The sequence below is a fragment of the Corynebacterium sp. HMSC06C06 genome (assembly GCF_001807295.1).
In the GTDB taxonomy this organism is placed as follows: domain Bacteria; phylum Actinomycetota; class Actinomycetes; order Mycobacteriales; family Mycobacteriaceae; genus Corynebacterium; species Corynebacterium striatum.
Genome location: NZ_KV788498.1, coordinates 56,078 through 113,748, shown reverse-complemented (window position 1 = coordinate 113,748; position 57,671 = coordinate 56,078). Strand labels below are relative to the sequence as shown.

The 57,671-nt window shown below is 59.9% G+C and carries 48 protein-coding genes (2 of these 48 running past the window's edge); 29 read left to right on the top strand and 19 right to left on the bottom strand.

Annotated elements, in window-relative coordinates; translation table 11 throughout:
• The 10 genes from HMPREF3153_RS08220 to HMPREF3153_RS08175 form a co-directional block, all read left to right on the top strand.
• On the top strand, positions 1–537 hold the 3' portion of the coding sequence (locus tag HMPREF3153_RS08220) for an ABC transporter permease (protein WP_070420546.1). Its footprint begins 141 nt before the window's first position; only the last 537 of its 678 coding nucleotides appear in the window; the start codon falls outside the window, past its left edge; its stop codon occupies positions 535–537.
• Positions 538–705: 168 nt separating this feature from the next.
• Positions 706–1,683, top strand: coding sequence for a glycine betaine ABC transporter substrate-binding protein (locus HMPREF3153_RS08215; protein WP_052953186.1), 978 nt, complete (start codon positions 706–708; stop codon positions 1,681–1,683).
• Between the two features lie 538 nt (positions 1,684–2,221).
• Positions 2,222–4,780: an ATP-dependent chaperone ClpB gene (gene clpB, locus HMPREF3153_RS08210; protein WP_046646108.1), complete on the top strand. Its 2,559-nt coding sequence runs from the start codon at positions 2,222–2,224 to the stop codon at positions 4,778–4,780.
• Positions 4,781–4,945: 165 nt separating this feature from the next.
• Positions 4,946–5,794: a sulfurtransferase gene (locus HMPREF3153_RS08205; protein ID WP_070420545.1), complete on the top strand. Its 849-nt coding sequence runs from the start codon at positions 4,946–4,948 to the stop codon at positions 5,792–5,794.
• 54 nt (positions 5,795–5,848) lie between these two features.
• Complete coding sequence (locus HMPREF3153_RS08200; protein ID WP_070420544.1) at positions 5,849–7,036, top strand: type III secretion system chaperone family protein; 1,188 nt, start codon at positions 5,849–5,851, stop codon at positions 7,034–7,036.
• A gap of 71 nt (positions 7,037–7,107) precedes the next feature.
• Positions 7,108–7,653, top strand: coding sequence for an orotate phosphoribosyltransferase (gene pyrE, locus HMPREF3153_RS08195; protein WP_046646105.1), 546 nt, complete (start codon positions 7,108–7,110; stop codon positions 7,651–7,653).
• Positions 7,640–8,329: a TrmH family RNA methyltransferase gene (locus tag HMPREF3153_RS08190; protein ID WP_172454466.1), complete on the top strand. Its 690-nt coding sequence runs from the start codon at positions 7,640–7,642 to the stop codon at positions 8,327–8,329. The genes pyrE and HMPREF3153_RS08190 overlap by 14 nt, the downstream gene beginning before the upstream one ends.
• A gap of 73 nt (positions 8,330–8,402) precedes the next feature.
• A complete protein-coding gene (locus HMPREF3153_RS08185) occupies positions 8,403–9,599 on the top strand; it encodes a glycoside hydrolase family 76 protein (RefSeq protein WP_070420543.1) in 1,197 nt (398 codons plus the stop codon).
• 174 nt (positions 9,600–9,773) lie between these two features.
• Entirely contained in the window at positions 9,774–10,808 is a 1,035-nt protein-coding gene (fbaA, locus tag HMPREF3153_RS08180) for a class II fructose-bisphosphate aldolase (RefSeq protein ID WP_046646103.1), read from the top strand.
• A gap of 335 nt (positions 10,809–11,143) precedes the next feature.
• Positions 11,144–12,352 carry an FUSC family protein gene (locus HMPREF3153_RS08175; protein WP_049151393.1) on the top strand — a complete coding sequence of 403 codons (1,209 nt, stop codon included), beginning with the start codon at positions 11,144–11,146 and terminating at the stop codon, positions 12,350–12,352.
• A gap of 20 nt (positions 12,353–12,372) precedes the next feature.
• On the opposite strand, the gene HMPREF3153_RS08170 is transcribed toward HMPREF3153_RS08175, so the two are convergent.
• On the bottom strand, positions 12,373–13,272 hold the full coding sequence (locus tag HMPREF3153_RS08170) for a hypothetical protein (protein ID WP_070420542.1): 900 nt from the start codon (positions 13,270–13,272) through the stop codon (positions 12,373–12,375).
• 217 nt (positions 13,273–13,489) lie between these two features.
• On the opposite strand from HMPREF3153_RS08170, the gene gltS reads away from it, so the two are divergent.
• From gltS to purT, 4 genes are all read left to right on the top strand, one after another.
• The gene (gene gltS / locus HMPREF3153_RS08165) at positions 13,490–14,710 is read left to right on the top strand and encodes a sodium/glutamate symporter (RefSeq protein ID WP_246817177.1); all 1,221 of its coding nucleotides are present in this window, start codon (positions 13,490–13,492) and stop codon (positions 14,708–14,710) included.
• Between the two features lie 180 nt (positions 14,711–14,890).
• The gene (locus HMPREF3153_RS08160; RefSeq protein WP_070420541.1) at positions 14,891–16,183 is read left to right on the top strand and encodes an adenylosuccinate synthase; all 1,293 of its coding nucleotides are present in this window, start codon (positions 14,891–14,893) and stop codon (positions 16,181–16,183) included.
• Positions 16,184–16,687: 504 nt separating this feature from the next.
• Entirely contained in the window at positions 16,688–18,136 is a 1,449-nt protein-coding gene (locus tag HMPREF3153_RS08155; protein WP_070420540.1) for a hypothetical protein, read from the top strand.
• A 397-nt stretch (positions 18,137–18,533) separates the two neighbouring features.
• The gene (gene purT, locus HMPREF3153_RS08150) at positions 18,534–19,883 is read left to right on the top strand and encodes a formate-dependent phosphoribosylglycinamide formyltransferase (RefSeq protein WP_070420539.1); all 1,350 of its coding nucleotides are present in this window, start codon (positions 18,534–18,536) and stop codon (positions 19,881–19,883) included.
• Here purT and HMPREF3153_RS08145 read toward each other — a convergent pair.
• The 3 genes from HMPREF3153_RS08145 to HMPREF3153_RS08135 all read right to left on the bottom strand — a co-directional run bounded on the left by HMPREF3153_RS08145 (position 19,880) and on the right by HMPREF3153_RS08135 (position 23,387).
• Entirely contained in the window at positions 19,880–20,350 is a 471-nt protein-coding gene (locus tag HMPREF3153_RS08145) for a GNAT family N-acetyltransferase (protein ID WP_070420538.1), read from the bottom strand. The genes purT and HMPREF3153_RS08145 overlap by 4 nt on opposite strands.
• 47 nt (positions 20,351–20,397) lie before the next feature.
• Complete coding sequence (locus tag HMPREF3153_RS08140) at positions 20,398–21,258, bottom strand: PRD domain-containing protein (RefSeq protein WP_070420537.1); 861 nt, start codon at positions 21,256–21,258, stop codon at positions 20,398–20,400.
• A 116-nt stretch (positions 21,259–21,374) separates the two neighbouring features.
• A complete protein-coding gene (locus HMPREF3153_RS08135) occupies positions 21,375–23,387 on the bottom strand; it encodes a glucose PTS transporter subunit IIA (RefSeq protein WP_070420536.1) in 2,013 nt (670 codons plus the stop codon).
• 389 nt (positions 23,388–23,776) lie between these two features.
• Between HMPREF3153_RS08135 and pta the strand changes: the two genes are divergently transcribed.
• From pta to HMPREF3153_RS08120, 3 genes are all read left to right on the top strand, one after another.
• Entirely contained in the window at positions 23,777–25,135 is a 1,359-nt protein-coding gene (gene pta / locus HMPREF3153_RS08130; RefSeq protein ID WP_070420535.1) for a phosphate acetyltransferase, read from the top strand.
• Positions 25,136–26,356 (top strand): acetate kinase, encoded by a 1,221-nt coding sequence (locus HMPREF3153_RS08125; protein WP_005529787.1) that lies wholly within the window; start codon positions 25,136–25,138, stop codon positions 26,354–26,356.
• A 364-nt stretch (positions 26,357–26,720) separates the two neighbouring features.
• Positions 26,721–27,335 carry a hypothetical protein gene (locus HMPREF3153_RS08120; RefSeq protein WP_141740928.1) on the top strand — a complete coding sequence of 205 codons (615 nt, stop codon included), beginning with the start codon at positions 26,721–26,723 and terminating at the stop codon, positions 27,333–27,335.
• 320 nt (positions 27,336–27,655) lie between these two features.
• On the opposite strand, the gene HMPREF3153_RS08115 is transcribed toward HMPREF3153_RS08120, so the two are convergent.
• From HMPREF3153_RS08115 to HMPREF3153_RS08105, 3 genes are read right to left on the bottom strand one after another with little or no spacing between them, the layout of a single operon-like run.
• Positions 27,656–30,160: a serine/threonine protein kinase gene (locus HMPREF3153_RS08115; protein ID WP_070420533.1), complete on the bottom strand. Its 2,505-nt coding sequence runs from the start codon at positions 30,158–30,160 to the stop codon at positions 27,656–27,658.
• On the bottom strand, positions 30,157–31,224 hold the full coding sequence (locus HMPREF3153_RS08110; protein WP_070420532.1) for a glutamate ABC transporter substrate-binding protein: 1,068 nt from the start codon (positions 31,222–31,224) through the stop codon (positions 30,157–30,159). The genes HMPREF3153_RS08115 and HMPREF3153_RS08110 overlap by 4 nt, the downstream gene beginning before the upstream one ends.
• Positions 31,224–32,705, bottom strand: a complete 1,482-nt coding sequence (locus tag HMPREF3153_RS08105) for a hypothetical protein (protein ID WP_223197894.1) — start codon at positions 32,703–32,705, stop codon at positions 31,224–31,226. Before HMPREF3153_RS08105 ends, HMPREF3153_RS08110 begins: the two co-directional genes overlap by 1 nt.
• Positions 32,706–32,788: 83 nt before the next feature.
• Between HMPREF3153_RS08105 and HMPREF3153_RS08100 the strand changes: the two genes are divergently transcribed.
• From HMPREF3153_RS08100 to HMPREF3153_RS08085, 4 genes are read left to right on the top strand one after another with little or no spacing between them, the layout of a single operon-like run.
• Positions 32,789–33,304, top strand: coding sequence for an NUDIX domain-containing protein (locus HMPREF3153_RS08100; protein ID WP_083280977.1), 516 nt, complete (start codon positions 32,789–32,791; stop codon positions 33,302–33,304).
• A 30-nt stretch (positions 33,305–33,334) separates the two neighbouring features.
• Positions 33,335–34,300, top strand: coding sequence for an ABC transporter ATP-binding protein (locus HMPREF3153_RS08095; RefSeq protein ID WP_046646093.1), 966 nt, complete (start codon positions 33,335–33,337; stop codon positions 34,298–34,300).
• The gene (locus HMPREF3153_RS08090; RefSeq protein WP_070420530.1) at positions 34,300–35,070 is read left to right on the top strand and encodes an ABC transporter permease; all 771 of its coding nucleotides are present in this window, start codon (positions 34,300–34,302) and stop codon (positions 35,068–35,070) included. The genes HMPREF3153_RS08095 and HMPREF3153_RS08090 overlap by 1 nt, the downstream gene beginning before the upstream one ends.
• The gene (locus HMPREF3153_RS08085; protein WP_070420529.1) at positions 35,067–36,233 is read left to right on the top strand and encodes a multidrug effflux MFS transporter; all 1,167 of its coding nucleotides are present in this window, start codon (positions 35,067–35,069) and stop codon (positions 36,231–36,233) included. Before HMPREF3153_RS08090 ends, HMPREF3153_RS08085 begins: the two co-directional genes overlap by 4 nt.
• Before the next feature lie 193 nt (positions 36,234–36,426).
• Here the strand turns inward: HMPREF3153_RS08085 and cls are convergent, their stop codons facing one another.
• From cls to HMPREF3153_RS08065, 4 genes are read right to left on the bottom strand one after another with little or no spacing between them, the layout of a single operon-like run.
• Positions 36,427–37,896 carry a cardiolipin synthase gene (gene cls / locus HMPREF3153_RS08080; protein WP_371440904.1) on the bottom strand — a complete coding sequence of 490 codons (1,470 nt, stop codon included), beginning with the start codon at positions 37,894–37,896 and terminating at the stop codon, positions 36,427–36,429.
• 15 nt (positions 37,897–37,911) lie between these two features.
• Complete coding sequence (locus HMPREF3153_RS08075) at positions 37,912–38,721, bottom strand: exodeoxyribonuclease III (RefSeq protein WP_070420528.1); 810 nt, start codon at positions 38,719–38,721, stop codon at positions 37,912–37,914.
• Positions 38,722–38,724: 3 nt separating this feature from the next.
• The gene (locus tag HMPREF3153_RS08070) at positions 38,725–39,735 is read right to left on the bottom strand and encodes an N-acetylglutamate synthase, CG3035 family (RefSeq protein WP_070420527.1); all 1,011 of its coding nucleotides are present in this window, start codon (positions 39,733–39,735) and stop codon (positions 38,725–38,727) included.
• Between the two features lie 32 nt (positions 39,736–39,767).
• Complete coding sequence (locus HMPREF3153_RS08065) at positions 39,768–40,388, bottom strand: peptide deformylase (protein ID WP_070420526.1); 621 nt, start codon at positions 40,386–40,388, stop codon at positions 39,768–39,770.
• Between HMPREF3153_RS08065 and HMPREF3153_RS08060 the strand changes: the two genes are divergently transcribed.
• The 3 genes from HMPREF3153_RS08060 (at position 40,387) to HMPREF3153_RS08050 (ending at position 42,665) form a co-directional block, all read left to right on the top strand.
• Entirely contained in the window at positions 40,387–40,668 is a 282-nt protein-coding gene (locus HMPREF3153_RS08060; RefSeq protein ID WP_174775814.1) for a DUF3263 domain-containing protein, read from the top strand. The genes HMPREF3153_RS08065 and HMPREF3153_RS08060 overlap by 2 nt on opposite strands.
• Positions 40,669–40,685: 17 nt before the next feature.
• Entirely contained in the window at positions 40,686–41,447 is a 762-nt protein-coding gene (locus HMPREF3153_RS08055; RefSeq protein ID WP_083280976.1) for a LytR C-terminal domain-containing protein, read from the top strand.
• A gap of 72 nt (positions 41,448–41,519) precedes the next feature.
• Positions 41,520–42,665, top strand: coding sequence for a glutamate--cysteine ligase (locus HMPREF3153_RS08050; RefSeq protein WP_070420524.1), 1,146 nt, complete (start codon positions 41,520–41,522; stop codon positions 42,663–42,665).
• Positions 42,666–42,702: 37 nt separating this feature from the next.
• Here HMPREF3153_RS08050 and HMPREF3153_RS08045 read toward each other — a convergent pair whose 3' ends face one another.
• From HMPREF3153_RS08045 to HMPREF3153_RS08010, 8 genes are all read right to left on the bottom strand, one after another.
• A complete protein-coding gene (locus HMPREF3153_RS08045) occupies positions 42,703–43,992 on the bottom strand; it encodes a glycosyltransferase 87 family protein (RefSeq protein WP_070420523.1) in 1,290 nt (429 codons plus the stop codon).
• A 6-nt stretch (positions 43,993–43,998) separates the two neighbouring features.
• Positions 43,999–44,388: a monovalent cation/H(+) antiporter subunit G gene (locus HMPREF3153_RS08040; protein ID WP_005529821.1), complete on the bottom strand. Its 390-nt coding sequence runs from the start codon at positions 44,386–44,388 to the stop codon at positions 43,999–44,001.
• Complete coding sequence (locus HMPREF3153_RS08035; protein WP_005529823.1) at positions 44,385–44,660, bottom strand: monovalent cation/H+ antiporter complex subunit F; 276 nt, start codon at positions 44,658–44,660, stop codon at positions 44,385–44,387. The genes HMPREF3153_RS08040 and HMPREF3153_RS08035 overlap by 4 nt, the downstream gene beginning before the upstream one ends.
• Complete coding sequence (locus HMPREF3153_RS08030) at positions 44,660–45,178, bottom strand: Na+/H+ antiporter subunit E (protein WP_070420522.1); 519 nt, start codon at positions 45,176–45,178, stop codon at positions 44,660–44,662. The genes HMPREF3153_RS08035 and HMPREF3153_RS08030 overlap by 1 nt, the downstream gene beginning before the upstream one ends.
• Positions 45,175–46,950: a Na+/H+ antiporter subunit D gene (locus tag HMPREF3153_RS08025; RefSeq protein WP_070420521.1), complete on the bottom strand. Its 1,776-nt coding sequence runs from the start codon at positions 46,948–46,950 to the stop codon at positions 45,175–45,177. Before HMPREF3153_RS08025 ends, HMPREF3153_RS08030 begins: the two co-directional genes overlap by 4 nt.
• Positions 46,943–47,443 (bottom strand): Na(+)/H(+) antiporter subunit C, encoded by a 501-nt coding sequence (locus HMPREF3153_RS08020; RefSeq protein WP_005529829.1) that lies wholly within the window; start codon positions 47,441–47,443, stop codon positions 46,943–46,945. Before HMPREF3153_RS08020 ends, HMPREF3153_RS08025 begins: the two co-directional genes overlap by 8 nt.
• Before the next feature lie 2 nt (positions 47,444–47,445).
• Positions 47,446–50,451 carry a Na+/H+ antiporter subunit A gene (locus tag HMPREF3153_RS08015; protein WP_070420520.1) on the bottom strand — a complete coding sequence of 1,002 codons (3,006 nt, stop codon included), beginning with the start codon at positions 50,449–50,451 and terminating at the stop codon, positions 47,446–47,448.
• A gap of 482 nt (positions 50,452–50,933) precedes the next feature.
• Positions 50,934–52,316: a dipeptidase gene (locus tag HMPREF3153_RS08010; RefSeq protein WP_070420519.1), complete on the bottom strand. Its 1,383-nt coding sequence runs from the start codon at positions 52,314–52,316 to the stop codon at positions 50,934–50,936.
• A gap of 122 nt (positions 52,317–52,438) precedes the next feature.
• Between HMPREF3153_RS08010 and HMPREF3153_RS08005 the strand changes: the two genes are divergently transcribed.
• From HMPREF3153_RS08005 to ppk2, 5 genes are all read left to right on the top strand, one after another.
• The gene (locus HMPREF3153_RS08005) at positions 52,439–54,433 is read left to right on the top strand and encodes an OPT family oligopeptide transporter (RefSeq protein ID WP_070420518.1); all 1,995 of its coding nucleotides are present in this window, start codon (positions 52,439–52,441) and stop codon (positions 54,431–54,433) included.
• A 291-nt stretch (positions 54,434–54,724) separates the two neighbouring features.
• Positions 54,725–56,371 (top strand): chaperonin GroEL, encoded by a 1,647-nt coding sequence (groL, locus tag HMPREF3153_RS08000; protein WP_070420517.1) that lies wholly within the window; start codon positions 54,725–54,727, stop codon positions 56,369–56,371.
• A gap of 772 nt (positions 56,372–57,143) precedes the next feature.
• Complete coding sequence (locus HMPREF3153_RS13145; protein WP_256364738.1) at positions 57,144–57,278, top strand: hypothetical protein; 135 nt, start codon at positions 57,144–57,146, stop codon at positions 57,276–57,278.
• 50 nt (positions 57,279–57,328) lie between these two features.
• Positions 57,329–57,481: a hypothetical protein gene (locus HMPREF3153_RS12745; RefSeq protein WP_160296081.1), complete on the top strand. Its 153-nt coding sequence runs from the start codon at positions 57,329–57,331 to the stop codon at positions 57,479–57,481.
• 154 nt (positions 57,482–57,635) lie between these two features.
• Positions 57,636–57,671: the start of a polyphosphate kinase 2 gene (gene ppk2 / locus HMPREF3153_RS07995; RefSeq protein ID WP_046646080.1), read on the top strand. It continues 864 nt past the right edge of the window; only the first 36 of its 900 coding nucleotides appear in the window; the start codon lies at positions 57,636–57,638; its stop codon lies beyond the right edge, outside the window.

The window sequence follows — 57,671 nt, the reverse complement described above, 5'->3', positions numbered from 1 at the left end:
TTGGGTGTCCTGATGGGGCACACGCGTCGCGGCGTGAACGGTGTCGTTGCTGTGTCGGGCGCATTGCGCGCGTTGCCTTCTTTGGGTCTGCTGACCTGGCTGACCCTGGAGTTTAGTTTCGGGGTGCGCATTCCCGTAATTCCGGCGATTGTAACGCTCGTCATTTTGGCTATCCCGCCGATGCTGGCGGGGACAGTTACCGGCGTGACGGCCATTCCGCGCGGGGTGGTGGACTCGGCCCGAGCTGCGGGATTTAGCGAATCTGACATTGTGCGGCAGGTGGAGCTGCCGCTTGCCGCGCCTTCCATCGTGGGCGGCATACGCTCTGCGGCGGTCCAGGTGCTGGCCACCGCGACCATCGTGGCTTATATCGGGTTGTCTGGGCTGGGCCGCTACCTCATTGATGGCTTGGCGCTGCGTGACTACCCGCAGATGCTTGTCGGCGCACTCATGGTGGCTCTTTTGGCATTTGCTGTCGACGGTGTCTTGGCGCTGTGCCAGCGATTGCTACGCCCGAATACGGGCATGCGGAACTAAGTCTGTGGCTGGAGGTAGCTACAAGAGTTGGACTCTGAGGAGGCATATAAAGCAGTCATGACGGAATGAATCTGGGTACCGTGGAGTTAGTGCAGTTAAAACCTCAACAGTTTTGTCACTACGTCTAGATACAACGCTCCTTACTCCCTAGCCCGGAAGGTATGTCTCATGCGCTCATTTTCACTTCTTCACTCTGGCCTGCAGCGCGGTACCTTGCCTCGCGGCGTGGCCGCGGTTTGTGCAGCTGTCACCAGCGCGGCCCTTCTGGCGTCGTGCAGCTCCGCGGATCCTACGGCGGAGCCGGGGGCGTCGGAAAGCGCCGGCGATAGCAAGACCATCGTCATCGGTACCGCAAACTTCCCAGAGTCCGAGATCTTGGGCCAACTGTGGGCCGCGACCTTGGAGGACGCAGGCTTCGATGTCGAAGTGAAGTCCGGGATTGGTTCCCGCGAGATTTATATGAAGGCCCTGGAAGAGGGAACTGTGGACATTGTGCCGGAATACACCGGCAACTTGGCGCAGTTCTACAAGGCGAAACTTCCTAGCGGGGCTGATGAACAGAAGGTTTATGAGGCACTCGAAGGCGTGCTGCCCGAAGCGCTTGCCGCTGGCGCATTCGCCCCCGCGGAATCGAAGGACGCCTATCATGTGACGCCTGAGGTAGCGAAGAAATACAAGCTGGCTTCCCTCGCTGACCTGAAGAACTTGGACGAGATTAAACTGGCGGGAAACCCGGAGCTTGCGGAGCGTCCGTATGGCCCACGCGGACTCAGTCAAACCTATGGCGTGGACGAGGACAAGTTCACCATGCACGCAATTTCCGATGGTGGCGGCCCGCTGACTATTGCGGCGCTTTTGGAGGGTGAGGCCAACGTGGCAGATATTTACACCACCTCGCCCATCCTGGATCGTGATGGCAAAGAGGTAAAACTTGTGCGCCTGGAAGATCCCCAGAACCTGGTGGCCCCGCAGAATGTTGTACCTGTCTACCGCAGTGCGGATGTTCCGCAAAAGGCAGTGGAGGCACTCGATAAGTTTGATGGAAACTTAAAGACTGAAGACCTTGTAGCGATGAACTTAAGAAATTCCGGTAATGAGAAGGCGGAGCCGGCTGCTATCGCCCGCGATTTTATTGACGCGTCTTAAAATTTTCCCTTATTTGGAGACGATTTTTCAATTCCTTCCTGACTTCCTGATTACCTGCACCGGCGCAAACTGGAATACCTACGCGGACTTGACCTCCGGGAGCGCGCTGAACATATTTATGATTCGCTTCCTGAGGATGCTTCCCTAATCTCGCGTACATTGGCAATGCCTGTGGCGTATATCGACATGGCTGTTTCGCGGCCAGTGCTTCTGCCGATGTTTCTGTTTAACCTGGGAAAGGGCGGGCAGCGTGCTCGTAGTACGGCGACCTAGCTCTACTTTTGCGGTTTCCTCCTAATTTTCGGGGAAGGCCGCATTTCTTATGCATTGTGGTTGTGCAGGGTGGCTCTGCGCCCGGCATTCAAAACTTGAGTCTGCTACGCTCAGGCGGGAAAGATGGAAAAATTTGAAGTTGAGTGGAACAAACTCAACTTTATGTGCGTTGAGATAAGTAGCAGCGAAGGAAAAGTCCTTCGAGCTGTGGAAACATAACAAATCTAACTTCACAAACTCCGACTTAACTTCCAAGGAGGAAGCCATGAGTGCTTTCAACCCCACCACCAAAACCCAAGAGGCCCTGCAGCAAGCGCTGCAGACTGCCTCGTCCAATGGCAACCCGGACATCCGCCCGGCCCACCTGCTCGCTGCAATCCTTAGCCAAGAAGAGGGCATTGCGGCCCCGGTCCTGAAGGCCACTGGCGTGGATCCGGAGACCGTGCTCAAGGAAGCGCGCGGCCTTGTTGATTCCTACCCCAAGGCTGAGGGTTCCGGGATGGCGAATCCCAACTTTAACCGCGACGGGCTCAACGTCCTGACCCGCGCGCAGGAGCTCGCCGGCGAGCTCGGTGATGAGTACGTCTCCACCGAGGTGCTGCTGGCAGCTATCGCAGGGTCCAAGACGGATGCTGCTGAGCTGCTTACCTCACGCGGCGCCACTTTCGACGCCCTCAAGGGCGCTTTCCCCTCCGTGCGCGGTGCGGCCAAGGTGACCTCTGAAAATCCCGAAGAACAGTTCCAGGCACTTGAGAAGTACGCCACCGACCTGACCGCTCGTGCGCGTGAAGGCAAGATCGACCCGGTCATCGGCCGTGACCAGGAAATCCGCCGCGTGGTTCAGGTCTTGAGCCGCCGCACCAAGAACAACCCGGTCCTCATCGGTGAGCCCGGTGTTGGTAAGACCGCCATCGTTGAAGGCCTGGCCCGTCGCATTGTGGCTGGTGACGTACCTGAGTCCCTCAAGGGCAAGACCTTGCTGAGCCTGGATTTGGGCTCGATGGTCGCCGGTGCGAAGTACCGCGGTGAATTCGAGGAGCGCCTCAAGGCTGTCCTCGATGAAATTAAGGCTTCCGACGGCCAGATCATCACCTTCATCGACGAGCTGCACACTATCGTCGGCGCAGGCGCCACGGGTGAAGGCTCGATGGACGCCGGCAACATGATTAAGCCGATGCTGGCTCGTGGCGAGCTGCGCCTCGTGGGCGCAACCACCCTCGACGAGTACCGTAAGTACATCGAGAAGGATGCTGCGCTTGAGCGCCGCTTCCAGCAGGTTTATGCCGCTGAGCCTTCCGTCGAGGACACCGTTGGTATCTTGCGTGGCCTGAAGGAGCGCTACGAGGTGCACCACGGTGTGCGCATCATGGACTCCGCGCTGGTTGCTGCGGCCGAGCTGTCGAACCGCTACATCACCAACCGCTTCCTGCCAGATAAGGCAATCGACCTCGTGGACGAGGCTGGGTCCCGCCTGCGCATGGAAATTGACTCCTCCCCGCAGGAGATCGACGAACTCGAGCGCGTGGTCCGCCGTATGGAAATCGAGGAGCTGGCGCTCAAGAAGGAGACCGATGCTGCCTCCCAGGATCGACTTTCCAAGCTGCAGCAGGAGCTGGCTGACGAGCGCGAGAAGCTCGGTGAGCTCAAGGCTCGCTGGGTCAACGAGAAGAAGGCTATCGATGAGGTCCAGCAAGCGAAGGAAGAGCTCGAGGACCTGAAGCGCCAGGCTGAGATTGCAGAGCGCGACGGTGACTACGAGTTGACTTCCGAGCTGCGTTACGGCCGCATTCCGGAGCTGGAGAAGCAGGTTGCCGACGCTGAGATTCGCGCCAACGCACAGGCCAACACCATGCTGACCGAGGAAGTCACCCCGGACACCATCGCTGAGGTCGTCTCCGCATGGACCGGCATCCCGGCTGGCAAGATGCTGCAGGGCGAGACCCAGAAGCTGCTCAACATGGAGGCCGAGCTGGGCCGCCGCGTGGTGGGTCAGAAAGAAGCGGTCAAGGCCGTCTCCGATGCCGTGCGCCGCGCTCGCGCGGGCGTTGCTGACCCGAACCGCCCGACCGGTTCCTTCCTCTTCTTGGGCCCGACGGGCGTTGGTAAGACAGAGCTGGCCAAGGCTCTGGCTGACTTCCTCTTCGACGATGAATCCGCCATGGTTCGCATCGATATGTCTGAGTACGGCGAGAAGCACTCCGTTGCGCGTCTTGTCGGTGCCCCTCCGGGATACGTTGGCTACGATGCCGGCGGCCAGCTCACGGAGGCCGTGCGTCGCCGCCCGTACACGCTCGTGCTTTTCGACGAAGTGGAAAAGGCGCACCAAGACGTCTTCGACGTTCTGCTGCAGGTTCTCGATGAGGGCCGCCTGACCGACGGCCAGGGCCGCACCGTGGACTTCCGCAATACGGTCATCATCCTGACCTCGAACCTCGGTGCTGGTGGCACCAAGGAGGAGGTCATGGAGGCCGTCAAGCGCAACTTCAAGCCGGAGTTCATTAACCGTCTCGATGATGTCGTGATGTTCGAGTCCCTGTCCTCCGAGCTGCTGGCCGGCATCGTCGACATCCAGCTCGATGCTCTGGCATCGAGGTTGCAAGGCCGTCGCCTCAACCTGCAGGTTTCCGACGCCGCCAAGCTGTGGCTCGCGGAGCGCGGCTATGACCCGGCTTATGGTGCCCGCCCGCTGCGCCGCCTAGTACAGCAGGCCATCGGCGACCAGCTGGCTCGCCAGTTGCTGGCTGGCGACGTCCTCGACGGCGACACCGTCCACGTCGATGTCGCTGAAGGCGGCGAGAGCCTCGAGCTCAAGGCACTCGGCTAAACGAAGTCGCGCGCACAACGCGCCTAAGTAGTAGCTAAACCAGGCACTGGAAGCCGCTGCAGCGGGGAAGACTCCATATAAGGAGCCTTCCCCGTTTCTTTAAAGAGAGTTTCCGCATGGGCGGCCCCTCGGCAGGAAACTCCGCGTGCCCTTAGAATCAGGGACATGAGCAATTTGGTTTCTCCGAGCGAACTCCAACAATCCATCTATCGCGGCGACCGCGTCGCAGTTCTGGCATCCCTATGGGCTCCCGGTGAAGGGGAGGCCTACAACCAGTTCACGTCCCTCCACATTCCTACGGCTCAGTTTGCCGAAGCCGCACACTCCTTCGTTGGCCTTCCAGGTTCCAAGGTGGGTCGTAACCCGCTTGTTAACCCGGAGCGTCTTCAGGAAAGCTGCGAGGAATGGGGCCTGCGCCCTGATTGGCAGATCGTGGTCTACGACGAGGGCCGTGGTCTCTTCTCTGCCCGCGCATGGTGGACCCTGCGCTGGGCAGGCTTTAAGAACGTTCGCATGCTCGACGGTGGCCTAGCCAACTGGCGTCGCCAGGGCTTTAATACATTGACCGGCCCGGGCAACCTGGGCCTAGCCACCGAAGTTGAGATCGTCCCAGGCTCGATGCCTACCGCGACTATCGAGGATGTCAAGGCACACGACGGCCTTCTCATCGACTCCCGCACAGCTAACCGCTTCGCTGGCCGCCGCGAGCACCTTGACCTCAAGGCTGGCCACATCCCAGGCGCTGTGAACCTCCCTGAGCGCTTGTTCCACAACCTGGATCAGACCATCAAGAGCGACGAGGAAATCCTCGACATCCTCGATGCTGCCGGAATCACGCAGGACAACGTCCAGGACGCAATCATCTACTCGGGCTCCGGCAACCACTCCGCGCTGACAATCGGCATCCTGGAGAACCTCGGTTTCACTGGCCTGCGCCACTTCGTCGGCGGTTGGTCTCAGTGGTCAGCTAATCCGGACAACCCAATCGAGCGCGGCGACCGCACCCACGTCTAAAAGCCAGCGCGCCAGCTCACGCACCCCAAGACTTCCTACTAAAGTCTTGGGGTGATGCCTTATCTAATCATTCTCCTCGCTCTTGCCTGCGGCGTCGCGGGCGTTGCCATCCTGCTTATAGAAAAGCGTCAACGTTCCGCTCAGCTTGGCGGCGTACCTACCCCTAATATCCCTGCCATCGAGACTGCCGAACCGGAAGCGCCGGAAAACCACCAGACCGCAACTCCAGCCCCGGTGGCGGCTCCGCATCCAGAACCTGAACCAGCCCCTGCCGCCAATATCGAGCCAGAACTGGCCGCCGAGCCGGTTGCCGAATCGGCACCAGAACCCACGCCAGAGTCGGGCGGTGGCCGCTCCCATGCCACACGAGCTCGCAGCTTCGTACCGGGCTCCATGCGCCGCGGCCGCAGGGCGTGGGGCGAAGAGCATGGTTTTGAGTACACCAAGCAGGACGATTACCTTGCCGATGAATGGATGCGCGGAGCCGCCGCTTTGGGCGCGGCGCCGAAGGACATCGTCGCAGGCTTCGTGCACGGCCACGAGATGCTGATGATGGACCTGGGCGGCATCAATGTCATGGCCATGCGCACTGGCGCTACCTCCGACATCGTGGTGGATTTCCGCCGCGTTGGGATTGAGGAGGAGTCAGCCTCGGAAGACCTATTCATGGTCGATGTAATCGAAGGCTTTGAAGTCTTCGCCACCGACGTGGGCGTCGGCAAGCGGCTCATCGATGAGCGCCTCGAAGTGGCGCTCCACCTCCTGCCCGCCGAAGTCACCGCTGTGTGGATGGAGTCCGAGTGGGTACTCGCGCAGACCGCCAAACACGCACGTGCCGCGGAGTGGGACGCCATGCTCGCCCCCATGGCCAAGCTTGCCGACGTCGCGCGTGTCCTCCCGCCGCGTTCTTCCGCGGCGCAAGTCCTCCGCGTCGAGGAGCTCGACCCTAGCCGTGAGATCCCCGCCCCTCCGCAGGCAGAGCCGACCGGCCCCACCCTGGTCCCAGACCACGAGGAGATCCAGCGCCCGCACATCCAGCGGCCTGAGGAGCCTGTGGAGCTGCCCAGCCGCACGCGCAGCGAAGTCCGCGGCGTAGTTGACCACAGCGCACTTGGCGCTGATGAAGTCGACGCCATTGCTGATGGTCGCGAGCGCCCGCTGCCCGATAAAGCACAGGCCCGTATGCGCCGCAACCTCAACCGCCGCTCGACCATCTTCGGTGACGAAGACTCGAACGAGTAGTCTTTAAATCGTCTAAACCTTAAAACCCCGCAAACAATCTAAAGCACTCAGCATTAACGCGAAGGAGCGCCATGAGCTTGGATTCACAGAAGAAGGCCCGTCTGGCAGAGCTGGTCAAGGAGCTCGCCGTTGTTCACGGCAAGGTCACCTTGTCCTCCGGTAAGGAAGCCGACTACTACGTCGACCTGCGCCGCGCGACCCTGCAGCATGAGGCTTCCCGCCTCATCGGCTCGCTGCTGCGTGAGCTCACCGCCGACTGGGATTACGTTGCCGTCGGTGGTCTGACCCTAGGCGCAGACCCGGTTGCTACCTCCGTGATGCACGCTGATGGTCGCGACATCGATGCCTTCGTCGTGCGCAAGGAAGCCAAGAAGCACGGCATGCAGCGCCGTATCGAGGGCTTCGACGTTGCAGGCCAGAAGGTGCTCGTTGTCGAAGACACCACCACCACGGGCAACTCCCCGCTGACCGCGGTGGCAGCACTGCGCGAGGCTGGCGCGGAGGTCGTCGGCGTGGCTACCGTCGTGGACCGCGCTACAGGTGCTGACAAGGTCATCGCTGAAGAGGGCTTGGAGTACCGCTACCTGCTGAGCTTGGAAGATCTTGACCTCGCCTAAGGAAGAACCCCGCGAGCGCTTGCAGGAGGAGACTTCTGCTAAGGGCCCTACCGAATGGAACGAAGGACGGCACGGAGTCGGCCCATGGGAAGGCCCGCTGCCGGAAGGTCCGCAGTACGATCCCGAGCTGCTTCGCGACGGCGATCACCGCAACGTGGTGGACGCCTACCGCTACTGGAGCAGGGAAGCTATTACCGCGGACATCGATAAGCGCAGGCATGCGCTCCACATCGCCATCGAGAACTTTGAGAATGACTCGAACATCGGCACCGTGGTCCGTACCGCCAACGCCTTTGCCGTGGATACCGTTCACATCGTGGGGCGTCGCCGGTGGAATCGCCGCGGCGCCATGGTGACTGACCGCTACCAACACCTGATGCACCATGCCACCGTCGCTGAGCTTCTGGAATGGGCGAGTGATAAGGGGCTTAGCGTTGTAGCGATCGACAACACTCCCGGCTGCGTTCCCCTTGAGACTGCGGAGCTTCCCGAGCGCTGCTTGTTACTGTTTGGCCAGGAAGGGCCTGGTGTCACCCAGGAGGCCCAGGACGCTGCGATGATGACGTGTTCCATCGCCCAATTTGGTTCGACGCGCTCGATTAATGCGGGCGTTGCAGCAGGCATTGCGATGCATGCCTGGATCCGTCAGCATGCTGACCTCGAGCAAGCTTGGTAAAAGCGTGGTAAATCACTATCCGGAATGGATAGGATGAAGTAACAAAAACATAATCGGGAGTGATTAACCAACTGTGGAAGAGACATGGGCTCACCGCGCTGACCTCGCGGAAACTGCCATCAATGATCGCCATGCGCAAGCCGTATGGTCAATCCCGCGTACCAATCTCGCGGTTGTGAGCTGGCCGCCGACGAGCAAGGAAAAGCTCTTCGTGCACTGGCACTATTGGTGGCAAGCTCACTATCTCGATTGCCTAGTCGATGCCGCGCTTCGTAACAACACCAAGGTACGTCGAGCCCGCATCGCGGACACCATGCGCGGTATCCGCCTGCGTAATCTTTCTCAGCTGAATGAAAATCGCTACTACGATGACAAGGCTTGGCTCGCACTCGCCATGGGGAGGGCGGAAAACCTCAAGAAGGTCAAGGTACACAAGCGCCTTGGCAGCTTGCAGCGCAATATTCGCGAAGGCGTTGACCCAACCATTGGTGTGCTGCCGTGGCGCGAAGGGGAGACCTTCCTCAACGTGCCGTCGAATGGCCCGGGCGCAATCATGTTGGCTCGCATGGGCCGCATCAACGAGGCCCGCCACATCGTGGACTGGATTTATGATCACCTCGTTGATGATGACGGATTCATCATGGACGGCATCCGCATGCGCATGGATGGTCCAGAGATTGTGAAGGCAATCCACCCGTACTGCCAGGGCGTCGTGCTGGGCGCGTGCTTGGAGATCGCGCTTGCACTGCGGGAAAAGGCTGGTCTGACCTCCCTCGAGCGCATCGATACCGTGCAAGAGGCCGAGCTGGCTGCGGATATGATGCACTACATCACCAACATTCGTGGCTTGGTCCAAGCGGTGGCGACGGGCATGGCGACTCCTTCCGGAGTTATCAACTGGAAGACGGGCGATGGTGATGGTGGCCTGTTCAAGGGCATCCTCGTGCGCTACCTTGCCGACGTCGCGGTGCGCTTGCCCGGCGATTCCCCGGCCAACCGGGCAACCAAGAAGCTGGCGGCGCGCATGGTGGTGGCTTCTGCGGAGTCGGTGTGGGAGCATCGCTTGGAAGTTGATGGTCTGCCGATCTTCGGATCCGACTGGACTGCCGATGCCCGCCTGCCGCACAACTATGGATTCGGGCCTAATACCCTCGGCGAAAAGGTCGGAATCATCCGCGTCGCTGAGCGCGATTTGTCGGTCCAATTGTCCGGTTGGATGCTCTTGGAGGCCTGCGCGAGGGTCACAAAGTACCAATCTGAAGAAGGATAAAAACGCATTACAAGCGTACTATTTTGTGGTTTTGCCTGCTTATTGCATGAGGCTTGGAACGCGCTAGCCTGCGTTAACTAACCTCACAAAATTTGTCGCGGCGAAAACGGACAAAAACAGGCATACTTGGGAACTGGAACGTGATTCTCCGAAACACACAAAGGATGGAACTTCATGCCAATCGCAACTCCTGAGGTCTATAACCAGATGCTTGACACCGCCAAGAAGGGCGGCTTCGCATTCCCGGCTATCAACTGCACCTCCTCCGAGACCATCAACGCCGCACTCCGTGGCTTTGCCGAGGCAGAGTCCGACGGCATCATCCAGTTCTCCACCGGCGGCGCTGAGTTCGGCTCCGGTCTGTCCGTGAAGAACAAGGTTGCAGGCGCTCAAGCTCTGGCTGCTTTCGCTTACGAGGCAGCAAAGCACTATGGCATCAACGTTGCACTGCACACGGACCACTGCCAGAAGGAAGTTCTGGACGAGTACGTCCGCCCGCTCATCGCCATCTCCCAGGAGCGCGTTGACCGCGGCGAGCTGCCTCTCTTCCAGTCCCACATGTGGGACGGCTCCGCTATTCCAATCGACGAGAACCTCGTCATCGCACAGGAGCTGTTGGAGAAAGCACACAACGCAAACATCATCCTTGAGGTTGAGATCGGCGTCGTCGGCGGCGAAGAGGACGGCGTTCAGGCTAAGGCTGGCGCAAACCTCTACACCTCCACCGAGGACTTTGAGAAGACCGTCGACGCACTGGGCACCGGTGAGAAGGGTCGCTACCTGCTGGCTGCTACCTTCGGCAACGTTCATGGCGTCTACAAGCCAGGGAACGTGAAGCTGCGCCCAGAGGTTCTTGATGAGGGCCAGAAGGCTGCCATCAAGAAGCTTGGCCTGGATGAGAACGCTCAGCCGTTCGACTTCGTCTTCCACGGTGGCTCTGGCTCTGAGAAGGAGAAGATTGAGCAGGCTCTGTCCTACGGCGTTGTGAAGATGAACGTTGACACTGACACCCAGTACGCGTTCACCAACCCAGTTGCTCGCCACATGTTCGAGAACTACGACGGAGTCTTCAAGATCGACGGCGAGGTCGGCAACAAGAAGGTTTACGACCCACGCTCCTACATGAAGAAGGCTGAGCAGTCCATGGCTGACCGTGTTGTCGAGGCCTGCACCGACCTGCACTCCGTGGGCAAGACCGTTTCCAAGTAAGGCTGACCACCAAACCCACACCACACAGAGCCGTTCCTCCACACCCCGCAGCCGCAGGGAGGGAGGAGCGGCTTTGCTGCGTTTAGCGTCAAAGAATGCCCCGGCAAAGTTCCTGGCAAAGTCCCTGGTCAAAATCCTCGCCCGAATCAAGACCGGTATCAAAACCCAAATGGTGAGGTCACCGTGCAACAAAAGGGACTAGTGTAAGCCAATGGGGCAAATGGGAACCGCAAATGGTGAGATCAGCTCACCATCTAGAGCGAACCCAGCCACGACCCAGGCCGACCCCAACCAGAGCCAAGCAATCCACACGGGCGAACTAAGATAGGGAAACTATGGCGGATGACAAAAACACAAGCACAACTCGGCGGGTGAAACTTAGCACTCGCGAACAGCTGCGCAGCGTCGACCGCTCGGTGAAGTCGCGGTTCGCACGCGTGAAGTCGCGCTTCATGTTTATCCTGCAGTCAACGCTGGGAGCGGGCTTGGCATTCTTCGTCGCCCACGTGGTCTTTGGCCACTCACAGCCATTCTTCGCACCGATGTCGGTCATCATCATCCTCGGTCTTTCCGGCAGTGACCGTCTCAAACGTGCAGTGGACCTGTCTATCGGCGGCATTGTTGGCGTCATCGTGGGTACTCTGCTCGTCGACGGCGTGGGTACCGGCCCCGTCCACATGACCATCATCATCGGTTGCTCGCTGCTGATTGCCTCCTTTGTCACGAGTTCGCAGCTGGTCAGTAACCAGATCGCCATCGGCGCCATTCTGATTGCCACCATCATGCCGCCTGAAGAAATGGGTGGTCTCTCCCGCGCGATCGACGCCATCATCGGTGCGGTCATCGGTATCAGCATGGTTGCACTCATTCCTACATCCCCATTGCGTGCGGTACGCAAGGAAATCTCCAAGGTGTTGGGAGTGGCCTCATCAGTGCTTTCCGACGTCGCAGAAGGCTTGCGCGCCAACGACCCCCGGACGATTTTGGAAGCTCGTGATGCGGTACGTGGCACCCAGGGGGACATCAACAGCATGCTGAATGCCGCCAAAGGCGGGGCCGAAACCGTTAAGGTCTCGCCGTTTCTATGGAGCCGGCAGCGTAACGTGAAGTCGCTTGAACGCATTCTTACCCCAGTGGACAACGCGGTGCGCGGTGTGCGCGTGCTGTCCCGCCGTGCGTTGGTCCTTGCCGAGGACGGGGACCACGTGACCGACGAACAGATCGAGCTAATCGACGAGCTTTCCGACGTCACGATGGAACTCTCCGAGCTGTATGCCCAGGAATCCTCCAATGAGAGCCGTGCCAACGAGGCTGTGGTGATTCCAGAGATAGTGCGGAAGCTGCGCATTCTTGGCGCGCGATCGACCATGGAAGTGATCGGCGAGGACGGGGTGCTTTCTGCCTATTCAATGCTGGCGCAAACGCGCTCTATCATCGTGGATCTGCTCATGGTGTCCGGCATGTCGCGTGAATCTGCGGTGGCGCAACTGGCGCCGACCTCCGACCATCCGGCGTATCCACCAGAAGTGTGGGACGGCGAATAGAGACGAGAAAGGGTCCGCCGTTACGGACGAACCACCTGCAGATCGCGCAGGTGACGGTAGAACGTCACGCGGTTGACTGGGCGCTTGGCGCCGACACCATCGACCACGACGCGCAGCTCAGGGCCACCTGCCTGAACTGCACGGCCGGTGCATACGGTATCTTCATCAAGCTGTCCTGGTGCGGCCGGTGAGGAGAACTTCGAACGCAGCCAGGCGCCGAAACCGGATGGCTTAGCCGTGTCCGCAGCAAGGCCGAACGACGCCGACGCGGCGACGGGGGAGACGGCTTTTGCTGCGAGGATTCCCGGTGCATCGACCATGGGGACCAAGCGCGCACCGTACGTTCCGATCCCAGTGGTATTGGTGGCTTCGTGGCGAACCACCACGTGGTCATCGACGATGATCTCGCCCGTGATCTCACCGTTGCTCCACTCTGAGATGGAAGCGGAACCAGCGATGGCTAGGCCGGCGTCGTTACGGATGAGTGGTGCCGGGCGCACTGGCGCGCTCAGCGCGACGCTCAATGCAGACTCGAAATCGGTGGGCAGGCCCCAGTTGCGGGCAACCGTCGACTCCTTCACGGGCACGAAACCCAGCTCGGCCCACAGGTAGTCGCTACGCATCATGCGAGTAAGCACGGCGGATAAAGCGGCATCGGTCCCCACCACGACGACGCGTAGCGGATCCTTAAGGTGCGGTGCTTGCGGCGCGAGCTCGGGGGTGCCGAGGTGGCGCACATCTGGCTGGGCCGCGATCTCGTCGAGCGTAGGCGTGGGATCGTGGGGGAGTGCGATGGCAGCGGCGTCGTCAAGCACGCGTAGCTCTTTACGGGTGGGAACCGCGCTGACGTCGAGAAGTGTGGCTTCAGCGGGCAGTTCTAAGGAGACGTCGCTGCCGCACCGAATAACAAAGAGAGCCACCGTTTGAGACCTTGCCTTTCCAGGGGTGTTGCCCGGCAGTGCGCGGGCCGTAACCCTTTCACCCTACAGCGCGTAGTACCCCCATGAGTAACGGCCGATTGGGGTGTACGGGGTCACATATGGCTATATTCTTATTCCGCATAACTTTCTACTTGGTGTCCTGGCACGTGCTCGGGCGCAAAAGCTATTTTCCAAACAATTTCGCGGAGGCTCCATCGTGGCTATTGAATTCACCATGATCCAGTCCATCGGCATCGCTGTTGTGTTGCTTATGCTGGGTCTCTGGCTCAAGCAGCGCATCTACTTCTTTGAACGTTTTGCCATCCCCGCCCCTGTTATCGGCGGGTTCCTTTTTGCCATCATCAACCTGGTCCTGCACCAGACCGGCATTTTGGAGATCACCTTTGATACCACGCTGCAAAGCTTCTTCATGGTTATCTTCTTCACCACGGTGGGTTACGGCGCATCTCTGAAGGTGCTGCGCGCTGCTGGCCCAAAGGTCATGCTCTTCCTGGTTGTGGCCCTGGTTCTGACGATTCTGCAGAACGTCGTGGCAGTGGGACTGGCGCCCCTCGTTGGCGTTGACGCGCAGCTCGCGCTCATGACGGGCTCCGTTTCGATGACCGGTGGCCACGGAGTTTCCGGCGGTATTGCTCCTCTCGTGGAAGAAGGCGGCGTGACCGGTGCTGAGACCGTGGCCTACACTGCAGCGACGTTCGGCCTGGTTATTGGCTCGCTCATGGGCGGACCGTTGGCGAACCGCTTGATCCTGAAGAACAAGTTGATGGACAAGGAATCCGCTGAGGTTGACATTGACGAGTCCATCCTGCAGCACGTATCTCGCAAACTGCGTGGCGACGCCGTGCTGCACGCCTTTGTGATGATCCTCGTGGCGATGCTGCTGGGCAGCTTCCTGACCGACGCAATGAACTACCTCGTGGGTCTGCTCACCGACAAGGCTGCGTTCCCGCTCTACTTCGGCTCCATGATCGTGGCCATCATCCTGCGTTATATCAATGACAGCCGTGAACAGAAGATGTACAAGGAATTGGTTCCGACCCAAGAGGTGGAGATCATCGGTGTCATTGGCCTGAACTTCTTCTTGGCTATGGCTCTCATGAGCATCAAGCTGTGGGAGCTGGCTGAGCTGGCTATCCCGATGCTTATTCTGCTGCTCGCGCAGACCATCCTCATGTGGCTCTTCGCCAACTTTGTCACCTTCCGCGTCATGGGCCGCGATTACGATGCCGCCGTACTCACCGCTGGTCACTGTGGTTTCGGCATGGGTGCAACCCCGAACGGTATGGCCAACATGGACTCGGTGGTCACCAAATTCAAGGAATCCAAACTGGCGTTCTTCATTCTGCCGATTATCGGTGGCATGTTTATTGACTTTGCCAACATCGTGAACATCCTGGTGTTCCTCAACTTGGCATAAGCCAATCCATTAGGCCATCTCCCCGTCAATTTAGCCCAGCGTATTCAAGCTGGCAGGAGGCGTACTCGCCGAAGAATTGTCGGGATTTGGCATAAGCATGTCACATTAGCCACCGCTACCCATGGTCTAGGGGTAAAGTAGTTGCGTATTTGGCTTCAATCATTAGGAAGTGACTCCCAAATGGCAGCAATCGTCATCGTTGGCGCTCAGTGGGGCGACGAAGGTAAAGGTAAGGCCACCGACATCCTCGGTGGCAAGGTTGACTACGTAGTCAAGCCGAATGGCGGCAACAACGCTGGCCATACTGTTGTAGTTGGCGGCGAGAAGTATGAGCTCAAGCTCCTTCCCGCCGGCATTCTCTCTGAGAACGCAATTCCGGTGCTGGGCAATGGCGTGGTTATCAATCTCGAGGCCCTCTTTGATGAGATCGACGGCCTTGAGGCACGCGGCGCGAATGCCTCGCGCCTGCGTATCTCCGCGAACGCTCATCTTGTGGCGCCGTACCACCAGACTTTGGACCGCGTGCAGGAGCGTTTCTTGGGCAAGCGCGCCATTGGCACCACGGGCCGCGGCATCGGTCCGGCTTATTCTGACAAGGTCGCCCGTATTGGCATCCGCGTGCAGGACATCTTCGATGAGTCCATCCTGCGCCAGAAGGTTGAGTCTGCGTTGGACATCAAGAACCAGATGCTGGTGAAGATGTACAACCGCAAGGCAATTGACCCAGAGCAAATCGTGGAGTACTTCCTGAGCTACCGCGACCGTTTGGCTCCCATGGTTATTGATGCTGAACTGGAACTCAACAAGGCTCTTGAGGCTGGTAAGCACGTCCTCATGGAGGGCGGCCAGGCAACGATGCTGGACGTTGACCACGGAACTTACCCGTTCGTGACCTCCTCCAACCCATCTGCCGGCGGTGCTTCGGTGGGCTCGGGTATTGGCCCGACCCGTATTAAAACCTCGTTGGGCATCATCAAGGCCTACACCACCCGCGTGGGTGCCGGCCCGTTCCCGACCGAGCTCTTCGACAAGTGGGGCGAGTACCTACAGACCACCGGCGGCGAAGTCGGCGTAAATACCGGCCGTAAGCGTCGCTGTGGTTGGTACGATTCCGTGGTGGCTCGTTATGCCACCCGCGTTAATGGGTTCACGGACTACTTCCTGACCAAGCTGGACGTGCTCACTGGTATTGGTGAGATTCCGATCTGCGTGGCTTACGACGTCGATGGCAAGCGCTACGACGAGATGCCGCTGACCCAGTCTGAGTTCCACCACGCCACGCCAATCTTTGAGACCATGCCGGCCTGGGATGAGGACATCACGGGCTGCAAGACCTTTGAGGAACTCCCACAAAAGGCTCAGGACTACGTCCTGCGCCTTGAGGAACTCTCTGGTTGCCGCATGTCCTACATTGGCGTTGGCCCCGGCCGCGACCAGACCATCATCCGCCACGACGTAATGAGTGATCACTAATCCGAATATCCAATTCGAGATACTTAGCTTAGTTTGAGGCAGGGTTCCCTAACGGGGTCCTGCCTTTTTGCGTAGTTACCACCGTTTACGAGATACATTCCTATGTCGAAAGTTCCATAAACTATTCCTTAAATAGAAAATCCGAGATTAACCAAGTAGCCGAGCATTTGCATTTTCACCGTGGCAGCAATCACAATGTTGTTTCCTAACACTAAATTAGAAGGATGTTCCAGGTAGGGGCGTGTATAGGAGTGCTTAATGGCCAAATTTAAGGGAGGATTGGGGGTTTATGGCATCCGCATCACTGGCGCACTTAAGCTGGTTTAATTTAAGCTGTCTCACGAGTTCAGAGTGAGGCCTCGCCCAATACTCTTACCTTGCTTGGCGGACCACGCTGGGCTGGCTCCCAGCCGTTTTCCTTAAATGGCTGGCTTCTTCTATGGACCATGCCATCCCTGAAACCCATAGTTAATTTCTCAGGGACTATTAGAAAGGACTTCTTGTATGATCAAGAAGGGCATTCGGTCGGCTGTTAAAGCGCGTCGTCGCGGCACCTCTATTGCCGCTGCTGTACTCTCAGTCGCACTTGTCTCCCCATTCATTCACGCAGTTTCTGCGCCGGTTGCTTACGCGCAGACCACAACTGGCACTACTGCACCGGATACCACCGCTGGCCCAAACGACCTTGATACCGACGGCGACGGTCTGACCGACGACCAGGAAGTCAACGTTACCAAGACTGACCCGACCAACCCGGACACCGATGGCGATGGCCTGACCGACGGCCAGGAAGTCAACGTTCACAAGACTGACCCAATCGAGCCTGACACCGATGGCGACAACATCAAAGATGGTGACGAGGTCAACGGCAACAACGGCAACAAGGATTGGGACGGCGACGGCAAGCCGGATCCGACGAATCCGAACCATGCTGACTCCGATGGTGACGACAACGACGACGATAAGGAGATTCTGCAGGGCACCAATCCTAACGATCCGAACTCCAAGCCTTCCGGCAAGGACTCCGATGGTGATGGCCTGGCCGATGAGGACGAAACCAGTGGCGAAAGGAACACTGGATTCGGTAAAAAGCCGACCGATCCGAACAACCCGGACACCGATGACGACGGCGTCAAAGACGGCCAGGAAATCCTCGACGGCACCGATCCGAACAACTCGGACACCGATTACGATGGCTTGATTGACGGTGACGAGAAGGCTAAGGGCACCGATCCGAAGAAGCCTGATACCGATGGGGACGGCATCAAAGATGGTGACGAGGTCAGCGGCAACAACGGCAACAAGGATTGGGACGGTGACGGCAATCCGGATCCGACGAATCCTACCAAGCGTGACTCCGACAATGATGGCGTTGACGACAAGACTGAGATCGAGAAAGGCACCAATCCTAACGATCCGAACTCCAAGCCTAACGATCCGGACACCACCAAGGCTCCTGATTGGGACGACAAAGCCACCACCACCCCGGGCAAGAAAGTAGAGCTTCCTAACAACGGTGGCGCTGTTCAGGACGGCACCACCGTTGAGGTTAAAGGTCCGGGCAAGGCCGAAATCGGCGAGAGGGGCCAACTCGTTGTTACCCCGAGTGATGACGCTAAGCCGGGCGATACGATCACCGTTACTGTCAAGGCCAAGGACGGCAAGGTCGTCGACACCGTTACCGTGACCGTCGTGAAGGAGAAGGGGGATTCTTCCAACGGCGGTTCTTCCAACGGTGACCTGGGTCGTTTTATCCTAGCTGGCCTGGCTGTAGGCCTGCCGCTGCTGTTCCTGATTCCGGGTGGCTTGGCTTCCCAGATCAAGGTTCCGGGTCTGTCCCCGTTCATCGAGCAGATTTCCAGCCAGCTTGGCAAGGCCAACATCGAACTGCTGAAGCAATTGGGCATCTACAACCCGGCTATTGCTAAGCAGCTTGCTGGCATCAACGCTTAGTTCAGTAAGTACGGCGAGTCAGCTGGTAAGGTTGCTGGCGGTGTCGCTCTGGTTGCCGCTGGTGCACTGGCTATCGGCCTGCTGGCAGATGCTTGCTCCCCGCAGAACTCCTTTTCCTCTAACGGTTCTTCCAACGGTGGATCCAGCAAGTAATCTCTCGCTGAGAAATGTCCCTACGAGCAGCTGAAGCTCCTGCTTAAGGCAGCCGGTTAATCCCGGTTGCCACTAGCTTTACCACCAAGCGAAACGCCTGTCTTCTACATCTTTCCAAGTAGAAGGCGGGCGTTTGGAGATCTCGCGGCCTTCGTTCTTGCCTGCGGCCTGCCGTGGCGTTAAATATCTTGCATCCTGGCTTTTCAGTAATAAGACTGTGAAGAACATGTGCAATAATTCAAGGATGGATATTTCAGGCGACATCGCAGGTTATATAGGTACCCCCCTTACCGGTAACGCCACCAAAGTGCTGTTGCTTGGCGCAGGCGAGCTGGGCAAGCAACTAGTTATTGCCTTCCAGAACTTGGGCCTTGAGGTACACGCCGTCGACCGCTACGCCGGAGCACCTGCACAACAGCTCGCGCACTTTAGCTACATCGCGGACATCACCGATGAAGCCAAGGTGCTCGAAATCGCCGAGCGCATCCGGCCAGACTATATCGTCCCCGAAGTCGAGATTGTGGCCGTCGAGGCGCTGTCGCGGCTTGAGTCGGAAACCCCCGCCGTCGTCGTCCCTAGCGCCCGGGCGTGCGAACTGACCCAGTCCCGCCAGACCATTCGTGAAACGGCCGAAAACATTGGCCTGCCCGTAACCGCATACCGCTTTGCCAGCTCCGCGGAGGAGCTTGCCGAAGCCGTCCATGAGCTGGGCATGCCGTGCATCGTAAAGCCGGATGTGGCAACCTCCGGCAAGGGCCACATGCTGGTCAAGGACGAGGAAGATCTCAAGGACGCATGGAACCTCGTGCGCCGTGTATCTTCCGATGAAAAGCGCGTCATCGCTGAGCGCTTCGTGGACTTCGACTACGAAGTCACTCTTCTTGCAGTGCGCTCCATCGATCCTGTCTCCGGCAAGCTGTGCACGTGGTTTAGCGAGCCCATCGGCCACCGCCACGAGCGCGGTGACCTCATCGAATCCTGGCAGCCGCTGGCCATGAGCGAGATCGCACTTGAGAACGCACGCTCCGTTGCCGCGCGCATCTCCAACGAGCTAGGCGGACGCGGCGTCTACGGCGTCGAGCTCTTCGTCGCCGACGAGGACGTGTACTTCTCTTCCGTCTCCCCGCGCCCTTCCGATACCGCCATGCTCACGGGTTACACGCAGCGCTTCTCTGAGTTCGAGCTGCACGCCCGCGCCATCCTGGGCTACCCAATCGACGTCACCCTAACCTCACCAGGTGCCAGCGTGGTGCTGCATGCCGACGCCGCGACAGACGACGTCGCCTATAGCGGCGTTGCAGAGGCCATGGCCTTCGAAGAGACCGACGTCCGGCTCTTTGGCAAACCCGGTGCCTACGTTGGTCGCCGCATGGGCATGGTGGCTACCACCGCAGAAGACGTCGAGGCTGCGCGCGATCGTGCCGCGCTTGCCGCCGCCAAGATCAGCATCAGCCAGACCCCGAACGCGCCGGTTGTCGCCAACGCACAGGCCGTGGACCCAGTGGCTAACGATGCCGTCGACATCGATTTCGTCGAGGTCGCTGAGCCCGTCGTCGAGGTCGACCCAGCTCTCAACCGCTCCGCAGACGATTAGCCCTCGCGGCGCAGGATCATCGGCTGGTGGGGGATACCCTCGTCGTCGAAAAGCTCGCCGCACACCTCAAAGCCGTAAGCACTGTAGTAATCCACCAGCGGTGCCTGTGCCTCCAAGTAGACCGGCTGGCCGCTCATGGCCACCGCGGCATACTGCAACGCTGCTTCCATGACCTGCTTGCCCAGTCCCGTGCCGCGAGCCTGTTTATCCAGAGCAAAGCGGCCAAATTGGGCCACCTCCTCGCCATCTAGCGTGGAGGGGAAGACGCGCGCTGTGCCAACGATACCGCGGGTGTCGTCGTCGAAAGCCAAGATATGCATCGTGGAATCGAGCGCATCGGTGTCATCGATTTCGGCATACGGGCACTGCTGCTCATGCACGAAGACGTCCACACGCAGTTTGTAGAGCGCGTGGACGTCAAGCGGATTCATGTGGGTAATGGGCGCAGCGGAGAGCGTATAAGTCATGCCCGCGATCTTAGCGGTGGTAGTTCGACTTGGTATCTACTCGGTGCTTACTTGGTCGCTTGGCTTAGGCGCGCAATGTGCAGGGTTAGATACGTGATTTCATCCGCGGTGAGACTCTCATTCATGCGCAGCTCGATGACTCCGGCGACTGTACGGGCGCACTGTGCGGCATCCGGGTATTGGTCGTTGATGACGTTGGATACAGGAGACCCCGGCGAATCCAGCTGCGAGTGCTCAGCCATGCGCACGAACAAGTAACGCAAGTGCGTGATAAAGCGGGCAACAGAAAGATCTTCGCTTTCAAGTTCCACGCCGTTGTGGCTGCCGATGATGTCCAGCAGTTGCTGGATAAGTCCTGTCATGCGGTAGGTGCCGGATAGGTCGCCCACCGTGAAACCGGCATTGACCAGGTGCAAGGTCAGCGCCACTGCCTCAGACTCAGGCAGTGGGGAATGCAGCCCTGTATTGATCTCCTGGAGCAGAGTGCTGGCCAGCACGAAATCCTCAGCGTAGAGATGGCGGACCTCAGCCTCGAGCGGATACTCGATGCTTATTCCGCGGTTGACTGCCGAATGCACGTGGTCTGCTAGAGCCACCACCAGGGTGAGTTTGCTGCGCAGCGTATCCGGCACGTGAGCGCGGTCCATGGCTTCCAGCACTAGCTGGATGAACTCACCCGGGACCGCGGCGAGCATGGCAGCAGAGTGATCGGGGTCCCGGCCTGAGGCCGGTACGAATACCTTGACCACTTTGGCTGGATCGACGGCGTCGCCAGCCTTTGCCTGAAAGCCGATTCCGCGGCCGGTCACGATGACGTCTTCTGTGTCCTCGCCTGCGGGAGTGCCAGCGTTGCTGCCGGTACGGCGCGCCAAGACGACGTTGTTGTTAAAGACGCGCAGGATCTGCATTGCTGAATCAATTCCTTCTTCAGGCGGTGGGCATGGATAAGGCCCGATAGTAGTTAAGACTATCGGGCCTATAGGGCACGCGCGCCGAGGCGCGGAGCCCTAATTCAGGGTTGTTACTAGCGGGTAGCGGTGATGATGGTATCGCCAGCCGTAGCCTTCTTAATTCCAGCCGGAGTTACCTCGGCCAGTGCCTTGGTGTTGGTCACGGCCACCACGATGGTGGTGTCGAAACCGGCGGCGCGGACTGCGTCGAAGTCCACGGTGGCTAGCAGATCGCCAGCCTTGACGGTATCACCCTTCTTGACGGCTGGGGCGAATCCCTCGCCCTTCATCTTCACGGTGTTGATGCCGATGTGGACGAGGACCTCGACGCCGGACTCGGTCTTGATGCCATAAGCATGGCCGGTCTTCATCGCGCTGACGATTACGCCGGATACCGGGGCGTAGACCTCGTCGGAAGCGGGGATGACACCCACGCCGTCGCCCAGCGTTCCTGCGGAGAACACGGGGTCATTGATTTCGGCCATCGGAACAACTTCGCCCTCAGCGGGGGAAGTGATGACGGTCTCGGTTTCAGCGGGGGCCTCGGCAGCGGTGTCGGGGGCGGCGGCCTCGGCTGGGGCGTCGTCAAGCGCAGCAGCGCTTGCACCAGCGGCAGCGGCCTTCTGGGCGGCGCGCTCCTCTGGGGTGCGGTAGTCGGAGATGAAGACCGCGATGAAAGCAACCACGAATGCCACGGCGATGGCGATGACGTACTTGAGCATCGGGTTGAAGACGGAGATGGTCAGCAGCGAGGTAAAGACGAAGGCGTCGGTGGTGATGCCGTTGGAGCCCAGCGTCAGCAGTGCAACGGTGAGGCCGCCAGCGAAGCAGCCCACCAGCATGCGCGGGTAAATCCTCTTGTAGCGCAAGTGAATACCGTACAGGGAAGGCTCGGAGACGCCACCCAGCAGACCGGCGGCGAGAGCGGAACCAGAGGTCTGGCGCATCACGGTGTCCTTGTCGCGGATGGACAAAGCAAGCACAGCGGCGGTTGCGCCGAAGCAGGCGAAGTTCCATGCACCCATTGGGCCCTGGATGAAGTCGTAGCCCAAGGTCTGGATGTTAACCAGCATCAGGGCGTTCAGTGGCCAGTGCAGACCCAGCGGAACCAGGAATGGGTAGAGCATCGGGATAGCGAGAGCGAAGACGAATGGCACGTTGTCGTTCATCCAGGACAGGCCAGCGCCAATGCCGTTACCAGCCCACACACCGAACGGGCCGATGAGGAAGGCGGTCAGTGGGATAACGATGAGCATGGTGAAGAAAGGAACGAAGACCATGTGGATGGAGGTAGGAATGATCTTCTGGAAGAAGCGGTAGACCAACGCTGCTACATAAGCCATCATCAAAGGCACGAAGACGTTGCCGCCGTAATCAGGCAGCTGCATGGTCATGCCAAAGATTGGGATGGTGCACTGTTCGGTGCCCAGGGTGTCATTGACAACGCATTGAACGGCCGGGTTCTCAGTGAGGTTGAGGAACTCCGGGGTGAGCAGCGCTGCCATGATGGCGGCCGGGACCCAAGGGTCGATGCGCAGCTTCTTGCCAGCGTTGTAAGCCACCATCAAAGGCAGGAAGTAGAAGACGGAACGCCACATGGCGTCGACGAAGAACCACGAGGCCGGCTTGTCAGGCGCGCGGAAGTCGACGATTCCGAATGCGTCGAGGATCGACGCGAACGCGATGATGAGCGAGGCGCCCAGCAGGACGCCCAGAATTGGACGGAAGGAATCGGACAGGTACTCAAAGAACTCGTCCATGAAAGGGACCTTGCCCTTGGCCTTGGCGCGAGCGGCAGCCTTGATGTCCGCATCGCTTGCGCCGCCGTCCTTCATGGCGGGCAAGGCGTTGATCTCGTCGTAGACGGTGGCAACGTCGCCACCGATAACGACCTGGTAGTTCGAGCCGCCCTGGGGGACTGCGCCCAGCACCTTAGGGATGGCCTCGAGGGCCTCCTTGTTGACCTTCGAGGAGTCATTGAGCTGGAAGCGCAAGCGAGTGGCACAGTGAGTAAACGATGCAATGTTGTCTGCGCCGCCAATGCCATCGAGGATGGCCTCAGCTGCGGAGCGCGTTTGCGTCGACATGTGAGTTCCTTTCGAAATCCTGGGGCGGGTTTTGTAGCTCCTGAGGCAGCGAATGTGCCATAAAACCAGAAAAGACCCAGGGCGCTGGGGCGATGCCGCGTATGCTTACGCGACGCTCGTAGCGTCCTAGGTCTTGCCCGAAGTAACAATCCTTAGCTTGGAGCTTACTCTGGGGGGGCTCACTGTTCCAAGTGTATGTGTCTGAACGCACAATTTTTGGGTGGCGGTGGGTGGGATTGACTCATGCAGTGTGTTTTACGTTTCACAATCGCTATTAGAAACGGCTTTATTCGGACAACTCCAGTAAAGTGAAGGCGTCACTGTGTGCCGCATTTAGTGACTTGCGGCACACTACTCGTCTACTCTTTGAAAGAGAAAGGCTACTGAGAATGTCTGCACAGAACTCCGCACTCGTGAGTGTCATCGGCCGTGGCTTCGACGGTCTTGATGTCCCCTCGCTGGCACAAGATCTAGGCGCAACCTTCGCGCAGCTCAACGATCTGGGCACCACCCTGGATCAAATTCTGGTCACTGTTCCTGAAGGTGACGTGGTGCTCCAAGGCACGGGTGTAATGGACTTTGATGCCAAGGCCGCAGCGGCGCTCGGTATCCCGTTCGTTCTGATTACCAACGCTCCAGCACGTACTTCCGACCTTGCCCTTGCCCATGCACGCTCCGTGGGTGCTGAGGTTTTGGGCGCGTTTACCGACGTCGCTTCTGTCCCAGGTGCGCTCTCATTAGTCGGGGAGATTGCCCCGGTTATGAGCGCCGAACTTTTCCAGAAGCAGCTGCTTGACCAGGCTCGCGCAGTCGGTGCACACATCGTGCTCCCAGAGGGCGACGATGACCGCATCATTGAAGCGGCCGGCGCACTCATCGAGGGCAAGGTCGCTAAGCTGACCATCCTCGGTGATGAGGCGGACGTCGCCAAGCGGGCGGAGCGCCTCGGCGTGGATCTCGCCGGCGTGGACGTCATTGACCACCTGACCTCCCCGCTGGCGGAGGAATTCGCCGCTGACTTCGCGGAGCTGCGTAAGAAGAAGGGCGTCACCCTGGAGCAGGCGCGCGAGACTATGCAGGACGTTTCCTACTTCGCCACGATGATGGTGCACAAGGGCCTGGCAGATGGCATGGTTTCCGGCGCTGCGCACACCACGGCGCACACCATCAAGCCTTCCTTCCAGATCATCAAGACCGTGCCGGGCGCTTCCGTGGTTTCCTCCATCTTCCTGATGGTCATGCGCGGACGCCTGTGGGCATTCGGTGACTGTGCGGTCAATCCGAACCCAACTGCAGAGCAGCTGGGTGAAATCGCCGTGGTTTCCGCAAAGACCGCAGCGCAGTTCGGCATCGACCCACGCGTGGCCATGTTGTCTTACTCCACCGGTACTTCGGGCTCCGGCCCGGACGTTGACCGCGCGGTGGCTGCTGTTGAGGCCGCTCGTGCGCTGGATTCCTCCGTCAAGGTGGATGGTCCGCTGCAGTTCGATGCCGCGTGCGACCCAGGCGTGGCTGCCAAGAAGGCGCCGGAGTCTCAAGTTGCTGGTCAGGCAAACGTCTTCATCTTCCCGGATCTCGAGGCGGGCAACATCGGTTACAAGACCGCCCAGCGTACCGGCGGCGCGCTGGCTGTCGGCCCGATTCTGCAGGGCCTGAACAAGCCGGTCAACGACCTTTCCCGCGGCGCTACCGTTCCGGACATCATCAACACTGTCGCCATCACGGCAATCCAGGCTGGAGTTAAGTAAATGGCATACGTACTCGTTCTCAACTCAGGTTCCTCATCGGTTAAGTTCCAGCTGGTTGACCCAGAGGGCACGGCTACCGACGCCCCGCTGGTCTCCGGCTTGGTCGAGCAGGTCGGCGAGCCGATGGGTGCCGTCACCGTCAAGACTGGTGGCGAGGAATACAAGGAAGAGCTGGAGATTCCTACCCACTCCTTCGGCCTGGAGCGGGCATTCGACATTATGCACCAGCACAACGTGGGCCCAATGGACGTGGAGGTCGTTGCCGTGGGACACCGCGTTGTCCACGGCGGACGCCTCTTCTCCGACCCGCAGCTGATCACGGACCAGATTGAGTCCATGATTGAGGACCTCATCCCGCTGGCTCCGCTGCACAACCCAGCCAACCTGGACGGCATTCGCGTGGCGCGCAAGATGCTGCCGAACATCCCGCACGTGGCGGTCTTCGATACGGCCTTCTTCAACCATATGCCGCCGGCTGCTGCGCTTTACGCCATCAACAACGAGGTGGCTTCCAAGTACGACATCCGTCGCTACGGCTTCCACGGCACCTCCCACGAGTTTGTGTCGCAGCAGGTCCCGCGCTTGCTGGATAAGGACCCGAAGCGCGTCAACCAGATCACCCTCCACCTAGGCAATGGTGCGTCTGCGGCGGCTATTCGCCACGGCCGTCCAATTGATACCTCGATGGGTCTGACCCCGTTGGCTGGTTTGGCGATGGGCACCCGTTCCGGCGATATCGACCCGGGCATCATCTTCCATCTGTCCCGCCAGGCGGGCATGTCTATCGATGAGATTGACAACCTGCTCAACAAGCAGTCTGGTGTGAAGGGCATTTCCGGCGTCAACGACTTCCGTGTGCTGCGTGAGCGCATCGAAGCCGAGGACCAGGACGCATGGCTGGCATACAACATCTATATCCACCAGCTGCGCCGCTTCATCGGCTCGTACATGATTGCGCTGGGCCGCGTGGACGCCATCACCTTCACTGCAGGCGTGGGCGAGAACGACACTGAGGTTCGTCAGGATTCGCTGTTCAACCTGGGTATGTACGGCATTCACTTCGACAAGCAGGCTAACCTAGTCCGCTCGAAGGAGCCGCGCATGATTTCTGAGGCGGACTCTCCGGTCAAGGTCTTCGTGGTTCCGACCAACGAGGAGCTGGCTATCGCACAGAAGTCCGCTGAAATCGCCGATATGGCGCGTGAGGCGGGGCTGTACTAAGCCCAAAAACTCCCGCTTTACCAGTCTGTGGATAGCTCATCGCGATGAGTTATCCACAGATTTGCCCTGTTGCGCCAATTCCCTCTTGCGCCAATACTGGCCCGGCTAGTGGACTATCTCTATGGAACAATTCGGGGGAGTAGTAGAAGGGCAGTCGCTGCCTTGGCATGAAAAGCAGCTGGCGCGGTGTTTGCGGGCGGGCCATAGTGCTAGGCGGGCGGTACTCGTGGGAGTTTCGGCGGCGCGGGTGCATGGGCTGTGGGTCCTCCCGCCGCGGTGCGGCGAGGAACCGGTGACGCTCGCTCTGCGCTCTGGCGTTATGCCACCGCGGAGAGACTGGGGCCACGGCCGAAGTTACAAGAAGATGCGTCTGCCAGATTCTATGGTCGAGAAGGTGCAGGGCGTTCGCGTCACGTCTGCTTTGCGCGCCGCGTTGGACCTCGCGCGCTTTGAAGGCTGGATTCGCGGCTTCGTGGCACTTGAATCATGGTTTCGGATGCATCCTGAACTCGATGTCGAGGCTGCCAAGGCTATGGCTATGGATTGCCTCGCAACTATGGGGCGGGTCAAAGATATCGCTGAAGCGCGACGAGCTATATCGCTTCTTTCTGGTCAATGCGAGTCGCCCTACGAGGCATTATGCATCGCGTTATTGGCACACGCAAAGATGGGTCATTCCATCCAACAGCAAGTCTGGGTGATTCCCAGTGTTCGCGTTGATGTTCTGATTGATGGTTGGCTGGTATTGGAAATTGATGGAGCCGTGAAGTATGACGGCGCAACCTATGACTCGGATACCCGGCGGGTAATCGTGGAAGAGCGTCGCCGCGAGGTGAGATTGCAGAATGCCGGTTACACGGTATTCCGTGTGACTTCGAGTGAGCTGTTTCATCAGCCGCAGAAGTTCCTCGCAGAGCTGCGGGCAACTTGGGTGTCTGGCCGTGAGCGGGTACTGCAGCAAGTGGTGCGCCAGGCGTAGGCGCTTCCTCTCACCATTTGTAGGTAGCTGGTCTAGATGGTGAGGTCGAGCTGTAACTACTGTGACTGGCGTTGTCTGCTGGGGCTGGAGATTGCTCACCTCACCGTGTGGTCCTCACCATTTGGGCTGAGGCACGACGCGAATAGCCAAATGGTGAGGTCGCGATGTGGCTAGTGGGGCCAGCGTTAGTTGTTGGGGCTGGTGCTGGCTGTTGAGGTGACGTTTGTAGCGGTTGACCTCACCATTTGGAAAGGCATCCATGGCGGAAGGCAGGGCCGCCTGGCGGGCCGCGGCGAGAGGCCGGGCGAATGGCGCGCGGCCTAGAACATCGTCACCGGGCGCACCTGGTTCGCCAGGTCCACCAGCGCATAGCGGTGCCGCGCGAAGGGGGCTTGCCGGGCCAGGGCACGCAGAGTATCGGCCAAGCCGTAGCGCAGGCCGCGCTGGGTGAAGGCGAACTCGAAGAGGTCGTTGGGGGAGGCCGCTGCATCGAGGTTGGAATCGCGCAGGAAGTTGAGGCCGGCCGAGATAACTGCAGCTTTGACCTGCAAGAAGCGGGGTTCGTTCTGCGGGATCTCCTCCAGGCGGTGGGCCGCGCGGCGGATGCGGGACTCCGTGAGATCATGGAGCACCAGCTGCAGAATTGTGGTCAGTCGCGCCATGCGATGGTGGCGCGATGCGTTGGGCACGCGGTCCAAAGTGGCCACGGCCAGTTCAATCTGCTGCTCAGCGCGCAGCTGGCGCGCCAGCCCAAACGCGGAGGACACCGTAGTCGGATTGGTGGCCCACACGATGCCGTACAAGCGCATCGAGTTGAAACGCAGTTGTGCCGGGTCATCCGTCACGTGGTCCCAGATTCCAGGCTGGTCAGCGAAAGCTTCCGCGGGGAGGTCAGCCAGCGACGTCGTGAGGTTGGCACACGCGCGAGCCACGGCGGCGTCGATAAGCGATGCTTCCTCATAACCGAGCTCCTGCAGAATCAGTTCATTGATGGCGGCGATTGCCAGCTTCGGCGCGGGCTCGCCAGGCAGCAGGTTGAGCACGTTGGAGAAGTGCACCTGGGCGGCGCGGAAGTCGTCGAGAAGCAGCACCGCGACGCCCGAATACCACTGGAAGCGCCAGTCCTCACCGAGCTTGTCCGCAATGGAGGCCAGCCACTCGCGGGCCTGGCCGGTATAACCCAGGTCGATCATCGAACGCACCACGCCGAGCGGAATCTCCGCGGACTTCTCGTATTCTGGGGCCTGCATTGCCTGGCGCAGCGTCTCCAACGCTTCCTGCGGCTCGGTGTAGGAAGCACCTTGGAGGAGTGCGGCGCCGACGTCGGAGCGGTCAACCAGCGGGGTAGGCAAGGCGGAGACCACCTCGGGCGCGGTGATGCGCACCGTGCGCTCAATGCCGTCGATGAGCTGGTCAGTGCGGAAAACCAAGTGTTTGGTGCCAAAAGTCGTACGTTGCGGCGAAAACAGCGAGTGCTGAGTGGGATGCTGGATTCCGTCGCGCAGGGCGATGACCTCGCGGAGCACACCGTAAAGCTGGTCGCGCAGCTGCGCAACGCTCTGGAAGCGCTTGGCCGGGTCAGGGTCGGTGGCGCGCTGCAGCAGGCGATAGAAGGAAAGATAGCGGCGCAGCAAAGGCTCATCGGTAGGGGAGGGAAGCCCCGGCAAGTAGACGCCGTCTTCCTGCGGAAGCGTAATGGTCAGGCAGGCCAGCGTGCGGCCGATGGTGTAAATATCCGAGGCCACCGACGGGCCAGACTTGACGATCTCGGGGGCTTGGAACCCCTTAGTTCCGTAGATATGCCCGAAAGCTCCAATACCCGAGACCGCGCCCAGGTCAATGAGCTTGACTTGGTCCTCGGTGACGATGATGTTGGAAGGCTTCAAGTCGTTGTAGACCACGCCGCGGGCGTGCAGGTAGTCCAACGCCGGCAGCAGCTCCAGAATGTAGGCGATGGCCGTGTCTACTGGGAAAAGTCGGTCCTTCTGGTCGTTGCGGCGTTGCTGGAGAGAAGGGCCGCCGACGTACTCCATGACGATAAAGCCACCGTCGACGCGCTCGTCATCGACGAAGTTGAAAATCTTCACGATTCCCGGGTGTGTGATGTCCGCTAGGAACTCGCGCTCGACTTCGGCGGTGGCGGTTTCGTCGGCCGACTTCTCCGACTGCATGCCTTTTAGGACGACGATGCGCCCAGAGACGAAGTGGTCGTTGGCCAGGTAAATCCAGCCCAGACCGCCGTGTGCGATAACGCCCAAAATCTCGTATTGCCCGGCTACGGTATCGCCCGGGGAAAGCTGCGGTGGAGCGACGTTTTCTTTGGTTGGGTCGATGAGCGCGGCAGTGGGGTTGCCCGGCACGATGAAGGGCAGGGTGGCCATTCCGTCGGCCACCTCGCGGTCGGTGCGCTTGGCGGCGCGGCGCTGGCGGAACGTATCCAAGGCTTGGCGCCGCGAGCGTTGCGAAGCATCTTCATGTTGCTCCTGCTTGCGACGATCGCGTAGTTGTCCCAGCTCCGCGATGAGAGCCGCAATGTTGTCGGGGTCGGTGTAGGTTCCTGCAACATCGGCGCCCTCGTCAGATTCGTCGTCCTCGTCAGCGAAAGGATCGAAGGCAACTGCCGAGGTTCCTACCTCGTCTTCGTCCGCAAAGGGGTCGTATGGCACCGCTTGCGTGGCAGGCTCTGCGTTATCGGCATTTAAAGCCGTGCCGGGGTTTGCCGCGTCAGTGTCAACCGCCGCACCTGTCGCGGGATCTTCTAGCGCCTCCGGCTCGAGGTGATCGAGCTCGTCCTCGCTGAAGCTATGGCCATGCGTAGGACTCATCGCTGCGCCTCCTTTGTAGCGTCGGCGTCGTTGGAGCTTTCTTCCTCCGGCAAGTAATTCGGTACGGGCAGCGTTGGCTTTTCTAGATAGTCACCCAGCCACGTGGCAAAGAGTCTATCCCAGGTGCCGTCCTGGCGGATGCGCTCCAGCGTGGAGTTAACTTGACGCAGCAACGGCTTGGAATCGTAGAAGCTATCGGGCTTGCGCACTGCCACGCCGTAATCCTCGCTAGTGAGTGGCGCCCCCACGATGGAGGTATAGGAGTCCTGCGCCAGCATTCCAGACAATAGGGCGTCATCAGCCACCACGCCGTCGATCTGGTTGAGTTGTAGGGCCATCAAGCAATCGCCCCACGAGCGGGTCTGCAGGATGTTCGACGTGCTTGCCTCGCGACGCACCGTGTCCACGATGGTGGAGCCCTGCACTGCGCACAGCGTCTTGCCTGCAGTGTCGTCGATGGAGCGAATGCCCGAACTGCTGAGCACCAAAAGCTTGGTCTTGGTGGTCATATACGGCGCGGAGAAGGCCACCTCGCGCTGGCGCTCGGCGCTAATGGACATCGTGCGAATTACAATATCCACGCTGCGCTCGTTCAGCGCTGAGGTGCGCTCCGAGGACTCCACGAAACGGAAATCCACCTTATTTGGATCGTCAAAGATGTCGCGGGCGATTTCCCGCGCGATGTCCACCTCAAAGCCGCGGACCTCGCCGGAAGCTGTGTCGCGGTAGCTCATCAGATTGTTGGAGCGGTCTACGCCCACGATGATGCGTCCGCGCTTGTAAATATCAGGAATGCGCTCACGCGGAGTCTTGTCATCCGGCCGGTAGGTGCCAGTCACCGGCACCTTCGTGCGTGGGTGCGGCTCTATGCTGCCAGCGCTTTCCCAGATCGAGTTGTTGGGCAAAGGCGGCCCTGCCTCTGAGTTCAAGGAGGCCTGTGGGATCGCCTTCTCATCCTGTTGTGGGGCCAAGCGTTGGGGCACGCTACACGACGTCGCCCCCACCAACGCCACCGTGCACGCCGCGGTAGTAGCCAGTAGTAGTCGCCGAAACTTCGAAGTCATTAGAGGTACTCCTGGAGTCGAGGGCGGATACCCAGCCACACTGCGATGATGGCGCCGCTGGTCAGCAAGAACACCATAGTGGAAACCATGGTCATAGCGTTGAGCCCCTGCTCCAAATAGGACCGCATGGACACGCGGGCCTCACTGATCAGACCCGCCAAAGAATTATCCACGTCGTCGAAAGCGCTAGCGGCCGTTGGCGATCCATTGGGCGTGCTCACAGTGGCTTCGTAGATCGCCTTGTCATAGTCGCCGTCGGCAAGCGCATTCATGAACTCCTCGTGCGAGTCCTCCCACTCCTGCGCGGCCTGCTTGGCGGCGGGCAGAAGCGCAGGATCGTTGATGGGGATATCGTCGTCGGCAAGCGCGGCTTCGTAGTCCTCGAGGGCGTTAGAAATGGAATACAACGTCGAACTAAAACGCACCGACATGTCAGACTCCGAGGAACGCAGGACCAGCGCCAGCGTCTCAGAAGTGCGAGTCTGCTGCGCTTCAATTCGGGAAGCAGTGAGCGAATCCCACGGGCGCGAGACTGTCTCAAAGCCGTGGTAGCCAGAACTCCACGTGGCAAAGTTGGCGGCCGAAGCCCACGTGAGCGCCAAAAAGAGCAGCACGCTGGCGGTGAGGAAGCCGCGGTTGAAGCGGCGGCGCGTTAGCCGCCACAACCACCATTGCGCGATGAGGAGGAAGAAGAGTGCTGCCACCAGGCCAGAAAGCGGCACCCATTGAGGGCTGGTCAGGCGCTGCTGCTGTTCCTTGACCTTGGCGGAGGTAAGCGAAAACAGTTCGGAGGCCGCCGGCAGGATTTTGTCGCGCATCAGGGAAGACGCATTGGACATATAGGAGTTCGCCACCGCGTTGCCAGCCCTGTGGTTGGTGCGGGCCTTCTCCACGAGCGCGGTATATACGGGCAGCTCGCGCTGGATGTAGGTCACCAGCTCGCGGATGCGGGCGTCATCGCTATTGGTACCGAGGACGGACTGCGTGGCGGCCACGGAGGCCGCGTCGATGGCTTCGTTATAGCGCTCGCGGTTAGCCTCTGACTCCACGCCAGCTTGCACGAAGCCCGTGGTGGCCACGGTGTCAGCCAGCGAGAGGTTGGTATAGAGATGGTGCGCCGCATTCGACATTGGCTCTGTGGAGTTGAGCAGATCGTCCAAGGCCGCGTGGCGATTGGCGGAAGTATTCGACATCGACAAGCCTGCGGCGGCCAACGCCACGGTGAGGATCAGCGTCACGGTAAAGAGCTTGCCTGGCGTGGTGACGGCGAAGTGATACAGGCGGCGTGCCAAGCGCGCCGGGCCGACAAATGAGCTCATGGCCAGTTGGGTGGCGTTGCTGAAAGCAGGAGCGGCTGGCTCGGTTACTTCATCCAGCCAGTGGTCAGCAGGATGATCGTGATGATCCCTCGCCGCATCATCCGGATGCGTGGCGGTACGCTCACCCGGACGTGCGGCGCCCTCCAACCCTGTGCCAGTCATTCCCTTAGAATAGCGCAGAATAAAGACGCTTTGGTGATGCACGCCACCACATTTGGAGGCGGTGCAGGGCGCTGCCCCGTAGGATGGGCGGCATGACGGCGAGAGAAGAAACACACATCAGCGGGGATGGCTGGGCCGCAGGCCCAGGAGGCAGCAAGCTGTGGGGTAAGTTCGGTGCGGCCGGGCTGTTTCTTCTAGCCGGCGATAAACTCCTTCTTCAACACCGCGCCGAGTGGACCAACCACGGCGGAACTTGGGGAATCCCAGGCGGAGCGCGCGATTTACACGAGACCCCCGAGGAAGCCGCCTTGCGTGAGACCTGCGAGGAATGCGCCATCGCGCCTGCCGACGTCGAGGTGCTTTGCTCCTGCGTGACCTCTGGGCCCTTCCCTCCCGCGGGTGGGCTGCCGGGCAACTGGACCTACACCACGGTCATTGCACGGACCCGCAGCGGCCAGCCGCTTGCCGTGGAAGCAAACGAGGAATCCAATGAGCTGCGCTGGGTGCCGCTAGGAGAGGTGGAAAAATTACCTCTGTTGGGGGCATTTCGGCAGGCTTTTCCGGCTCTGCTAAAACAAATCGAGGGGCTACGCAGGTAACTGCCAGAAAACTATGGCACCCTTGACAGCATGATTGAAGTTGAGGGACTGACAAAACAATATAAGTCTGTCCGTGCAGTAGATGACCTCACCTTTAAGGTGGAGCCAGGCATTGTGACCGGCTTTCTAGGTCCGAACGGTGCGGGTAAGTCGACGACCATGCGCATGATTCTAGGCCTGGATAGCCCCACGGCGGGCCAGGCCCGTATTAACGGTAAGACCTACCGCGAGCTGAAGAACCCGCTGCGGGAGGTCGGTGCGCTGCTCGACGCCAAGGCAGTGCACCCCAACCGCACCGCCGCCAACCACCTGAAGTGGATGGCACAGTCCAATGGAATCCCTACCAAGCGCGTGGAGGAGGTCCTGGGGCTGGTCGGGCTTTCCGACGTCGCCGGTAAAAAGGCCGGCGGCTTCTCTCTCGGTATGGGCCAGCGCCTCGGCTTGGCAGGTGCCCTGTTGGGTGACCCGGGAATCCTCATCCTCGACGAGCCGGTTAACGGCCTCGACCCAGAAGGCATTCGCTGGGTGCGCTCCTTGGTGCGCGCACTCGCAGCTGAGGGCCGTACCGTGCTGATTTCCTCCCATCTTCTTTCCGAGATGTCTCTGACGGCTGACCACCTCGTGGTCATTGGCCGCGGCCGCTTGGTGGCAAACCAGTCCACGTATGACTTCGTGAAGGAGCACTCACAGTCTTCCGTCATCGTGCGTTCCGACCACCTCGAGGAATTCGGCGGCGCTCTGCGCGAGGCAAACGTTTCCTTCCGCACCAGCACCGACGAAGAAGGCCGCAATACGTTCATCATCGAGGACCAAAGCACTGACTTCATCGGCCAGTTGGCGTACTCCACGGGCGTCCCGCTTAATGAGCTCAGCCTGAAACGTGCTTCCCTGGAGGATGCATTTATGCAGATGACCGGCGAAGACGTGCAGTACCATGCCAGCACCCCAGGTGCTTCGGCAACCAACCAAAACATCGCACAGGAGGAGCAGAACTAATGTTTGTTAACACCCTGCGCGCCGAGTGGACCAAGCTTTGCACTACGAAGTCCTTCTACTGGACCACCGGCCTCATTTTCGTCCTGTCGGTCGGTTGGGCGCTGCTTAACTCCCTCAATGCGCCCGAAGTAGATCCGGCCTTCCCCGTCAGCCCGCTCACGGCGCAGGGAATGAACTCCATCCTCTTGGCGCTGGTTATCCCGATCATCATGATCCAAGCCATCATGGTGGTTACTACTGAGTATCGCTTCGGCCTGCAATCCACCGTGTACATGTCAAACCCTAACCGCAGCATCGTGGCTTTAGTGAAGGTGCTCTTGTACGGGGTTATTGCGGCCGTAATCATGTTCTTGGCTCTGGTGCTGATCTACTTCCTCTCGGAGATGCTAGCGCCTGACTCCGTGAAGGAACTTTACGAGCCTTTCAAGGAGGATGCTGGTAAGCGTTCCCTGTGGATGTTCCCGCTGCTCAGCTTCTTGGTTACCATCTTTGTCCAAGGCCTAGGCTGGCTGCTGCGTCAGACTGCCGGCACTGTTGCGTTATCCCTCATCCTGTACCTGGGTATTGAGAACGTTGTTCGCGTCTTGCCCAAGATCGGCGACGACATCATCCACTTCATGCCTTTCTCGGCCTTCAACAGCTGGGCATCCGACTCAGTTGCTGAAAATGCGCCGTGGGATTCCTCCACGGGCAGCGCGATCGTCTTCATTGCGTGGGCTGCGATCCTGTGGATACTGGGTGTCTTCGTGCTTGAGAAACGCGACGCATGATCCCACTGCCTCTCTTGGCTACCTTGGCGCTGTTGTCTGCAACAGCGCCTTTTGCTACTGATATGTACTTGCCGGTCATGCCGGCAATTGTTTCTGACCTGGAAACTACGCGCGCGGCGGTGCAGTTAACCCTCACTGGCTTCTTCATCGGAATGGGCGTGGGGCAGCTGGTGATCGGCCCGCTTTCCGACGCCGTCGGCCGCAAGCGCCTCCTCATCCTCGGCGCGGGCGTGGCTTTGGCGGCGTCGGCAGTGGCGGCACTCGCCCCGAGCATCGCCGTCTTGATTGCCGCGCGTGCCTTCCAAGGCTTGGGCGGCGGTGCCTGCGTGGTGCTCTCGCGTGCCGTGGTGCCGGACCTGCTGACTGGCGCGGCGGCTGCGAAGGCCTATTCGCTGCTCATGGCGCTGCAGGGTATCGCGCCTGCGTTGGCGCCGGTCATGGGCGGCTTCCTGGCCGAACCGATTGGCTGGCGCGGCATCTTCTGGGTGCTTACAGGCCTGCATGCACTGCAGTTCGTGCTGGCGATTCTGGTCGTCCCGGAGACCGCCGGCGGCCGCCCGCATGACCATTTGCTTCGCACGGTCATCGGCAATTACCTGACCGTGATGCGCAATGGGCGTTTCTGGGGATTCTTGGTCACGGTGGCCTTTGGATTCTGTGCGATGTTCTCGTACATATCGGCCTCCTCGTTCGTCTTGCAGCAGCAGTGGGGCTTTAGTGCGACGAGCTACTCGCTCATCTTCGCGATGAACTCCATGGGCATGTTTGCCCTGACCATCGTGAATGCGAAGGCACTTAATAAACGTGCTCCGAAGACGATGCTCAGCATCGGCGTCGGGGCAGCTTTGTTCTGCAACTTCTTGCTTTTCCTAGCTATTTTCCTCGGTGCGCCGGTGTGGCTTATGGTGTTGATTCTCTTCTGCTGCATCGCGCCGACAGGCTTCATCATGGGCAACGCTACGGCGCTGGCTACGGGGCTCATGCGCGAAAAGGCCGGTTCGGTTTCCGCGATTATCGGCTTTGTGCAGTCGATTTTGGCGGGCGTGGTCAGCCCGTTGATGGGTCTGGGCAATGATCCGGCCCTCACGATGGGCATCGGCATGGTGGTCTGCTCGGCCATTGCTGTGTGCGGTGCTTTCGCGGCCCTGCGCAAGCACGCTTAGCGGCTCGCCTGCTGCCACTTTTGCAAGCACCCAGCCCCGGATACCCAGACCTGCAGGTGGCGATCGTGGTGCCGTCGAGTTGACGGATCCGCGACCTCAGGGTCTGGGTAGCTAGGGCTGGGTATTTGCGGGAACGAGAGGGAGCGGGAGGGAGGGAGCGAGAGCGGGGAGGGAAGCGAGCCTCGTCGCGCGGCTACTGCAGCGCCGAAGTCAAGCGCATCACGTTATCAACATAGCGGCGGATAAAGCCGCGCTCGTTCCATTCCTCCAAAGTCAGCTCGTGGCTCACAGCGCGATAGTTCGACGCCAACTGGTTGAAATCCTCGAGCAAGTTGCCCTTGGCCACGAGCATGGTGGACTCGTAATTCAGGCCGAAGGAGCGCATGTCCATGTTTGAGGAGCCGAACATGCATAGCGGGTCGCGGCCAGGCTGGTCAGGGTCCGCAATGATGAACTTCGAGTGCAGCACGAAAGGCTCTGGGAACTGGAAGATGCGCACGCCCGCCTCCAAAAGTGTCTGGTAATAGGAGGACTGCGCGTGGTTGACCATAAACTGGTCCGCTTTCGCCGAGACATAAAGCTCCACGTCAACGTCGCGATAGCACGCGGTGGTGACCGCCTCGAGCAAGGACTCGTCCGGTACGAAGTAAGGCGAGACCATCACCAAACGGTCTTTAGCGTGGTGCACCAAAGAGTTGAACATTCGCAGGTTCGGCTCCGTGGTGTAACCAGGACCAGACGGGATGACCTGGAGGAAGTTGGAGTCGTCGGTGAGTGCGTCGTCGTAAGGCAACGGCTCCAGCGAGAGCGCCTCTTCCGATTCCAAGTACCAGTCCACCGCAAAGACCGCGGACAATGAAGTCACCACCGGCCCCGTGAGTTCCACCATGTAGTCCACCCAATAGCGATTCTTGGATTTATAGCTGCGCTTGATCATGTTCATCGATCCGATGAAGCCAGTGTGGCCATCAACCACCACGAGCTTGCGGTGATTGCGCAGGTCGGGGCGGCGGAAGCGGAACTTGTGCAGCTGCAGCGGCAGCATCAAGTGCCACTCGACGCCGATTTCCGTCAGCTTCTTGCCAAAGCCCCAGTAGCCCTTGTACTTGAAGCTGCCAATCTGGTCTAGGAGCAGCTTGACCTCCACGCCGCGGGCGCGGGCGCGCTTGAGCGCCTGGTAGAACACGTCGGTGACCTCGTCCCAAGACTGGATGTAAATCTCGATGTAGACGTACTTTTCCGCCTTATCCACCGCCCTAGAAATAGCCGCGATGGCTTCTGCATAATCGCTGTAAATGCCCTTGTTGTGTCCAATGAGCGCCGGGAAACCCGTCAGGTTGCGGTTGAGAGTAATCAGAGACTCGACCTCTGGGGAGAGCCGGCCGCGCGGATGGTTAGGAGTATTCGCGGTGACATCTTCCAGCAGGTCATTGGCTTCTTGCTGGATGCGGTGCCGGCGCCTGTTGATATAAGGCGAGCCCATGAGCAGGAACAGCGGAAGGCCTACGAGCGGCAGCAACAAAATAGCCAGCAGCCACGCCGTGGAGCTGGAAGGGCGGCGGCCTTCAGGGACGAAACCGATGGCGACGATCTTGATGCCGTAATCGAGGATCAGGAAAAACAGCTGCCAGAATGACAGATCGATGTTTAGCGCCAAGTTCATGCCTGAGGAGTGCTCCTAACGCACGGAGTCGAAGTCGGGGAGGTCGTAGTCGGCCAAGAGCAAGCAGTGGTCTGAGGTCTTATCCCCGGCTCGCTCAACCATGTCTACCTGTGCGGACTGCACCGTGGCCGCCAAGGACCGCGACGCCAGTTGGAAGTCGATGCGCATGCCCTCGTTCTTTTGGAAGCGCAGCGACTTGTAGTCGAAGTAGGTCCAGCGCTGCTCCTCAGTAAAGCGTCGTGTCACTTCCTCCAGGCCGGCCTCCTCGAGCATCTGGAATGCCGCGCGCTCCGGCTCGGTGACGTGAGTCTTACCGCGGAAGGCCTCGATGTCCCACACGTCTTCGTCGCGTGGGGCGATGTTGAAGTCGCCCGTAAGCAGCAGCTTCGACTGTGCGCGGGACTCCGCGTAGCGAGCCAGCGCGTAGAGGAATTGCAGCTTGTAGGCGTAGTGGCGGTCGGTGATTTCGCGGCCATTGGGCACATACAGTGACCAGATTTCCACCCCGCGAATGCGCGCACCCACCGCACGCGCCTCGAGATTCTGTGGCTTTTCTGGGTCTTTGGCAAAGCCCGGCTGGCCGGGAAAGGAGGTAAAGACCTCCTCCGGCTCCGACTTGGACACGATGGCCACGCCGTTCCACTGGTTCAGGCCATGGTGAGTTACGTGATAGCCCGCGGCCTCGAAGTCCATGACGGGGAACTTATCGTCGGCAACCTTGGTCTCCTGCAGGCACAACACGTCGATGTCGTGTTTGACCAGCAGGTCCACCGCGCGCTGGACGCGGGTGCGGACCGAGTTGATGTTCCAAGTGGCTATGCGCATGGACTACAGGTTACCGCCTTTGCGCATGGCGTACCTATGTCGATGCTGTTCAATGAATCCGAGCTTGCCGTACATGGCCACGCCCGCGCTATTCGACGCCACCACCTGCAGGTATGCCTTTTCCGCGCCGTTGTCTTTGCCCCAGCCCAACATGTGGGAACCGAGGGCGGCGCCGAGGCCGCGGCGTCGCCAAGCAGCAGCGACTTCGACGGCAGAGAATCCTAACCACACCGTACCGTCGCCAGACTCGGTGAGGGTGCCGCGGGTGATCGCGATGGTCTCGCCGCTCGGGGCGAGTAGGCGGCCAAATTCCATGGTGCCGTCGATGCGGCTGCGCAGATACTCCAGCGCCTCAGGCGGCAGAGCCCGGCCGCGGAAGTGGTAGAGGTCGAGCCACTCTTGGTCTGGCTGTGCGTCCACGCGGAAAGTGATGCCCTCTGGAAGTGGGGCGCCAGCTACCTCTCCCTCGAGTAGTCGCACCATGACGATGACCTCGGGCTCTAGCTCCCAGTTTTCTGGGGACGCTGCGATGACGCGCTCGGCAGGCTTGCCGATTCGCTCGGGAATAGCCAGGCGAGTGGGGAGATCGTGGCGGGCGTAGAACTCATCGATCTCGTCCATCGGAACCGGGGTGAAGCCCGCCGAGGGACCCAGTGGAACCGCGGAATTGGAACGGCCAGTCACGCCGTCACCCGCGCGCATGAGCCACTGCCCATCCTTGGTCCACGTGTGTTCCTTTCCGGGGAACGCTGCGGCGGTGGCCACCTCGACGGCCCGGATGTCGGAGTTGCGGACCATGCGCGGGGACAGGCGTTTGATGATCTTCAGTTCCTCCGCCGGGATCTCCACCGCTTCCAGCGAGGAGGGATAGCCGCCCACTTCTTGGGGGCGGATGACCAGTGGGTCGAGGGAGAGGACGTGGCCGATGACGTCGGTGTGCATGCCGTCGATTTCGCGCCGGGCGACGACGCGCTCGCCGACCTCGACGGCGTCAGAACGGAAGATGTAGCTCATGTCGATTAAGGGCGATTAGGGGCGCAGTCTATTTACGCGTCGTGGCCGAAGGGATCTTCGTCCTCGCCCGGCATCCAGGTCCAGCCGGCCTCGGTCCACCCGTTGCGCTTGATGATCTTCTTGGCCTGGCGCTTGAAACGGCCGGTGAGCACGTCGGTGTAGACAAAGCCATCGAGGTGGCCGGTCTCGTGCTGGAGCATACGGGCGAAGAAGCCGTAGCCCTCGATAGAGATGTCATTTCCGTGTTCATCCTTGCCGGTGACGCGTGCCCAGTCGGCGCGGCCGGTGGGGAAACTCTCGCCCGGCACGGAGAGGCAGCCCTCGTCCTCGGAGCCGTCGTCGGCAGGCATGCCCTCAGGAATCTCGGAGGTCTCCAAGACCGGGTTGATGACGCAGCCCTTGCGCATGCCGGCCTTGTCGGCCGGCAGCTCGGTACCTTCGGGGCCGTCGGTGTCAGGGCAGTGGTAGACGAAGAGACGCTTGTTGATGCCTACCTGGTTGGCAGCGAGGCCGACGCCGTGGGCGACGTCCATGGTCTCGTACATGTCCGCGATGAGCTCCTGGAGCTCCGGGGAATCGATGGGCTCAGTGACCGGTTCGGTGGGATTGTGGAGAACCGGGTCGCCGTGGATAACGATGGGGCGAATAGTCATGCCCTACAGTTTAGGCATGCACTCCTTGTCAGACCTAGACGCCGCCATCTTGGAGTTCGAATCCCACGCGCCGCGCGGTATCGGACCCAAGGAGGAAGCCATCCGCACCCAGCTGGATATCTCACCGGTGCGCTATCACCAGCGCTTGAACGTGCTTCTCGACGCCCCCGCTGCCGCCGCCGCGTATCCCGTCCTGGTGGCGCGCTTGCGGCGGGTGCGTGACCAGCGCGAAGAGGTGCGGCGCGCCGCAAGGGGGAATGCCCCAGATCTCGACAGCTAGACGCTAGAGTTACTGTTGTGACTAATGTGAATTCAGATAACTCGGCAGAATCCACCCCTACCGATGCCCCAACCGATGCATCTTCTGGTGCATCGACCGGCGCTGCTGTCGGCGGAGCAAGCGGCCTGCCACTACGCGGCCTTGCGATGGTGCTCATCGCCGTTGCAGTCATGCTCGGCATGTGGGGTCTGTACAAGTTGACCTCCGAGGACTCTAGCGATACCGCGTCTCAAACTGGTGCCTCTGAGGCCGCCACGCTCTCAGCTCCAGCAGAAGGCGAGCCGGGCGCACAGGGCGGAAAACCTGGATCCGCGGCCCAGCAGGCTCCGGGCGAGTCTGCGCAGGCTTCCGACCCAGCCGCCGCAGGCGAGAAACGCGATAATGCGGGCAAGGGGGAAAACGCAGCAGATCGAGATGGCCACGATGGAGCCCAGGGCGAGGCTGCCAAGCGCGCGCCCAAAGATATTCCGGTCAACGTCTTTAACAACTCGGGCCGCGCGGGCTATGCCGATGAGGAATCCACCAAGCTAAAGGACCGCGGCTTCAAGGTGGGCGAGGTGGGCAACCTGCCTGGCGACGTCCTCACCGTCCCGCAGACCATGGTCTTCTACCCAGCCGGTGACAAAGACGCAGAGGCACTGGCTCGCCAGACTGCAACCGAGTTTTATGGCGCTACTGCCGTCCCAGAAGGCGCTGTTGCAGAATACCCAGCTGAGCTAGGTGAAAACTACACCAAGGGCAACGCGGTTGTAGCTGTCCTGGCAATTCCGCAGGCCTAGTGCAGCAGGAATAAGTGCAGCAATATAAATTTAAATGCCCAGTATGGTGACTGTGAAAGTTAGACTGAACGGGTGAATACTCCGGAAGAGTCCTTCGCCCGTTCTGCTGAACCCACACTGGGCGTCGAGTGGGAAGTCGCCCTCGTCGACCCCACCACGTGGGATCTCGTGCCCCGTGGCGCCGAACTGATTGAACTCGTCCACGCCGCTGCGCCTGAGATTCACTTGGAGAAGGAATTCCTCCAAAACACCGTTGAGCTCGTCACCGGCATCTGTCGCACGGTTCCAGAAGCCGTGGCTGACCTTGCTCACAAGCTTTCCCACGTCCGAGCCGCCGCCGATGAGATGGGCGTTAAGTTGTGGGCTTCGGGTGGACACCCCTTCACTGATTTTCGTGAAAACCCCGTCTCCACTAAGGAGAGCTATTCCGAAATTATCAACCGCACCCAGTACTGGGGCAAGCAGATGCTGTTGTGGGGCACCCATGTCCACGTTGGCATTCGCCATGAGGATCGCGTCTGGCCCATCATCAACGCATTGATGACCAAGTACCCGCACCTGCTGGCAATTTCGGCGTGCTCCCCGGCTTGGGAGGGCCTTGACACCGGATACGCCTCCAACCGCACGATGCTCTATCAGCAGCTGCCCACCGCTGGCATGCCGTACCAGTTCCAAAGCTGGGAAGAATGGCAGTCCTACATGCGGGACCAGGCCATCTCGGGAGTGATTAACCACACCGGGTCGATGCATTTCGACATCCGCCCAGCTTCCAAGTGGGGCACCGTCGAGGTGCGCATTTCTGACGCCTCCTCCAACCTGCGCGAGCTCTCCGCCGTGGTGGCACTGACTCACTGCTTGGTTGTTCACTACGACCGCATGATTGATCGCGGCGAGGAGTTGCCGATTCTGCAGCCGTGGCACGTGGCGGAGAATAAATGGCGCGGCGCGCGCTATGGCATGGATGCCTTGGTGATTACGTCGCGCGAGACGGATGAGCGCTGGATTAAGGATGAACTGGCAGACCTCGTGGAGGAGCTAACTCCGCTGGCCCGCGAGTTGGGCTGCGCTGAGGAGCTGGCCCTTATCCACGAAATTATCGATGATGGCGCAGGCTATGAGCGGCAGCGTGCCTTGTACGAAGAGACCGGCAGCTGGCAAAAGGTAGTCGAGGCGACCTGCCAGGAGATGCTGGACCGCCAGCCGTTGGAGCGCAATTAGCGCCCTTCAACGCGGGGGCGGCGCTTCGGCGCGCAAGCTACTTGACGCGAACGGTAGGGATCCTGGTCGTAGGCGCAGCGTCTAGTTCGGTGGTGCGCTTTTGTGGCATGAAACCCCAAATTGCGTACACCGCGATGTAGAGGAAGCAAGCTAGTGGCCACACCAGGGAGGCCAATGGCTGGAAGGTTTCCAATGCGTCGAGGGTGCGCGAGGAGCCCCCTAGCCAGACCGGTGCGGCCACGAAAGGCAGTTCCACGATAAGCAGAGCCAGGAAGGACGCTACCGCGGCCAGTTGCGCGCCCCAGACTGTGCGCAGACGCGTTCCGATGGCCTCGTTGACCGCCAGCATTACCCAAATGCCGAAAGGCACAACCCACACGAAGTGGTGGTACCAGGAGAAAGGCGAAACCAAGCAAGCGCTCAAGCCAGTTAGAGCAAAGGCTGCGGTGCTGTTCTTTCGAATCCACGCCGTACGCAGTGCCAACATGGTCACCATAACAATGATGGCCACGCCCAGCAACCACAGCGCGGTATCGTCTTCGCCAGTGAGACGGGCGAGGACAGAACGCAGGGACTTAGCGCCTGGGGCATCGACTTCCCCGATACGGTTGGAGTTGAAAATCTTGTCCGTCCAGAAATCCATTGCGTCGGGGACGAAAGCAACACCGATGCCGATAGTGACTGCGAAAGCGGCGATGGAGCCAATGGCCGCCCACCAGCGCTTCTGGAAGAGCAACGCGAGGCCCATGTAAGCCGGGGTGAGCTTCATGCCAGCGGCAATACCAATGCCGATTCCGGGCAGGCGGAGCTTGGTGGGGAGGAGGAAATCCAGGGACACCAAGAACATCAGCAGGATATTGATCTGTCCATAGTAGAAGGTGCCGTTGATTGGTTCGGCAGCAAGACTGCTTATGAGCAACGCAATTCCCACCAGCCAGGTCAGCGGCCCGAGCCGATAGCCACGCTCGCGAATGACAAGCATGATGACAATGAAGAGGGCGATTCCCGTGACCCATTGCCAAATCACCATGAGATCGTGGTCACTGAAATCAGCCATCCATTCGAAAAACCAGCCAGCAAACGGCGGGTAGGTGAAGGGAAACTCATGGATATAGGGGGCGTCGTAAAGCTGGCCTCCCGCTTTCAAATCCTTGCCCGCCATTTGGTAAATCTTCAAGTCGAACGGGATCTTGCCGAAGAAAGCGCGGTCGCGGCCGGGATAAATGCTGAAGCGGTAAATTACCAAAGCCGTAAATGCCAGTAAAAGAGTCAACAGTGTGGGCATACCGTAGAGTTTCTTGCCCTGTTTTCTCTTCATTCTGTGCATTAGCTTCTATGAATCCTTTTTCCGACGCATTGAACGAGTCGCTGGCTTGTCGTTGCGAGACATATTTTCAGCGGTACCGTACAGGCCTTCACGTCGTGCAATTCGTGAGGTGCGCTGTGCAGTCACCGGACTGGTGATCATTGCAAAGAGTACCAGTAACAATAAAATCCCTAAATCGCCACGCTCAGTCACGCTGAAGGAATCGGAGCCTGTGACGCGGAAAAACGCACCGAGAATAGTGAGAATCAAGCCGGTGGTTTGGGGCTTCGAAATGGCGTGCACGCGTGACATTGTGTCCGGGAAACGCGCCACGCCGATCGCTGCGGCGAGGACGAGCAAGGAGCCGATGAGAATTAAAACAATCGAGATGACGTCAGCAAAAAGGTGATAGCTCATTGCGGGTCCCTCTTTCTAAACCTGGTGACCGAAACAGTGGAGATGAAGCCCAGCAGAGCCACCACTAGCATCGCTGAGACCACCGTTGTGTTGAGCGTCCAGCAAATATAAGTGGCCAGCGCACACTGGAACATGGCCACGAGGCCATCCATACCCACCAGGCGATCCAGTGAGTTGGGGCCCACGATGATGCGCCAGACAGTGATCAAGAACGCCACCACCAAAAGCCCTGCCGCGATGGTGAGCAAAATGCCATAAAGCTGCGGATCCATCAGGGATGGCTCCTTTCAAAAATCTCAATCATGGATGCTTCGAGCTGTGCCACCTGGGCAATCTCCTTTTCGATCTCGGCTTCCGACTCCGCGTCCAGAATGTGGATAGTCAGCATGCGGTTCGCGATATCGATGTCGGTGACGGTTCCACCCGGCTGCAGGTTGTACAGGCTCACCGCGAGGGAGAGGATGAACTCGCTGTCGAGGCGCATCGGCAATTCCAGAATCGCCGTCTTGGGTGGTTCCTGGGGGCGCACCGCCAACCAGCCCACCTTCAGGGAAGCGTGGAAAAGGTCCCACGTCCAATGCAGCATGAAAAGGACGAGCTTGCCCCCCGAGACTTTCACCCCGGAAATCGGCATCTTTGGAAGTGGTAGCGCTAAGACCACGAAGAGGCCTACCAACAAGCCACCCACGAGGTTGGCCACGGTGACCTCGCCCATGAGCAGGCACCACATGACGGTGATCCAAGCTATGAACCACGGGCGGAAGCGGTGGCGAATGCCAGAAAATTTCATCGCTGCCCCTCCTTCTTTTCTGGTGCGCCGGTGGGTGTGGCGGGAGCAACGGAATCGACGCCGGGCTGCGGCTGCTCAATGGGGGAGCGGCGCTGCTCGAAGGAATCAGCGTCGTTTTTGTATCGATCCTTCTGGTCCAGCGTTCGGGAAGGATTATCAGCGTTGTCGCCCAGCACCGCATAGCGGTAGATGGTGTCATCCTGCGCAGACTCGGCCGCGCGGCTGGTCACACCGGAAATGGGGCCGGCTAGGAAGGTAATCGACACTGACGCCAACACCAACAGGGAGGTGGAAGCCAGCATGCCGAAAGGCACCTTGCCCACGTCCTGGCGCTCTTCGAGCTCGATGACATCCGTGACGTCGGAAAGCGGCGAAGGGTGCGCCAATGCCATGTTGCCTTCTGGGGCGTCGGCGCGGTCGCGCAAGAATCCCTTAGCCCATACCAGAACCATGACGTAGAGCGTGAGCAGCGAGGTCAGGACCGCGCCGCCAATCAGGACCCAGGCCTGCCATGAGCCCTCGTTCGCGCCGGCCTGCAGCAAAATGACCTTGCCGAGGAAGCCGGAAAATGGCGGGATGCCGCCCAGGTTCATGGCCGGGATGAAGTACAAAATTGCGATGAGCGGGGCGCTGTAAATCAGCGAGCCCAAGCGGCGCAGGGAGGAGGTACCCGCCTGACGCTCGATGAGGCCCACCACCAGGAAGAGCGCGGTCTGGACCAGAATGTGGTGCACCGCGTAGAAGATGGCGCCGGACAGACCCTGTGCGGTGCCGAGGGACACCCCAAAGATCATGTAGCCGATGTGGCTCACCAGCGTAAATGACAAAAGTCGTTTGATGTCAGACTGCGCCATCGCACCTAAGATACCCACGAGCATCGTGGCCAGCGCTACCCACATGAGCAACTGATCCAGGCCGCCGCCGGTAAAGATGGAGGTGCGCGCACGAATGATGGCGTAGACGCCGACCTTGGTGAGCAAGCCCGCAAAGACTGCCGTGACCAGGGAAGGCGCGGTGGGATAGGAGTCCGGCAGCCAGGCATCCAGCGGGAAGATGGCGGCCTTGATGCCGAAGGCGATGAGCAGCACCGAGAAGATCGCCGTACGGGTGCCCTCCGGGATGGTCTCCATGCGCATGCCGATTTGCGCCATGTTCATGGTGCCCACTGCCGCGTAGACATATGCGAGGGCGAGCACGAAGATGAGAGAGGAGGCCATCGAGACCATAACGTAGCCCACGCCGGCGCGCACGCGGGCGGGCGAGGCGCCCAGCGTGAGCAGCACATAGGAGGCCACGAGGAAGATCTCGAATCCCACATACAGGTTGAACAGATCACCGGCCAAGAAGGAGACGTTCACGCCCATAGTCAGCAGCATGTACGTCGGCAGGAAGACGGCGACGGGCTCGTCCTTGGAACCGTCGCGAATACCCTGCGAGATGGCGTACCACATCACTGAGAACAAGACCACGGACGAGGTAAAGAGCATCACCGTGGAGAGACGATCGGCCACCAGCGTGATGCCTACGGGTGCGTCCCAGCCGCCGACTTGCAGGGTCTGAATGCCCGCGGTGTCGGCGATCAAGATCAGCAGCGCATTGACCGCTGCCAGCAAAAGCAAAGAGAAGAATGCGATCTGGCGCTGGACGCCGGGGAAGCGGGCGCACAGCATCGACAAGGCTGCGGCGAGCGCCGGGATGACCACGGGCATGGGGATGAGGAAGCCCATGTAAGGAAGCAGGAAGCTAACCAGCGGAGGCAGGGTCTCAGTCATCGTTTGCCTCCTTTACGGGTTCCTCGAAGAAGGCTGGGCCAAAGGCGTCGCCTTCCTTGGTGGCGCGGCCGGTGGCCGGGTCGTTGGATGCGTCATGATCAGGGGCCGCGGCGGCGTTGCCCGGGCGGGCGGCCAGAGCCGCGATTGCGGTATCTTCCGCGTCGTCCTCAATGACGTCGGCGGTGCGGTAGCGGTACTGGCGGTAGGCCAGAGTCAGGATAAATCCTGTCAGCGCCATGGAGATCACGATGGCTGTCAGGATCATGCCCTGGGCCAGTGGGTCCGCGATGTTCTCACCGTATTGGGCGGTCTCGCGGCCGTCGATAGGCGGCGATCCAGCCTGCCCGCCGGCCTGCAGGAGCAGCAGGTTGGCGCCATTGCCCAGCAGCAGAATGCCAAGCAGCATCTTGGTCATGGCGCGGTCAAGCATGAGGTACACGCCAGAGCCGCACAGCACGCCTGCGGCGAGGAGAAGGAACAGATTGGCTTCCATTCTTAGCTCTCCTTTCCGGTGGTGTGGGCTTGCGTTGTGCTTGGGGCATCGGGTTGCGCTGCGCTTGACGACGCCCGCGTGGCGCCCGCCGCGTTCTTCTCACGGGAGGAGGCTCGTTCTTTCTGGCGGCGCGCGAGCGAGCGGGCACGGTCACGGGCACGCTGCTTACGCATCTCCTCTTCCTCGTCAAGCTTGCCGCCGAGCGAGTTGAGGATGTACAAGGTCAGGCCCACCACGATGAGGTAGACGCCCGCGTCGAAGACCAACGCGGAGGGCAGCGAGACATCGCCTATGAGCGGCACCGCCACCTTGGTGTAGCCGGTGGTCAAAGGCGGGTGGTTGAAAGCCAGCGGCACAACCACCGAGCCCACCGAGATGAGCAATCCGGTGCCCATGGTGCGCCCGCCGTCGATGGGTAGCGCCTCGTCGAGCTCAGCGCGGCCACCTGCCAGGTAGCGCAGGATAAGAGCCAGCGCCGCGACCAAGCCGCCGGCGAAGCCGCCGCCGGGTGCATTGTGGCCGGAGAAGTAGAAGTACAGCGAGAGCGCGATCATCGAGGGGAAGAGCAGGCGCGTGGCGACATCCACCATGAGGGAGCGGTTGAGGGCCTGTTCTGATTCCACGCCTGCCGCCAGCCAGCGGCGCCCAGTGACCTGCAGGGTGGGGCGGCGCGAGTCGCGGGTGAAGGATTGGGTGCGATAAATCAGCGATGCGATACCCGTGGCGGCGATAACCAACACGGTGATCTCACCGAAGGTATCCCAGGCGCGCAGGTCCACCAACAGTACGTTCACGGTGTTGGCGCCGTGGCCGATTTCTTTGGCCAGTTCCGGCATGAACTCGGAAATGGGGTTAGAGCGGCGGGCATTGATGGCGAACATTCCCACGAGCGTCACGGTAAGGCCCACGCCAACCGCGAGCCAGGCGCGCAGACGACCCATCTTGGGGTCCTGCTTCCACTCGGTATTAGCCGGCATGCGGCGCAGAACCAGCATGAACAAAACCATGATGATGGTCTCCACGAGCAACTGGGTCAGGGCTAAGTCAGGTGCGCCATGCAGCGCAAAGAGGAAGGACAGTGCGTAGCCGGTGACGCCAACGATGATGACGCCAGACAGCCTATTGTCCGTCACGGTGGCAGCGACAGCACAGACGATGATGATGAGCGCAGCAACGATCTGCCACGGGTTTTCCGCCACGATCATGCGTACGTTGGTGAGGTCGCCGCGGATGAGCATGATGACCGGCAGCACCATGAGGGTGGCGAAGATGATCGACATGTTCATCTGCAGGGAGCCGCGCTGCGTGGAAGCGGTGGTGTGCAGCGAGAGCTGACGCAGGCTGTTGATGACGGTGTCGTAGGCCTGGTCTGCTGAGCCCAAAGCCGGGTACTGGAACTGCCACTTGGCCAGTTCTGCGCGCTGCCAGTGGAGGAAGATACCGGCCACGACGATGACTACGGAGATACCCAGCGGTACTGTCCAGCCGTGCCACAGAGCGAGGTAGGTGTGCTCGTCAGCGCCGAAGATGTTGTTGAGGTGCTGGTTGATGCCGAGGGAAAGCGGCTGTGGATTGACGCCGAAGAAGATGGTCAGGGCCGTAAGACCCGCAGGCGGAATCCACAACAGCGGGGAGAGCGCATGCATGTCGGCCACGGCGTCGGAAGTGCCGCGGCTTTGGCCCGCAGCGTCTTTCTTCGTGGCGAAGGCGCCCCACAGGAAGCGCAGCGCGTAGGCCATGGTCAGCATGGAGCCCACGACGACGCCCACCAAGAGCATGTTGCGTGGCATGCCAACGAGCAGCTCCTCGTGAAGGATGGTTTCAAGCGTGGCTTCCTTGGCCACAAAGCCCAGCAGGGGAGGGATGCCCGCCATGGACAGTGCCGGGATGATGGCAAGCAGGTATAGGCCGGGCTTTGCCTTGCCGAGGCCAGAGAGCTTGTCGATGTCGCGCGTTCCCGACGCATGGTCGATGGCACCAACGATCATAAACAGCGCAGCCTTGAACAGGGAATGCGCAAAGGTCAGCGCGAGGCCTGCTTGCAATGCCTCGCGTGAGCCAATGGCCACGATGGCGGTGATGAAGCCCAACTGCGAGACGGTGCCATAAGCCAAGATGAGCTTGAGGTCGCGCTGCTTGAGGGCCATCCAACCGCCCAACAGCATCGTTAAGGTGCCAAGCGGCAGCACGACGAGATGCCAGGTGGCCACCTCGTGGAACTCCGGTGCCAAGCGCGCAACCAGGTAGATACCGGCCTTCACCATCGCAGCGGAGTGCAGGTAGGCAGAGACCGGCGTCGGCGCGGCCATGGCGCCGGGCAGCCAGAAGTGCGCGGGGGCGATGGCGGATTTACTCAGTGCGCCGGCCAAGATGAACACGATGGCAATCGTGATGTAGGGGGTCTGGGCGAGGCGGTCGAAAGTCTCGATCTCACTAAACGTCCACGTGCCCGTTTGGCGGCCGAGCAGGATGATGCCCATGAGCATGGTGAGGCCGCCCAGGGTGGTGACCATGAGCGCCTGCTGCGCGGCGTGACGCGAGGAGGCGCGTTCGCCGTAGTAGCTCACCAGGAGGTAGGACAGCAGGGAGGTCACTTCCCAGAACACGTACATCATCAGGAAGCTATCGGAGATGACCAGTCCATACATCGCGGTGGCAAAGCAGACCATCTGGGAGCCAAACATGGCCAGACGCCGGGGAGTCTGGTCGAAGTAACCCCAGCAATAGAGCAGAACCAAAGCGCCGACGCCCAAAATGATGAGGCTAAAGAGGGCAGAGAGCGCGTCCATGCGCAGATCGACGTTGAGGTTCGCGTCCGGCATCCACTCCATGGTGTAGCGCAGCGTGGCACCGTCACGGAAGGCGCCGGTGGTGAGTTGTTTGAGGACCCAGAAAAAGCCCGCGCCGGGGACAATAGCGAGTGCGCCAAAAGCAGGACGGCCAACAAAAAATATGAGGAAGGGCGCGATGATGGTGGCCAGCACCAAGGCACTCAAGACAGCTATCACAGCTAGGCTCAGGTCTCCTTCTCGTTCGGAGCCGCACGAACACAGTGGCGCACGTGTGACATGTATTCAAATTCAAGCATGCGCCGATGAACTCATCGCGGGCCGAAGCAGAGGTATCTGGCCGGTTAATGAACCACTTTGAAAGGAACCTAGGAAGGTGCCACTGGCAGCGTCAACGCCCCCTTTTCTCACCGCATTGACGCCGAGGGTGCAAGGGTGGATGTATGGAAGTCATGCTCCAAGCATTCACCGCAAGCGTTGAAAATTGGAGAAAACAGGTTTGGGGGACGCATCACGAATGGCGCAGCCAATACTGGCGACTATACCTGCCGACTTTCTAAAAGTCACAGATTTTTAAGGAGGCAGTTATATATGGGGCTAGTTTGGCAGCACACAGGGGCACGCCGTCATGGCGTACCCCTTAAATAAAAGTACCTTTTGCTCTCTTAACTTGCTCTCTTAACTGATCTGGCAGGTTGGTTTTAGGCGAAGCGCTGGAGGAAGTAAGCCTCGGCAGTAGCAATCTTTTCGATCTCCGTTGGATCCACAGACTCGTTGGCGGAGTGGATGGTGGCCTTCGGATCCTCAACGCCGAAGAGTGCGATCTCGGCATTCGGGTGCTTCTCCTGCAGCTCCACGGTCAGCGGGATGGAACCGCCCATGCCCTGGGAGATGGTTTCTGTGCCGTAGGCTTCGGCGAGGCACTCGCCGAGCAGCGTTGCGGCTGGCTTTTCCGGATCAGTTTCAAAGCCGCGGTTAGCCTCGAGGATCTCGACCTTGATGTGCGCGCCCCACGGCACGTGCTTCTTCAGGTGCTCGGCCACGGCCTCCGCGGTAGAGCGGGGGTCCATGATGGCTGGGGTGCGCAGGTTGAGGTTTGCAGCAGCGGTGGCCGGAACTGCGTTGACGGCCTCGGCAACCGGGGTGGAGGTGAAGCCGGTAACGGTAATTGCCGGGCGAGCCCAGATCATGTCGGCGATCTCGGTGGCGCCTGCCGGATCCTGGGAACCCATGATCTCGGTGCCGTCGAGCATCTGTGCATCGGAACGGAAGTCCTCCGGAGCGTAGGCACTGCTCTGGCCTTCCGCCAGCGGCCAGGAGCCTGCGCAGTCGACGCCATCGATAACCGTGCGACCATGCTCGTCGCTGAGAGAATCGAGTGCGCGCATGAGTGCCTTGACGGCGTCGGGAGCTGCGCCGCCAAACTGACCGGAGTGCACGCCCGCCTCGAGGGTGTCAACCTGCACGTAGATCTGCGCGCCGCCGCGCAGGGAGGTGGTCAGGGTAGGCAGGCCGGCCTTGGCATTGCCGGCGTCGGCGATGAGGATGGCGTCGGCAGCAAACAGCTCCGGGCGCTCCTCGATGAGGGCGGACAGGCCCTCGCCGCCGCGCTCCTCGGAGCCTTCGATGAGGAAGGTGAGGTTGAGGTCGGTGCCACCGTTGGTGTCGATCGCGCGCAGGGCAGCCAAGTGCATTGCGACGTTGCCCTTGCAGTCCGCTGCGCCGCGGCCGTACCAACGCACCTCGCCGGAGGCGGATGGGCGCTCGGTCAGGGTCAGCGGATCGGACTCCCACGGTTCACGCGGGCCGACGGGGACAACATCGTAGTGGGAGTAGAGCAGCACGGTCTTGGCGCCCTCTTTGCCCGCGCGCTTGCCGACGAGCGCGGTGGAGCCGTCAGCAGTAGGAATGGCCTCGACGTCGACGCCTGCTTCGGTCAATGCGGAGCGGACCCATGCGGCGGCCTTGGCGCACTCTTCTTCCAGACCTGGCTCATTGTGAACGGAGTTGAAGGAGACGAGCTCCTTGAGCTGAGCGAAGATGCGCTCGCGGTCGGCGGTGATGAATTCAGAAATAGCAGTCATGCTCACTAACATACCCGCCGCGTAGGGATGCCTGAACGTTTGAGTTTCTGCCCGTGTGGACTAGGGTTTATGGGTACTTAATTACAGAATCTAAATAGATTTCTCACTAGAAGGAATTCGGCATGGCACACAACGCCGCCCCCGCTTCGTCCTCGCCAGCTTCTGCTGGTCCAACACTGCGCGAGCTCACACTGCGTGGCATTCTCATCGGTGGACTGATCACACTGGTATTCACCGCTGCCAACGTCTACCTCGGCCTCAAAGTCGGCCTGACTTTTGCTACCTCGATTCCGGCAGCCGTCATCTCCATGGCCGTGCTGCGCAGGTTCGCTGGTCACAACATCAAAGAGAACAACATCGTGCAGACCATTGCGTCTGCCGCTGGCACCCTCTCTGCCATCATCTTCGTCCTGCCGGGCTTGGTCATGGTGGGTTATTGGAAGGGCTTTAGCTTCTGGGAGACTGCTGCGGTCTGCGCCATCGGTGGCGTGCTCGGCGTGATGTACTCCATCCCGCTGCGCCGTGCCTTGGTGACGGGCTCCGACCTGCCTTACCCGGAGGGCGTCGCCGCCGCGGAGGTGCTCAAGGTCGGCGCCGACAACGGCGCTTCCGCAGCCGCCCATGAAGAAAACGCCAAGGGTCTGCGCGTCATCCTCGTTGGCGGCATCATCTCCGCAGCGATGGCTCTGCTTGCCGCGATGAAGGCCGTGGCCTCGTCAGTATCTACCTACTTCAAGCTGGGCTCCGGTGCCACCACCCTGGGCACCTCGCTATCCATGGCGCTCATCGGCGTGGGTCACCTGGTTGGCATGTCCGTGGGTATCGCAATGCTCGTGGGCGTTGTCATCTCCTTCTTCATCCTGTTGCCGATGCACACTGCCGGCGATATCGGCGGACTCGATGCCACCGCGCTTGCCGATACCGTCGACTCCGTATTCTCTGGTGAGATTCGCTTCATCGGCGTGGGTGCTATGGCTATCGCCGCTATCTGGACGCTCCTCAAGATCACCGGCCCAATCGTCAAGGGCATCTCCGAGTCCCTGGCTTCTTCCCGCCAGCGCAAAGCCGGCCAAAACGTGGACGTGGCTGAGCGCGACATCCCATTCCCTTATGTCCTAGGAACCATCGTCATTTTGATGGTCCCGATTGCGCTGCTGCTGTGGGACTTTATCTCGGGCACTGATATCCATGAGCACATGGGCGTGCTCATTACGGTCTCCGTCCTGTTCACCCTGTTGGTGGGCCTCATCGTGGCCTCTGTGTGTGGTTACATGGCGGGCCTTATCGGTGCGTCGAACTCGCCGATTTCCTCCGTGGGCATCATTGCTGTGCTCGCGGCCTCGCTGCTTATCGCCGCTGTTACCCGCGGTACCTCTGCGGATCCGCTTTCGCTCGTGGCCTACACCTTGTTCACCGCGGCGATTGTCTTTGGCATCGCCACGATTTCCAACGACAACTTGCAGGATCTCAAGACCGGCCAGCTCGTCGGCGCGACCCCGTGGAAGCAGCAGGTGGCACTCATTATCGGTGTGCTGTTTGGCTCTGTGGTCATCCCGCCGATTCTGCAGGTCATGCTCACCGGCTTTGGCTTCCAGGGCATGGAAGGCGCTGGCGAAGACGCCCTCGCTGCACCGCAGGCTGCTCTTATGTCGTCGGTGGCTTCCGGCATCTTTGATAGCTCGCTGGATTGGAACCTTATCTTTACTGGTGCGGCTATCGGCGCTGTGCTCATCGTCATCGACGAGGTCTTGCGCAGGACCACCAGCAAGTACTCGCTGTCTCCGCTGGCTGTTGGCATGGGCATGTACCTGCCGGCCTCGCTGACCATCATCATCCCGATCGGCGCCATCTTGGGCTACTTCTATGACAAGTGGGCCGCCAAGCAATCCAACCCTGACTTCTCTAAGCGCATGGGCACCCTGCTGGCAACTGGCCTCATTGTTGGTGAGTCCCTGTTCGGCGTGGTCAACGCCGCTATCATCGCGGCCTCCGGCGGGGAGTCCCCGCTGGAGATTTTCGAAGGTGGCACCGTCTCCAACGTCCTGGGCATCATCTTGTTCGTGGTGGGCATCGGCTTTGCTTACCGCTGGACCAAGTCAAAGGTCACCAAGAGCTAGCGCTTTCCGGCGCTGCCTGTACCCGCGCCTCTTCACACCCGCGTCTTTTTACACCCGCGCCGTTTACCGGCGCGGGTGTTCGCTTATAGCGTGCCGGGCAGCTCGTGTCTTACCTTGCACTCGTAGTGGGGGAGTGCCAGAATGGTCGCTAGCACTCCCGTAGGGCAAGTGCCAGAAAACCCCATCTATGTGGTTGAGGCTGGTCCACACTCACCAGCCGTGCCGTCGCGGGCGTCCGTATAGATACAGACGTGAGTGTCGTCCTAAACAAAACTAAGGAGCACAAACACAATGGCAAAGATTATTGCCTTCGATGAAGAGGCACGTCGCGGCCTTGAGCGTGGTCTGAACACGCTGGCCGACGCAGTTAAGGTCACCCTCGGCCCTAAGGGCCGCAACGTCGTCCTGGAGAAGTCCTGGGGCGCCCCGACCATTACTAACGATGGTGTCTCCATCGCTCGCGAGATCGAGCTGGAAGATCCTTACGAGAAGATCGGCGCTGAGCTGGTTAAGGAAGTCGCCAAGAAGACTGACGACGTTGCCGGTGACGGCACTACCACCGCTACCGTTCTCGCACAGGCACTGGTTCGTGAGGGCCTGCGCAACGTAGCCGCTGGTTCTAACCCTATGGGCATCAAGCGCGGTATCGAGTCCGCAACCAAGGCTGTTGTTGACTCCCTGCTCTCCTCCGCGAAGGAGATTGAGACCCAGGAAGAAATCGCAACCACCGCAGGCATCTCTGCCGCTGACCCGGCAATCGGTGCCAAGATCGCTGAGGCTATGTACACCGTGGGCAACGGATCCGTAAACAAGGATTCCGTTATCACCGTTGAAGAGTCCAACACCTTCGGTGTGGACCTCGAGGTTACTGAGGGTATGCGCTTCGACAAGGGCTACATCTCCGGTTACTTCGCTACTGATATGGAGCGTCAGGAGGCAGTCCTCGAGGATCCGTACATCCTGCTGGTTTCTTCCAAGATCTCTAACATCAAGGACCTCGTTCCGCTGCTGGAGAAGGTCATGCAGACTGGCAAGCCGCTGCTGATCATCGCCGAGGACGTTGAGGGTGAGGCCCTGTCCACCCTCGTCGTGAACAAGATCCGTGGCACCTTCAAGTCCGTTGCTGTTAAGGCTCCGGGCTTCGGCGACCGCCGCAAGGCTACCCTGCAGGATATGGCTATCCTGACCGGCGGCCAGGTCATCTCCGAAGAGGTTGGCCTTTCCCTCGAGACCGCTGAGATTGAGTACCTCGGCCAGGCGCGCAAGGTTGTTGTCACCAAGGATGACACCACCATCGTCCAGGGTGCTGGCAACCAGGAGCAGATCGACGGCCGCATCAAGCAGATCCGCGCTGAGATTGAGAACTCCGATTCTGATTACGACCGTGAGAAGCTGCAGGAGCGCCTGGCCAAGCTGGCTGGCGGCGTTGCTGTCCTGAAGGTCGGCGCTGCAACTGAGGTTGAGCTCAAGGAGCGCAAGCACCGCATTGAGGACGCAGTCCGCAACGCAAAGGCTGCTGTTGAAGAGGGCATCGTTGCCGGCGGTGGCGTTGCGCTGCTGCAGGCTGCTTCCGCTCTGGATGCGCTGGATAACCTCACCGGCGACGAAGCAACCGGTGTGAAGATCGTTCGTGAGGCACTGTCTGCACCGCTGAAGCAGATTGCCCACAACGCTGGCCTGGAGCCGGGCGTTGTTGCTGACAAGGTTGCATCCCTGCCTGCTGGCCAGGGTCTGAATGCTGCAACCGGCGAGTACGTTGACCTGATGTCTGCTGGCATCAATGACCCGGTCAAGGTCACCCGCTCCGCACTGCAGAACGCTGCTTCCATCGCAGCGCTGTTCCTGACCACTGAGGCTGTTGTCGCTGACAAGCCGCAGCCGGCTGGCGCTGGCAATGCAATGCCGGACGCTGACGCGATGGGTGGTATGGGCTTCTAGTAGTCAGTAGAAGCACCCGCTTAGTAATAAGGCGCGCTGATGCCCCGTGAGGGGCGTTGGCGCGCTTTTGTCATGCTGTAGGCGCCATGGGAAGGACAGCCGGGCAAAAGGGGTCAGGTGGCGCCTGGAGCTACTTTCCGATGTTCCATCGCGCGTGTCGCTACCAACCTTTCGGCAAAAGTGTGCGGGGTCGCGGCAGACGCCGCTAGATCGAGACATGTACGGCTGGGCAACGGTCGCCGTGGAGGCGCCCCTTGCGGGGTCGTGCGCACTGCCTTTTCGGCGGCGATGAGGAAATCTCCGCGCTGTTAATGAAGTGGCGCAAGTGAATCGAATGAAACTTGCGAGATCGATTTCTATCCCATGCGCCCCATCGGTCAAGTCGGTGTGGCGGCTTCTGGCGGGGTCAATTCGCCCCCGTTGTAGGGTAAAAAGTGAGGGGTGAAAAAAGTTTTCTAAAGCATTTGCGAGCGGTTTTGCTATGTCGAAAACTAGCCAGGATCCGTTACGGGTGCACATATATTCTTAAGTTGAGTCGGTGATCGGATCATTATTTTCGCTGGTAAATAAGTTTCGCCATCAATGTGTTTAATGTCATAGCCTTAACTCTGTAACGCGGCTTATAGCAAACTGACGAAAATCTCACTCGCGTTTCAACTTGCCTTGTCGCCAGATTGTGACAAAATAGTTTCCCGTGACGCCCACAGAGGGTGTCTGCAAATCCGCAATACCCTCGGGTGTAAATGCCCGAAACCTATCTAAGGAGTTCATAATGGACCTCTCTATGATTCAGACCCACCTCGACAACTTCGTTGCCACCTGGGAGGGTTGGACCAAGGTTCTTGGTTCCATCGGCGGCGTACTGTTCAACAGCGCTGTTGTACTCGACCTGCTTTCCAGCAAGTAATTCATAACATCTAAAACCTCCCTCCGGAAATCATCTAACAGGAGTAACATATGTCTTCCGTTCTTAACAAGACCTTCGAGCTTTCTTCCGACGGCTTCTCCCTCGACGCACTCGTTCGTGACTTCGAGATCGTTCACACCTTCCTGAAGCCGTTCCTGACCTTGGCTGAGGGTGCTTCCAAGCTGATCGGTATGTTCGTCTAAGAACATCCCTATCGCGTAAGCGATTTCTAAGAGCCTCACCTTTTGGTGGGGCTCTTTTGCTATGTCTGGGTGGGGGAGGGCTTAGGGGTAAATCGGTGGAGTTGTAGTGTAATTTAGCGCGCCGAATGGTTGGGTGACCGGTAAACTTTTAAGTATGGCTGACATTAAAGACGACGAACTTCCTGAGATT

What these genes read in the sequence shown, in the direction of transcription:
- HMPREF3153_RS08215 (WP_052953186.1), top strand. Translation starts at nt 706, where the DNA reads ATGCGCTCATTTTCACTTCTTCACTCTGGCCTGCAGCGCGGTACCTTG.
- clpB (WP_046646108.1), top strand. Translation starts at nt 2,222, where the DNA reads ATGAGTGCTTTCAACCCCACCACCAAAACCCAAGAGGCCCTGCAGCAA.
- HMPREF3153_RS08205 (WP_070420545.1), top strand. Translation starts at nt 4,946, where the DNA reads ATGAGCAATTTGGTTTCTCCGAGCGAACTCCAACAATCCATCTATCGC.
- HMPREF3153_RS08200 (WP_070420544.1), top strand. Translation starts at nt 5,849, where the DNA reads ATGCCTTATCTAATCATTCTCCTCGCTCTTGCCTGCGGCGTCGCGGGC.
- pyrE (WP_046646105.1), top strand. Translation starts at nt 7,108, where the DNA reads ATGAGCTTGGATTCACAGAAGAAGGCCCGTCTGGCAGAGCTGGTCAAG.
- fbaA (WP_046646103.1), top strand. Translation starts at nt 9,774, where the DNA reads ATGCCAATCGCAACTCCTGAGGTCTATAACCAGATGCTTGACACCGCC.
- HMPREF3153_RS08175 (WP_049151393.1), top strand. Translation starts at nt 11,144, where the DNA reads ATGGCGGATGACAAAAACACAAGCACAACTCGGCGGGTGAAACTTAGC.
- HMPREF3153_RS08160 (WP_070420541.1), top strand. Translation starts at nt 14,891, where the DNA reads ATGGCAGCAATCGTCATCGTTGGCGCTCAGTGGGGCGACGAAGGTAAA.
- HMPREF3153_RS08155 (WP_070420540.1), top strand. Translation starts at nt 16,688, where the DNA reads ATGATCAAGAAGGGCATTCGGTCGGCTGTTAAAGCGCGTCGTCGCGGC.
- purT (WP_070420539.1), top strand. Translation starts at nt 18,534, where the DNA reads ATGGATATTTCAGGCGACATCGCAGGTTATATAGGTACCCCCCTTACC.
- HMPREF3153_RS08145 (WP_070420538.1), bottom strand. Translation starts at nt 20,350, where the DNA reads ATGACTTATACGCTCTCCGCTGCGCCCATTACCCACATGAATCCGCTT.
- HMPREF3153_RS08140 (WP_070420537.1), bottom strand. Translation starts at nt 21,258, where the DNA reads ATGCAGATCCTGCGCGTCTTTAACAACAACGTCGTCTTGGCGCGCCGT.
- HMPREF3153_RS08135 (WP_070420536.1), bottom strand. Translation starts at nt 23,387, where the DNA reads ATGTCGACGCAAACGCGCTCCGCAGCTGAGGCCATCCTCGATGGCATT.
- pta (WP_070420535.1), top strand. Translation starts at nt 23,777, where the DNA reads ATGTCTGCACAGAACTCCGCACTCGTGAGTGTCATCGGCCGTGGCTTC.
- HMPREF3153_RS08125 (WP_005529787.1), top strand. Translation starts at nt 25,136, where the DNA reads ATGGCATACGTACTCGTTCTCAACTCAGGTTCCTCATCGGTTAAGTTC.
- HMPREF3153_RS08120 (WP_141740928.1), top strand. Translation starts at nt 26,721, where the DNA reads ATGCGTCTGCCAGATTCTATGGTCGAGAAGGTGCAGGGCGTTCGCGTC.
- HMPREF3153_RS08115 (WP_070420533.1), bottom strand. Translation starts at nt 30,160, where the DNA reads ATGAGTCCTACGCATGGCCATAGCTTCAGCGAGGACGAGCTCGATCAC.
- HMPREF3153_RS08110 (WP_070420532.1), bottom strand. Translation starts at nt 31,224, where the DNA reads ATGACTTCGAAGTTTCGGCGACTACTACTGGCTACTACCGCGGCGTGC.
- HMPREF3153_RS08105 (WP_223197894.1), bottom strand. Translation starts at nt 32,705, where the DNA reads ATGACTGGCACAGGGTTGGAGGGCGCCGCACGTCCGGGTGAGCGTACC.
- HMPREF3153_RS08100 (WP_083280977.1), top strand. Translation starts at nt 32,789, where the DNA reads ATGGGCGGCATGACGGCGAGAGAAGAAACACACATCAGCGGGGATGGC.
- HMPREF3153_RS08095 (WP_046646093.1), top strand. Translation starts at nt 33,335, where the DNA reads ATGATTGAAGTTGAGGGACTGACAAAACAATATAAGTCTGTCCGTGCA.
- HMPREF3153_RS08090 (WP_070420530.1), top strand. Translation starts at nt 34,300, where the DNA reads ATGTTTGTTAACACCCTGCGCGCCGAGTGGACCAAGCTTTGCACTACG.
- HMPREF3153_RS08085 (WP_070420529.1), top strand. Translation starts at nt 35,067, where the DNA reads ATGATCCCACTGCCTCTCTTGGCTACCTTGGCGCTGTTGTCTGCAACA.
- cls (WP_371440904.1), bottom strand. Translation starts at nt 37,896, where the DNA reads ATGAACTTGGCGCTAAACATCGATCTGTCATTCTGGCAGCTGTTTTTC.
- HMPREF3153_RS08075 (WP_070420528.1), bottom strand. Translation starts at nt 38,721, where the DNA reads ATGCGCATAGCCACTTGGAACATCAACTCGGTCCGCACCCGCGTCCAG.
- HMPREF3153_RS08070 (WP_070420527.1), bottom strand. Translation starts at nt 39,735, where the DNA reads ATGAGCTACATCTTCCGTTCTGACGCCGTCGAGGTCGGCGAGCGCGTC.
- HMPREF3153_RS08060 (WP_174775814.1), top strand. Translation starts at nt 40,387, where the DNA reads ATGCCCTACAGTTTAGGCATGCACTCCTTGTCAGACCTAGACGCCGCC.
- HMPREF3153_RS08065 (WP_070420526.1), bottom strand. Translation starts at nt 40,388, where the DNA reads ATGACTATTCGCCCCATCGTTATCCACGGCGACCCGGTTCTCCACAAT.
- HMPREF3153_RS08045 (WP_070420523.1), bottom strand. Translation starts at nt 43,992, where the DNA reads ATGCACAGAATGAAGAGAAAACAGGGCAAGAAACTCTACGGTATGCCC.
- HMPREF3153_RS08040 (WP_005529821.1), bottom strand. Translation starts at nt 44,388, where the DNA reads ATGAGCTATCACCTTTTTGCTGACGTCATCTCGATTGTTTTAATTCTC.
- HMPREF3153_RS08035 (WP_005529823.1), bottom strand. Translation starts at nt 44,660, where the DNA reads ATGGATCCGCAGCTTTATGGCATTTTGCTCACCATCGCGGCAGGGCTT.
- HMPREF3153_RS08030 (WP_070420522.1), bottom strand. Translation starts at nt 45,178, where the DNA reads ATGAAATTTTCTGGCATTCGCCACCGCTTCCGCCCGTGGTTCATAGCT.
- HMPREF3153_RS08025 (WP_070420521.1), bottom strand. Translation starts at nt 46,950, where the DNA reads ATGACTGAGACCCTGCCTCCGCTGGTTAGCTTCCTGCTTCCTTACATG.
- HMPREF3153_RS08020 (WP_005529829.1), bottom strand. Translation starts at nt 47,443, where the DNA reads ATGGAAGCCAATCTGTTCCTTCTCCTCGCCGCAGGCGTGCTGTGCGGC.
- HMPREF3153_RS08010 (WP_070420519.1), bottom strand. Translation starts at nt 52,316, where the DNA reads ATGACTGCTATTTCTGAATTCATCACCGCCGACCGCGAGCGCATCTTC.
- HMPREF3153_RS08005 (WP_070420518.1), top strand. Translation starts at nt 52,439, where the DNA reads ATGGCACACAACGCCGCCCCCGCTTCGTCCTCGCCAGCTTCTGCTGGT.
- groL (WP_070420517.1), top strand. Translation starts at nt 54,725, where the DNA reads ATGGCAAAGATTATTGCCTTCGATGAAGAGGCACGTCGCGGCCTTGAG.
- HMPREF3153_RS13145 (WP_256364738.1), top strand. Translation starts at nt 57,144, where the DNA reads ATGGACCTCTCTATGATTCAGACCCACCTCGACAACTTCGTTGCCACC.
- HMPREF3153_RS12745 (WP_160296081.1), top strand. Translation starts at nt 57,329, where the DNA reads ATGTCTTCCGTTCTTAACAAGACCTTCGAGCTTTCTTCCGACGGCTTC.